Origin of the sequence: Corallococcus sp. AB030 (genome assembly GCF_003668965.1) — a bacterium.
Classification (GTDB): Bacteria; Myxococcota; Myxococcia; order Myxococcales; family Myxococcaceae; genus Corallococcus; species Corallococcus exiguus.
Window position 1 is genome coordinate 1 of sequence record NZ_RAWQ01000034.1, and the last position, 55503, is coordinate 55503.

51 protein-coding genes and 2 pseudogenes (1 of these 53 only partly in view) are annotated in these 55503 nt (G+C 69.6%); 37 read left to right on the forward strand and 16 right to left on the reverse strand.

What is annotated here, in order from left to right:
* Positions 1 to 416: pseudogene (locus tag D7Y15_RS11390) on the reverse strand (hypothetical protein); the annotation flags it as partial.
* 191 nt (positions 417 to 607) lie between these two features.
* Here D7Y15_RS11390 and D7Y15_RS11395 point away from each other — a divergent pair.
* Entirely contained in the window at positions 608 to 1510 is a 903-nt protein-coding gene (locus D7Y15_RS11395) for an MTAP family purine nucleoside phosphorylase (protein WP_121752566.1), read from the forward strand.
* Between the two features lie 118 nt (positions 1511 to 1628).
* Positions 1629 to 2678 carry a YihY/virulence factor BrkB family protein gene (locus tag D7Y15_RS11400; protein WP_121752567.1) on the forward strand — a complete coding sequence of 350 codons (1050 nt, stop codon included), beginning with the start codon at positions 1629 to 1631 and terminating at the stop codon, positions 2676 to 2678.
* Between the two features lie 27 nt (positions 2679 to 2705).
* Here the strand turns inward: D7Y15_RS11400 and D7Y15_RS11405 are convergent, their stop codons facing one another.
* On the reverse strand, positions 2706 to 3530 hold the full coding sequence (locus D7Y15_RS11405) for a M48 family metallopeptidase (protein WP_121752568.1): 825 nt from the start codon (positions 3528 to 3530) through the stop codon (positions 2706 to 2708).
* 146 nt (positions 3531 to 3676) lie between these two features.
* Here D7Y15_RS11405 and mutM point away from each other — a divergent pair, with 146 nt between their 5' ends.
* The 9 genes from mutM (at position 3677) to D7Y15_RS11450 (ending at position 12382) form a co-directional block, all read left to right on the forward strand.
* Positions 3677 to 4579: a bifunctional DNA-formamidopyrimidine glycosylase/DNA-(apurinic or apyrimidinic site) lyase gene (gene mutM, locus D7Y15_RS11410; protein ID WP_121752569.1), complete on the forward strand. Its 903-nt coding sequence runs from the start codon at positions 3677 to 3679 to the stop codon at positions 4577 to 4579.
* A gap of 79 nt (positions 4580 to 4658) precedes the next feature.
* Positions 4659 to 6527 carry a TIGR04551 family protein gene (locus tag D7Y15_RS11415; RefSeq protein WP_233597059.1) on the forward strand — a complete coding sequence of 623 codons (1869 nt, stop codon included), beginning with the start codon at positions 4659 to 4661 and terminating at the stop codon, positions 6525 to 6527.
* 3 nt (positions 6528 to 6530) lie between these two features.
* Positions 6531 to 6746: a hypothetical protein gene (locus D7Y15_RS11420; RefSeq protein ID WP_120577268.1), complete on the forward strand. Its 216-nt coding sequence runs from the start codon at positions 6531 to 6533 to the stop codon at positions 6744 to 6746.
* Positions 6743 to 7984 (forward strand): diaminopimelate decarboxylase, encoded by a 1242-nt coding sequence (lysA, locus tag D7Y15_RS11425; RefSeq protein WP_121752570.1) that lies wholly within the window; start codon positions 6743 to 6745, stop codon positions 7982 to 7984. The genes D7Y15_RS11420 and lysA overlap by 4 nt, the downstream gene beginning before the upstream one ends.
* Before the next feature lie 16 nt (positions 7985 to 8000).
* Positions 8001 to 8888, forward strand: coding sequence for a 4-hydroxy-tetrahydrodipicolinate synthase (gene dapA, locus D7Y15_RS11430; RefSeq protein WP_121752571.1), 888 nt, complete (start codon positions 8001 to 8003; stop codon positions 8886 to 8888).
* A gap of 14 nt (positions 8889 to 8902) precedes the next feature.
* Positions 8903 to 9721, forward strand: coding sequence for a 4-hydroxy-tetrahydrodipicolinate reductase (gene dapB / locus D7Y15_RS11435; RefSeq protein WP_121752572.1), 819 nt, complete (start codon positions 8903 to 8905; stop codon positions 9719 to 9721).
* The gene (locus tag D7Y15_RS11440; RefSeq protein ID WP_120599242.1) at positions 9718 to 10485 is read left to right on the forward strand and encodes a fumarylacetoacetate hydrolase family protein; all 768 of its coding nucleotides are present in this window, start codon (positions 9718 to 9720) and stop codon (positions 10483 to 10485) included. The genes dapB and D7Y15_RS11440 overlap by 4 nt, the downstream gene beginning before the upstream one ends.
* Positions 10482 to 11021, forward strand: coding sequence for a 2-amino-4-hydroxy-6-hydroxymethyldihydropteridine diphosphokinase (folK, locus tag D7Y15_RS11445; protein ID WP_121752573.1), 540 nt, complete (start codon positions 10482 to 10484; stop codon positions 11019 to 11021). Before D7Y15_RS11440 ends, folK begins: the two co-directional genes overlap by 4 nt.
* Positions 11018 to 12382, forward strand: a complete 1365-nt coding sequence (locus tag D7Y15_RS11450; RefSeq protein ID WP_121752574.1) for a hypothetical protein — start codon at positions 11018 to 11020, stop codon at positions 12380 to 12382. The genes folK and D7Y15_RS11450 overlap by 4 nt, the downstream gene beginning before the upstream one ends.
* Here the strand turns inward: D7Y15_RS11450 and D7Y15_RS11455 are convergent, their stop codons facing one another.
* Positions 12383 to 13456 carry an SIS domain-containing protein gene (locus tag D7Y15_RS11455; RefSeq protein WP_120577275.1) on the reverse strand — a complete coding sequence of 358 codons (1074 nt, stop codon included), beginning with the start codon at positions 13454 to 13456 and terminating at the stop codon, positions 12383 to 12385.
* A gap of 136 nt (positions 13457 to 13592) precedes the next feature.
* Between D7Y15_RS11455 and fsa the strand changes: the two genes are divergently transcribed.
* The 4 genes from fsa to D7Y15_RS11475 all read left to right on the forward strand — a co-directional run bounded on the left by fsa (position 13593) and on the right by D7Y15_RS11475 (position 17471).
* Positions 13593 to 14258 carry a fructose-6-phosphate aldolase gene (fsa, locus tag D7Y15_RS11460; protein WP_014399257.1) on the forward strand — a complete coding sequence of 222 codons (666 nt, stop codon included), beginning with the start codon at positions 13593 to 13595 and terminating at the stop codon, positions 14256 to 14258.
* A 139-nt stretch (positions 14259 to 14397) separates the two neighbouring features.
* Positions 14398 to 15534 (forward strand): acyl-CoA dehydrogenase family protein, encoded by a 1137-nt coding sequence (locus tag D7Y15_RS11465; protein WP_121752575.1) that lies wholly within the window; start codon positions 14398 to 14400, stop codon positions 15532 to 15534.
* A gap of 132 nt (positions 15535 to 15666) precedes the next feature.
* Positions 15667 to 16464 carry an electron transfer flavoprotein subunit beta/FixA family protein gene (locus D7Y15_RS11470; RefSeq protein ID WP_121752576.1) on the forward strand — a complete coding sequence of 266 codons (798 nt, stop codon included), beginning with the start codon at positions 15667 to 15669 and terminating at the stop codon, positions 16462 to 16464.
* 41 nt (positions 16465 to 16505) lie between these two features.
* Positions 16506 to 17471 carry an electron transfer flavoprotein subunit alpha/FixB family protein gene (locus tag D7Y15_RS11475; protein WP_120577278.1) on the forward strand — a complete coding sequence of 322 codons (966 nt, stop codon included), beginning with the start codon at positions 16506 to 16508 and terminating at the stop codon, positions 17469 to 17471.
* Between the two features lie 93 nt (positions 17472 to 17564).
* Here D7Y15_RS11475 and D7Y15_RS11480 read toward each other — a convergent pair whose 3' ends face one another.
* Positions 17565 to 18116 carry a cytochrome c oxidase assembly factor Coa1 family protein gene (locus tag D7Y15_RS11480; RefSeq protein WP_120577279.1) on the reverse strand — a complete coding sequence of 184 codons (552 nt, stop codon included), beginning with the start codon at positions 18114 to 18116 and terminating at the stop codon, positions 17565 to 17567.
* Positions 18117 to 18229: 113 nt separating this feature from the next.
* On the opposite strand from D7Y15_RS11480, the gene D7Y15_RS11485 reads away from it, so the two are divergent.
* The 4 genes from D7Y15_RS11485 to D7Y15_RS11500 all read left to right on the forward strand — a co-directional run bounded on the left by D7Y15_RS11485 (position 18230) and on the right by D7Y15_RS11500 (position 21904).
* A complete protein-coding gene (locus D7Y15_RS11485) occupies positions 18230 to 19207 on the forward strand; it encodes a GNAT family N-acetyltransferase (RefSeq protein WP_172814847.1) in 978 nt (325 codons plus the stop codon).
* An 87-nt stretch (positions 19208 to 19294) separates the two neighbouring features.
* Entirely contained in the window at positions 19295 to 20215 is a 921-nt protein-coding gene (locus D7Y15_RS11490; RefSeq protein WP_368667332.1) for a DMT family transporter, read from the forward strand.
* 63 nt (positions 20216 to 20278) lie between these two features.
* A complete protein-coding gene (locus tag D7Y15_RS11495; protein WP_121752578.1) occupies positions 20279 to 21253 on the forward strand; it encodes an MBL fold metallo-hydrolase in 975 nt (324 codons plus the stop codon).
* 36 nt (positions 21254 to 21289) lie between these two features.
* The gene (locus D7Y15_RS11500) at positions 21290 to 21904 is read left to right on the forward strand and encodes an MOSC domain-containing protein (protein WP_120581594.1); all 615 of its coding nucleotides are present in this window, start codon (positions 21290 to 21292) and stop codon (positions 21902 to 21904) included.
* A 13-nt stretch (positions 21905 to 21917) separates the two neighbouring features.
* Here the strand turns inward: D7Y15_RS11500 and D7Y15_RS11505 are convergent, their stop codons facing one another.
* The 3 genes from D7Y15_RS11505 to D7Y15_RS11515 form a co-directional block, all read right to left on the reverse strand.
* On the reverse strand, positions 21918 to 23495 hold the full coding sequence (locus tag D7Y15_RS11505; protein ID WP_121752579.1) for a DUF3943 domain-containing protein: 1578 nt from the start codon (positions 23493 to 23495) through the stop codon (positions 21918 to 21920).
* Between the two features lie 70 nt (positions 23496 to 23565).
* Positions 23566 to 24993, reverse strand: coding sequence for a DUF3943 domain-containing protein (locus D7Y15_RS11510; RefSeq protein ID WP_233604901.1), 1428 nt, complete (start codon positions 24991 to 24993; stop codon positions 23566 to 23568).
* Positions 24994 to 25273: 280 nt separating this feature from the next.
* The gene (locus D7Y15_RS11515) at positions 25274 to 26749 is read right to left on the reverse strand and encodes a pentapeptide repeat-containing protein (RefSeq protein WP_167548061.1); all 1476 of its coding nucleotides are present in this window, start codon (positions 26747 to 26749) and stop codon (positions 25274 to 25276) included.
* A gap of 44 nt (positions 26750 to 26793) precedes the next feature.
* On the opposite strand from D7Y15_RS11515, the gene D7Y15_RS11520 reads away from it, so the two are divergent.
* Both D7Y15_RS11520 and D7Y15_RS11525 read left to right on the forward strand, forming a co-directional pair.
* On the forward strand, positions 26794 to 27756 hold the full coding sequence (locus D7Y15_RS11520; protein WP_120599148.1) for an RluA family pseudouridine synthase: 963 nt from the start codon (positions 26794 to 26796) through the stop codon (positions 27754 to 27756).
* 30 nt (positions 27757 to 27786) lie between these two features.
* Positions 27787 to 30360, forward strand: a complete 2574-nt coding sequence (locus tag D7Y15_RS11525) for a penicillin-binding protein 1A (RefSeq protein ID WP_120581069.1) — start codon at positions 27787 to 27789, stop codon at positions 30358 to 30360.
* A gap of 40 nt (positions 30361 to 30400) precedes the next feature.
* Here D7Y15_RS11525 and pyrF read toward each other — a convergent pair whose 3' ends face one another.
* From pyrF to D7Y15_RS11545, 4 genes are all read right to left on the reverse strand, one after another.
* Positions 30401 to 31252, reverse strand: coding sequence for an orotidine-5'-phosphate decarboxylase (gene pyrF / locus D7Y15_RS11530; RefSeq protein ID WP_120581070.1), 852 nt, complete (start codon positions 31250 to 31252; stop codon positions 30401 to 30403).
* Between the two features lie 14 nt (positions 31253 to 31266).
* Positions 31267 to 32028, reverse strand: a complete 762-nt coding sequence (locus D7Y15_RS11535) for an SDR family NAD(P)-dependent oxidoreductase (RefSeq protein ID WP_120581071.1) — start codon at positions 32026 to 32028, stop codon at positions 31267 to 31269.
* Between the two features lie 204 nt (positions 32029 to 32232).
* Complete coding sequence (locus D7Y15_RS11540; RefSeq protein ID WP_121752580.1) at positions 32233 to 34047, reverse strand: hypothetical protein; 1815 nt, start codon at positions 34045 to 34047, stop codon at positions 32233 to 32235.
* 140 nt (positions 34048 to 34187) lie between these two features.
* The gene (locus tag D7Y15_RS11545) at positions 34188 to 35426 is read right to left on the reverse strand and encodes an arylsulfatase (protein WP_121752581.1); all 1239 of its coding nucleotides are present in this window, start codon (positions 35424 to 35426) and stop codon (positions 34188 to 34190) included.
* 172 nt (positions 35427 to 35598) lie between these two features.
* Between D7Y15_RS11545 and D7Y15_RS11550 the strand changes: the two genes are divergently transcribed.
* The 8 genes from D7Y15_RS11550 (at position 35599) to D7Y15_RS11585 (ending at position 44835) form a co-directional block, all read left to right on the forward strand.
* Positions 35599 to 36555, forward strand: coding sequence for a hypothetical protein (locus tag D7Y15_RS11550; protein ID WP_121752582.1), 957 nt, complete (start codon positions 35599 to 35601; stop codon positions 36553 to 36555).
* Between the two features lie 72 nt (positions 36556 to 36627).
* Positions 36628 to 36978: a DUF2019 domain-containing protein gene (locus tag D7Y15_RS11555; protein ID WP_121752591.1), complete on the forward strand. Its 351-nt coding sequence runs from the start codon at positions 36628 to 36630 to the stop codon at positions 36976 to 36978.
* 67 nt (positions 36979 to 37045) lie between these two features.
* Positions 37046 to 38017, forward strand: coding sequence for a CorA family divalent cation transporter (locus D7Y15_RS11560; protein ID WP_121752583.1), 972 nt, complete (start codon positions 37046 to 37048; stop codon positions 38015 to 38017).
* A 321-nt stretch (positions 38018 to 38338) separates the two neighbouring features.
* Positions 38339 to 39331: an HAD family phosphatase gene (locus tag D7Y15_RS11565; protein WP_120579604.1), complete on the forward strand. Its 993-nt coding sequence runs from the start codon at positions 38339 to 38341 to the stop codon at positions 39329 to 39331.
* A complete protein-coding gene (locus tag D7Y15_RS11570) occupies positions 39331 to 40233 on the forward strand; it encodes a bile acid:sodium symporter family protein (protein WP_120579603.1) in 903 nt (300 codons plus the stop codon). The genes D7Y15_RS11565 and D7Y15_RS11570 overlap by 1 nt, the downstream gene beginning before the upstream one ends.
* Before the next feature lie 117 nt (positions 40234 to 40350).
* Positions 40351 to 42108, forward strand: coding sequence for a SulP family inorganic anion transporter (locus tag D7Y15_RS11575; protein WP_121752584.1), 1758 nt, complete (start codon positions 40351 to 40353; stop codon positions 42106 to 42108).
* A 4-nt stretch (positions 42109 to 42112) separates the two neighbouring features.
* Positions 42113 to 43564 carry a hypothetical protein gene (locus D7Y15_RS11580; protein ID WP_148712744.1) on the forward strand — a complete coding sequence of 484 codons (1452 nt, stop codon included), beginning with the start codon at positions 42113 to 42115 and terminating at the stop codon, positions 43562 to 43564.
* Positions 43561 to 44835 carry a threonine/serine exporter ThrE family protein gene (locus D7Y15_RS11585; RefSeq protein ID WP_121752586.1) on the forward strand — a complete coding sequence of 425 codons (1275 nt, stop codon included), beginning with the start codon at positions 43561 to 43563 and terminating at the stop codon, positions 44833 to 44835. Before D7Y15_RS11580 ends, D7Y15_RS11585 begins: the two co-directional genes overlap by 4 nt.
* Before the next feature lie 3 nt (positions 44836 to 44838).
* Here the strand turns inward: D7Y15_RS11585 and D7Y15_RS11590 are convergent, their stop codons facing one another.
* Positions 44839 to 45840, reverse strand: a complete 1002-nt coding sequence (locus D7Y15_RS11590) for a formylglycine-generating enzyme family protein (RefSeq protein ID WP_120579599.1) — start codon at positions 45838 to 45840, stop codon at positions 44839 to 44841.
* A 106-nt stretch (positions 45841 to 45946) separates the two neighbouring features.
* Here D7Y15_RS11590 and D7Y15_RS45665 point away from each other — a divergent pair, with 106 nt between their 5' ends.
* Together D7Y15_RS45665 and D7Y15_RS11600 are read left to right on the forward strand one after the other, a co-directional pair.
* Positions 45947 to 46447 (forward strand): hypothetical protein, encoded by a 501-nt coding sequence (locus D7Y15_RS45665; RefSeq protein WP_233597319.1) that lies wholly within the window; start codon positions 45947 to 45949, stop codon positions 46445 to 46447.
* Between the two features lie 22 nt (positions 46448 to 46469).
* Positions 46470 to 46850: a hypothetical protein gene (locus D7Y15_RS11600; RefSeq protein ID WP_120579597.1), complete on the forward strand. Its 381-nt coding sequence runs from the start codon at positions 46470 to 46472 to the stop codon at positions 46848 to 46850.
* 56 nt (positions 46851 to 46906) lie between these two features.
* Here D7Y15_RS11600 and D7Y15_RS11605 read toward each other — a convergent pair whose 3' ends face one another.
* The 3 genes and pseudogenes from D7Y15_RS11605 to D7Y15_RS11615 all read right to left on the reverse strand — a co-directional run bounded on the left by D7Y15_RS11605 (position 46907) and on the right by D7Y15_RS11615 (position 49798).
* A complete protein-coding gene (locus D7Y15_RS11605) occupies positions 46907 to 48565 on the reverse strand; it encodes an arylsulfatase (protein ID WP_120579596.1) in 1659 nt (552 codons plus the stop codon).
* An 84-nt stretch (positions 48566 to 48649) separates the two neighbouring features.
* A pseudogene (locus D7Y15_RS11610) lies at positions 48650 to 49039 on the reverse strand (DUF5953 family protein); the annotation flags it as partial.
* A 75-nt stretch (positions 49040 to 49114) separates the two neighbouring features.
* Positions 49115 to 49798, reverse strand: a complete 684-nt coding sequence (locus tag D7Y15_RS11615) for a SulP family inorganic anion transporter (RefSeq protein WP_121752592.1) — start codon at positions 49796 to 49798, stop codon at positions 49115 to 49117.
* Between the two features lie 143 nt (positions 49799 to 49941).
* On the opposite strand from D7Y15_RS11615, the gene D7Y15_RS11620 reads away from it, so the two are divergent.
* The 5 genes from D7Y15_RS11620 to D7Y15_RS11640 all read left to right on the forward strand — a co-directional run bounded on the left by D7Y15_RS11620 (position 49942) and on the right by D7Y15_RS11640 (position 53262).
* Positions 49942 to 50595, forward strand: a complete 654-nt coding sequence (locus D7Y15_RS11620; RefSeq protein ID WP_120579593.1) for a glutathione S-transferase family protein — start codon at positions 49942 to 49944, stop codon at positions 50593 to 50595.
* 77 nt (positions 50596 to 50672) lie between these two features.
* Positions 50673 to 51476 carry a hypothetical protein gene (locus tag D7Y15_RS11625; RefSeq protein WP_121752588.1) on the forward strand — a complete coding sequence of 268 codons (804 nt, stop codon included), beginning with the start codon at positions 50673 to 50675 and terminating at the stop codon, positions 51474 to 51476.
* A gap of 41 nt (positions 51477 to 51517) precedes the next feature.
* Positions 51518 to 52141, forward strand: a complete 624-nt coding sequence (locus D7Y15_RS11630; protein WP_120579591.1) for a hypothetical protein — start codon at positions 51518 to 51520, stop codon at positions 52139 to 52141.
* 44 nt (positions 52142 to 52185) lie between these two features.
* Positions 52186 to 52950 carry an FAD-dependent monooxygenase gene (locus D7Y15_RS11635; protein ID WP_121752593.1) on the forward strand — a complete coding sequence of 255 codons (765 nt, stop codon included), beginning with the start codon at positions 52186 to 52188 and terminating at the stop codon, positions 52948 to 52950.
* Between the two features lie 27 nt (positions 52951 to 52977).
* Positions 52978 to 53262, forward strand: coding sequence for a hypothetical protein (locus D7Y15_RS11640; protein WP_120581353.1), 285 nt, complete (start codon positions 52978 to 52980; stop codon positions 53260 to 53262).
* A 7-nt stretch (positions 53263 to 53269) separates the two neighbouring features.
* Here D7Y15_RS11640 and D7Y15_RS11645 read toward each other — a convergent pair whose 3' ends face one another.
* Entirely contained in the window at positions 53270 to 54316 is a 1047-nt protein-coding gene (locus D7Y15_RS11645) for a histone deacetylase (RefSeq protein WP_121752589.1), read from the reverse strand.
* Between the two features lie 91 nt (positions 54317 to 54407).
* On the opposite strand from D7Y15_RS11645, the gene D7Y15_RS11650 reads away from it, so the two are divergent.
* Positions 54408 to 55503: the 5' portion of a methyl-accepting chemotaxis protein gene (locus D7Y15_RS11650; protein ID WP_120581355.1), read on the forward strand. 968 nt of this gene lie beyond the right edge of the window; 1096 of the gene's 2064 nt are visible here — the first part of the coding sequence; its start codon is at positions 54408 to 54410; its stop codon lies beyond the right edge, outside the window.

The following is a 55503-nucleotide window of genomic DNA, read 5'->3' on the forward strand; positions in this document are numbered from 1 at the left end:
GGCGTGCGCTCCGGCTCGCGGGCCCTCGCCGGAACGGCCGCCTGCTGACGCCCGTTGTTCTTCGCGGGCTTCTCGTCCGACGCGCGGTAGCCCGTGCGCTCCGGGGGCGGCTCCGGCGGATCATCGTAGGAGTCGCGCACCGGCCTCGCGCGCGGCTGCTTGTTCTCCTCGTCGCCGAACGGGTCCTCCTCGCGGCGGCGGTCCTTCTCCTCGATTTCGCGCAGCTTGGCCGCTTCCGTCTTGCTCGTCCGGCGCTCGGGCGCGGCCTCCGGTGCGTCCGGCGCCCGGTTGTTCACCGCGTTGAACTGGCGGGTGCACTGGGTGCGCTTGTCCAGGCAGCTGTCGAAACAGCGCGTCAGCTTCTTGATGGCGGCGCCGTTGCCGCCGTACTCGATGGTGCAGTCCTCCTTGCACATGGTGGCGTCCTCCTCGCATCCGGGCGGGACGGGACCGGCCAGGGCAGGGGTTCCAAACAGGACGCTGAGGACGACGAGGCGCGGAAGAAGACGCATGGCAAATGTGAAAGCTACCAGTCTTCCGAGCTTCCTGGGCGAGCCCCCCGCGATATCGTCAGGCCTACGCCCGGCGACCGGGCGAGAGGAGACGCATGGCGGCGGTCAAGGTGGGCATCATCGGGGGCCAGGCCCTCTACCAGGCCCTGGGACTCCAGGGGCGCGGCGAACACCTCTCCGTGGAGACGCCCTTCGGGCCCCACAGCGCCCCACTCATCACCACGGAGCTGGACGGAGTCCCCATCCTCTTCGTCTTCCGCCACGGCCAGGGTCACGTCCACAACGCCACCCGCGCCCCCTACCGCGCCAACCTCTTCGCCCTGAAGACGCTCGGCGTCACCCACGTCCTCGCCACCGGCACCGTGGGCAGCCTGCGTGACTCCATCCAGCCGCTGCACCTGGCCCTGCCGGATCAGGTCATCGACCGGACCTACCGCCGCCCCTGCACGTTCTACGACGACGTCGCCGTGCACGTGGAGCTGGCCCAGCCCTTCTGCGCCACCCTGCGCCAGACGCTCATCGACGCGGCCCCCAAGAGCGATACGACGAGCGACACGGAGGTGCACTCCTCCGCCACCTACGTCTGCATCGAGGGCCCCTCCTTGAGCACCCAGGCGGAGAGCCAGCTGTACCGCACGTGGGGCGGGGACCTGGTGGGGCTCACCGCCATGCCGGAGGCGCGGCTCGCCCGCGAGGCGGAGCTGCACTACGCCCTCATCGCGCTGCCCACCGACCACGACTCCTGGCGCTCGCAGCCCGTGGGCCAGGAGCCCGAAGCGCTCCTTCCGCAGTTCACCCAGCGGCTGGACGCCGTCACCGCCCACGGCGCCGCGCTCCTGCGCCGCGCGCTGCCCCGCATCGCGAGCACGCCCACCACCTGTCGCTGCGCCAGCGCGCTCGCGCTGGCCATCTTCACCGACCGCACCCGCATCCCCGCGGACGTGAAGAGCCGCCTGCGCCCGCTGCTGGGCCGCTACCTGCCCTCTGGGCTCGTCTAGCGTTCAACACCCGGCACGTCGCCAGCGCCTCTGACCGTGAGCGCTCGGCCGCCTGCCTGCTGCCGAATGCCCGGACCGACCCCACATTGGCTCCCCACAGACCCGGAGGGGGAAGCACATGGGGCTGCCACGGCTCAAGTACCTGACGTGGAGGGAGTTCGCGCGTCGCTTCTGGAAGGAGATTGAAGAGGACACCGTCACCGACGTGGCGGCGCAGCTGTCCTACTACTTCATCTTCTCCCTGTTCCCCTTCCTGTTCTTCCTCGTCACGCTGGTGGCGTACATGCCGTTCGCGCCCGGCGCCGTGGACGCGATGATGGAGCGCATCCGCCCGCTGGTGCCCGGCGACGCGCTGGGCGTGGTGAGCCAGCACCTGACCTCCATCGTCGGGGAGACGCGTCCCAAGCTGCTCACCGTGGGTCTCGTGGTGGCGCTGTGGACCGCGTCGCGCGGCGTGGATGCCCTGCGCAAGGCGCTCAACATGGCCTACGACGTGTCGGAGTCCCGGCCCTATTGGAAGACGCAGGGCCTGGCGCTGATGGTGACGCTGATGGGCGGCCTGCTGATTCCCCTGTCCTTCGCCATCCTGCTCCTGGGAGGGCGCGTGGGGGCGTGGGCGGCGGACAAGCTGGCGCTCATCGACGAGTTCCACCTCGTCTGGTCCTGGCTGCGCTGGCCCTTCACCGCGGCGCTGGTGATGCTGATGCTGTCGCTCTGTTACTACCTGCTGCCGGATGTGAAGCAGCGCTTCAAGTACATCACCCCGGGCTCCGTGCTTGGCACGCTGGCGTGGCTGGGCAGCACCTGGGGCTTCACCCAGTACGTGGAGCACTTCGGCAAGTACGACGTCACCTACGGCTCCATCGGTGGCGTGGTGGTGCTGCTGCTGTGGCTCTACATCTCCGGGCTCATCTTCATCCTCGGAGGGGAGCTCAACGCCATCCTCGAACACGCCTCCGCGCAGGGGAAGGCCAAGGGCGCGAGGGACTTCGGCCAGCCCGCGCCCCTGGAGCCGCCCCTCAAGACGCCCGGCGCGGCCAAGAGCGCCGCCAGCGCCCGGAAGACGCGGCTCGCGCTGTTCAAGCGCAAGCGCCGCGTGGCGGAGGGCAAGGATCCGGAGCCCCCGGGGCTCGAGCAGGACGGGAGTGACAACCCGTCCGTGCACTGAGAGCGCCGGGGACCGGAAAAGGGGTGACTACTGCTTGGGCAGCTTCGCCTGGATGGCCGTCAGCCCGCCCGCGGTGTTGCGGTCACCCTTGAGGCCCTGCTGCGCGATGATCTTCCGCAGGTGCGCGATGCGGTCCTCGTTGGTGGGGTGCGTGGACAGCCACTTGAGCACGCCCGGCGTGGAGCCCTGCTCCTTCTGGAGCTTCTGGAAGAAGGTGATGAGGCCGTTGGGGTCGAAGCCCGCGGCGGAGGAGTACTTCGCGCCGTACTCGTCCGCTTCCGTCTCCTCGCTGCGGCCGTGCGCCAGCTGCAGTCCTCCGCCCGCCAGCTGCGCGGCGATCTGCGCGGCCGTGCCCGGGTTCTGGCCCAGCGCCACCTGGGTGATGGCCTGCAGGCCGTAGGCGTTCACCATGGCGCGTGCGGAGTGACGGCCCACCACGTGGCCCGCCTCGTGCGCCATCACGCCCGCCAGCTCCGACTCCGTGTCCGCCGCGAGCAGCAGGCCCGTGTACACGTAGAGGAAGCCACCCGGCGTGGCGAAGGCGTTGACCGTCTTCGGGTCATTGATGACGTTGACCTTCCACTTCACCCCGGAGCGGTCCTTGTTGGCCTGCGCGAGGATGGGCCCGGAGATGCCGCGGACGTACTCCAGCACCTGCGGGTCCTCCACGTATTTGATGTTCTCCTTCGTCTCCAGCTCCTTCTTCACCTGGAGGCCGAGCTGGTTCTCCTGCTCGTCGGAGATGAGGACACTGGCAATCGCCTTCTCCGCGCCCACGCGCTGCTTGGCGCAGCCCGTGGAGAGGCCCGAGGCCAGGGTGAGGGTCAGGAGTGCGGTGACCATCCGTTGCATGGGCGAGTCGTCCTTCTCTTGGGGGTTGGAGGCCTTCGCGGCCCGTCGTAGCCGTGCCGCCACGTTCCGGGCAAGCACCTTCCCGGCGCGCCATCCACCGGGGGACATGCACCGGAGACAGTCCGGTGGTATGCCCCGGCGCCTGGATGCCTGAACTACCGGAAGTGGAGATCGCCCGGCGCAACCTGGAGCGCTGGTTCAAGGGCCACCGCATCGTGCGCGCGGAAGCGGACCCCACCCGCGTCTTCCGGGGGGCGGAGCTGCCCCACTTCACCCGGCTCACCGGACGCGTCACCACCCTGGAACGCAAGGGGAAGTACCTGCTGCTCAGCCTGGAGGGCGGCCACGGCCTGATGGCCCACCTGGGCATGACGGGCAAGTTCGTGCGCCGGAAGGAAGGCGAGCCCGTCCCCCACAGCCGCGCCCGCTTCCACCTGGATGACGGCCACGTGGTCCACTTCAGTGATCCACGCCTCTTCGGCCGCATGGAGCCCGTGCCCGCGAAGGAGTTGTGGGAGCTGCCCTCGGTGAAGGCCCTGGGGATAGACCCCCTGACGGAAGGGCTCACTGGCCCCCAGCTCCAGGAGGCGGTGGGGGACTCCAAGCAGGACTTGAAGGTGGCGCTGATGGACCAGGGCCGCGTGGCGGGCCTGGGCAACATCCACGCCGCGGAGGCGCTCTTCCGCGCGGGGCTGCACCCGGCGCGCAAGCCCGGCACCCTCACGCCTGACGACTGGAAGCACCTGGCCAAGGCCATCCACGCCGCGTTCGACTTCGCCTTCAAGGAGCAGGAGGGCGAGGACATCACCTATCTAGAGGAGGCGGGCTCCGTGAACCGCTTCCGCGTCTACGGACGGGCGAACGGGCCGTGCTCGAAGTGCGGAACGACGGTGGAGTCCTTCACCCAGGGTGGGCGCACCACGCATTTCTGTCCGAAATGTCAGCCGCTCTCCATGGTTGCTGTCCGCGCGTCCCGGAAGGGGACGGCGGCGGGGAAGGGGCCGGCTTCCGCCGTCATCGGCCCGAAACCCCGATCCCGTAGACGTTGACACCCCAGGGGGGCATGGCTTGAATCGCCCGCCCTTTACACCCGGCCGCGTCATGTCGCGGCCCCGGAGACCGTTGACCATGTCTCACGTCCTGCTGGCGGCGCTGCTCGTCGCCTCGTCCACGGCCACCGCGCAGACGCCGGTGCCCGATGGTGGCACCACGCCCTCGGCACCCCAGGAGTCGGCTCCCGCCGCGGCTCCCGCGGCTCCGGCCGCCGTTTCCCCCGCCCCCACCACGGAGGGCTCCGTCAGCCGCGAGGAGTTGGAGCAGCGCCTGGAGGCCACGCGTCAGGAGCTGCGCGAGGACATCCGCGCGCAGACGGCCACCCAGGCCGTGGCCAACAACGACTGGCAGGAGGAGTGGACGGAGGAGAAGCGCAAGCTGGAGCTGTTCACGCTGGACGGCTACCTGCGCGTCCGCCCCGTGCTCTTCTACAAGTTCGACCTGGGCAAGCCCGCGCTGCCCTCCGGCACGCCCCTGGGCCGCCAGCTGTGGACGCGCTCGCCGCGCTCCGCCTCCGAGCAGACCCAGGCGGGCGCCAACATGCGCTTCCGCCTGGACCCGTCCTTCAACGTCTCCGAGGACGTGCGCATCAAGGCGCAGGTGGACGCGCTGGACAACGTCCTCCTGGGCTCCAACCCGGACAGCGCCTACAGCGGGGATGGGCGCAACAACTTCACGCTCTTCTCTGAGAACGAGTCCCCGTCCAACTCCGCCGTCAACGCGTTCAAGGACTCCGTCATCGTGCGGCGCGCGTACGGTGAGGTGACGACGCCGGTGGGCATCCTGCGCTTCGGCCGCATGGGCAGCCACTGGGGCCTGGGCATGTTGCGCAACGACGGCAACTGCCTGGACTGCGACTACGGCGACACGGTGGACCGCATCCAGTTCGTCACGGAGCCGTTCGCCGGCTGGTACGTGACGCCCATGCTGGACTTCAACTCGGAGGGCCTGTCCACGGAGAAGGCCAACACCCTGGGCGAGCCGGTGGACCTCACCCAGTCCGACGACGCGCACAGCCTGGTGCTGGCCATCGCGCGGCGCGACACCGAGCAGCAGCAGAAGGCCAAGCTGGACAACAACCAGGGCGTCCTCAACTACGGCCTGTACTTCACCTACCGCACGCAGCGGTACTCCACCCTGTCGGAGACGGGCGTCCCGTTCGACGTGGCGAACCCCTCCAACCCGATCACCGTCACCACGCCGGCGTTCGTCCCGCGCGGCGGCACGCTCTACATCCCGGACCTGTGGTTCAAGTACGAGGAGAAGAAGTTCCGCATCGAGGCCGAGTTCGCCGCGCAGCTGGGCTCCATCGACGGGCGCGCCCTCACGGCCAACGACCCCACCACCCAGTCGCTGCGCATCGCGCAGTTCGGCGGCGTGCTCCAGACGGAGTTCCACGTCATCGAGAACAAGCTGCACCTGGGCATCGAGATGGGCTTCGCCTCCGGTGACAGGGCGCCGGGCTTCGGCAACTACCCGGGCCGTCAGGGCTCGGGCTCGGATGGCAACACCGCGCCGGGCGACGTGGAGGGCCGTCAGTACAGCTGCGACAACGGCGGCTGCAGCGACAACGCCATCCGCAACTTCCGCTTCAACCGCGACTACCGCGTGGACGTCATCCTGTGGCGGTCCATCCTCAATGGCGTCACCGACGCGTTCTACGTGAAGCCGGGCCTCAAGTACTCCATCGCGGAGGGCTTCGACGTCTACGGCAGCGTCATCTACTCGCAGGCGTTCTACGCGGAGTCGACGCCGTCCTACATCAGCAAGAGCCTGGGCCTGGAGGCGGACATCGGCGCGCGCTACATCACCGAGGACGGCTTCGTGGCGGGCATCGACTACGGCATCCTCTTCCCGCTGGACGGCCTGAAGGACCTGAACCTGCCGGGCCAGGAGCTCAGCACCGCGCACGCCATCCGCGGCATGCTGGCCATCCGGTTCTAGCCCATGCGCTCCTCCCTCCCGCGGCTGTTCGCCGCCGCCAGCCTGACGTTCGCGCTGGTGGCGTGCGGCATCAAGGGCAGCCCCCGCGCGCCCCGGCCGGCGCCGCTGCCCGCGCCCACTGCGGAGACGATTCCCGCGCAGCAATCGCCACGCGGACCCGTGGAGCCCTCCGGCCCCACGGTGCCTCCGTCCACCGTAGACGCCGGGCTGCCCGAGTGAGCTTCTTCCACCACCAGAAGGGCGTGCTGCACGCCGAGAAGGTGCCGCTGCCCGCCATCGCGGACGCGGTGGGCACCCCCACGTACGTCTACTCCACCGCCGCGCTCACGGAGCGCTTCCAGGCGGTGACGGAGGCGTTCCAGGGGCAGAAGCACCTCATCTGCTACTCGGTGAAGGCCAACTCCAACCTGGCCATCCTGGGCCTCTTCGCCCGGCTGGGCAGCGGCTTCGACATCGTGTCCGGCGGCGAGCTGGCGCGCGTGAAGCAGGCCAGCGGCGAACCGGGCAGGACGGTGTTCGCGGGCGTGGGCAAGACGCCGGACGAGATGGCCCAGGCGCTGTCCCAGGGCCTCTTGCTCTTCAACGTGGAGAGCGCGGAGGAGCTGGAGGCGCTGGATGCCGTGGGGCGAAAGCTGGGCAAGCGCGCGCCGTTCGCCCTGCGCGTGAACCCGGACGTGGACGCGCGCACGCACCGCTACATCTCCACCGGCCTGAAGACGTCCAAGTTCGGTGTGCCCTTCGAGGAGGCGGTCGCCCTCTACGCGAAGGCGAAGAAGATGAAGGGGCTGAAGGCGCTGGGGCTGGACTGCCACATCGGCTCGCAGCTCACGCGCACCGCCCCCATGAAGGCCGCCCTCACCAAGGTGGCGGACCTCTACGTCACGCTCAAGGCCCGGGGCCACGCGCTGGAGTACCTGGACGTGGGTGGCGGGCTGGGCATCACCTATTCGGATGAGACGCCGCCCAGCCCCCAGGAGTACGCGCGCACGGTGCTGAACGCGACGGAGGCCACCGGGGCCACGCTGCTGCTGGAGCCGGGGCGGGCGCTCGTGGGCAACGCGGGCGTGCTGCTCACGCGCGTGCTGTACCGGAAGCCCACCGAAGCGCGGACCTTCGTCGTCGTCGACGCGGGCATGAACGACCTGCTGCGCCCGGCCCTCTACGAAGCGCACCATGACCTCCAGCCGGTGGTGAAGCGCCGCGGCCGGGACGTGGAGGTGGACGTCGTGGGGCCGGTGTGTGAGTCCACGGACGTGCTCGCGCGGGCGCGCCCCCTGGTGTTGCCCCGCCAGGCCGACCTGTACGCCTTCATGAGCGCCGGGGCTTACGGGATGAGCATGGCTTCCACCTACAACTCGCGGCCCCGGCCGGCGGAGGTGCTGGTGGACGGAGCGGCCTGGCGTGTCGTACGGGAGCGCGAGCGCGTCGAGGACCTCTGGCGCGGTGAGCGGGCCTGAACGTATAAGCGCCGGAATGAAGACCTTCGAAGGCTCCATGACGGCGCTGGCGACTCCGTTCCTCGACGGCGCGCTGGACGAGGGGGCCTTCCGGGCCCTGGTGCGCTTCCAGCTGGACGGCGGCACGAACGTGCTGCTGCCCATGGGCACCACCGGCGAAGCGGTCACCATGGATGCGGACGAGCGCGCGCGCGCCATCGCCGTCGTCGTGGACGAGGTGAAGGGCCGCGTGCCGGTGGTGGCGGGCGCGGGCAGCAACAGCACGCGCGAGACGATGGATTCCGTGCGCCGCGCGCGCGAGGTGGGCGCCAACGGCGCGCTCATCGTCACGCCCTACTACAACAAGCCCACGCAGGCGGGCCTGGTGGAGCACTACCGCGCCATCGCGAAGGCGCACCCGGGCTTCCCGCTCATCGCCTACAACGTGCCGGGCCGCACGGGCGTGGACCTGCTGCCGGAGACGGTGCTCCAGCTGTGTGACATCCCGGAGGTCGTGGCGCTGAAGGAGGCCACGGGCAACCTCATCCGCGCGGTGGACCTGGTGGAGAAGTGCGGCGACCGGATGACGTTCCTGTCCGGCGACGACTTCACGGTGCTGCCCTTCATCGCGTGCGGCGGCAAGGGCGTCATCTCCGTGTCCTCCAACGTCGCGCCCCGCATGATGGCGGACCTGGTGGCGGCGGCGCGGAGCAACGACATCGCGAAGGCGCGCGGCCTCCAGGTGCGGATGAACGCACTGCACCGGCTGCTCTTCGTGGAGTCCAACCCCATCCCGGTGAAGTGGGCGCTGCACCTGATGGGCATGTTCGGCCCGGAAGTCCGGCTGCCGCTCGTGCCCATGGGCGAGGCGAACGCCGCGAAGTTGAAGGCCGAGCTGTCCGGGCTGGGCCTGCTGAAGGCCTGAAGGGAAAGCGCGCCATGACCCGCACCGTCATCACCGGCATCTCCGGCCGCATGGGCAGCACGCTGGTGCGCCTGGCGAAGGCCGCCAGCGACCTTCCGGTGGTGGGCGCCACGGTGCGCCCGGGCAGCCCCCTCTCCGGTCAGGACGCGGGGCTCGTGGCCCGGCTGGGCGCGCCGCTGGACGTGATTGCGCACGACGACCTGGGCCGCGCGCTGGACGGCGCGAAGGCGGACGTCGTCGTGGACTTCACCGGCCCGGAGGCCACGCTGCGGCACGCGCGCATCTGCGCCGAGCGCGGCGTGGCGCTGGTGGTGGGCACCACGGGCTTCACGCCGGAAGGGCGCGCGCAGCTGGAGGCGCACGCGAAGCGGATCCCCATTGTCGCGGCACCCAACATGTCCGTGGGCGTGAACCTGGTCATCCGCATGGCGGCGGAGCTGGCGCGCGTGCTGGGCCCGTCGTTCGACGTGGAGGTGCTGGAGGCGCACCACCGCATGAAGAAGGACGCGCCCAGCGGCACCGCGCTCAAGCTGGCGGAGGTGCTGATGGACGCGCTGGGCCGCACGAAGGACGACCTCACCTTCGCGCGCGAGGGGCAGACGGGCGCCCGCCCGCCGGGTGAGATTGGCGTGCAGGCGCTGCGCGGCGGGGACGTCGTGGGCGAGCACACGGTCTACTTTTTCGGCGAGGGCGAGCGCATCGAGCTCACCCACCGCGCGACGAACCGTGATCAGTTCGCGACAGGGGCGCTGAGGGCCGCGCGCTGGGTGGCGGGCCGCGCTCCGGGACTCTATGACATGGCCGACGTGCTCGGCCTCCAGGGGAAGACATGACCGCCCGTTACTGCCGCTTCCAGGTCGAGGGCCGTGCCAGCTACGGCCGCGTCGACGGCAACGAGGTGGTGGTGCTCACCGCCGCGCCGTGGGCCGGCGGCAAGGAGACCGGCCTGCGCCGTTCGCTCAAGGGCCTCACGCTGCTCACGCCGTCGGACGCGTCGAAGGTCGTCTGCATCGGCCAGAACTACCGCAAGCACGCGGAGGAGATGGGCAAGCCCATCCCCACGGAGCCGCTCATCTTCACCAAGCCCTCCACCGCGCTCAACGGCCCGGGTGCGCCCATCCGCCTCCCCAAGGCGAGCCAGGAAGTGCACTACGAAGCGGAGCTGGCGCTCGTCATCAGTGAGCGCCTGAAGAACGCCGACGAGGCCACCGCCGCGCGCGCCATCTGGGGCCTCACCTGCTTCAACGACGTCACCGCGCGCGACATCCAGCGCAAGGAAATCCAGCACACCCGCGCCAAGGGCTACGACACCTTCGCCTGCGCGGGCCCCTGGGCCGTGACGGGCCTGTCCCCCGCGGACCTGCGGGTGGTGTGCCGGGTGAACGGACAGGTGCGCCAGGATGGCCGCACGTCCGACATGGTGTTCAGCCCCGCCCGCCTGGTCTCCTTCATCTCCCACATCATGACGCTGCTGCCCGGCGACCTGGTGAGCACAGGCACTCCATCTGGCGTGGGCGCGCTCAAGGCGGGGGACACGGTGGAGGTGGAGCTGGAGGGAATCGGAACCCTGGTGAACCCGGTTGAGATGGAGCCTTGAGTGCGACCGTCTATGTAGGACTGGGTTCCAACGAGGGCGACCGCGAGTCCCACCTCGTGGCCGCCCTTGCCGCGATGTCGTGCATCGACGCGGTGTCGGTGCTGGGCTGTTCCTCCCTCTATGACTCGGCCCCGGTGGGGCCCGCGCAGCCGCGCTTCCTCAACGCCGTGGTGGCGCTGGAGTGCGACCTGACGCCGCAGCGCCTGCTGTGCATCCTCCAGCGGATTGAGCAGGACCTGGGCCGCCGCCGGACGCAGCGCTGGGGCCCGCGCACCATCGACCTGGACATCCTCCTGTGGGACGAGGAGGACCACTCCGTCGTCGCGGACGCGAACCTCCAGGTGCCCCACCTTGAACTGCACAAGCGCCGCTTCGCGCTGGAGCCCCTGGCGGAGCTGGCCCCCGACGCCCGCCACCCGGTGCTGGGCGTGACGGTGCAGGAACTGCTCGCGAAGCTCGCCCCCCAGGACGTCCGCAAGCGCGAGGCCCTCTTCTGGCCCGACATGGGCGCCCGTTTCCCCGTCCACGAACTATGAGCCTGTCCCTCGTCCTGGCCACGACCGCGCTGCTCGCGGCCGAGCCCACCTCCCTGCCTCCCGGCCACCCCACGATTCCGCCCGGCACCCAGGCGTCGCCTACCGGCATGGGCGCCGCCCCCAACGGCGCATTGCCCGCCGGCCACCCCACGATGCCCGCGGGCTCCCCCGTGGCTCCGGGCACGCCGCTGCCGTCGGGCCACCCCACGGTGGACACGAACAAGCTGCCGCCCTCCGCCGAGGAGCTGATGAAGCAACTCGACTCGTCCGAAGGCCTGCGCGAGCGGGAGAAGACCTTCGAGATCGCCTCGTCGCTGGGCAAGCTCTACTACATGAACGGCCGCAACGCGGAGGCGCTGTCCTACCTGGGCCAGGCGCAGGCCAAGGCGGACGGCGCGCGCGCGCTGTTCCTCGCGTCCCGCAAGAAGCTGGGCAACGCGGCCATCCCCACCCCGGAGGCCGCCCACTGCGGCTTCACGCCGGGCCAGGCGCTGGACTCCATGGCGGCCGTGGCGCAGGCCCGCGCGAAGTCCGGGGACGCCGCCGGCGCCGCCGCGTGCGCCCTGGCCGCGCTGGTGCCCGCGCTGGACGTGGACGTGCTGCGCGGCAACGCGCTGTACCTGAGCGGTGACAGCGCCAACGCGCTGAAGGCGTACGCGCGGGTGCTGGAGGTGGCGCCCCGCCACGAAGAAGCGCTCTATGCCCACTCGTCGCTGCTCTTCGAGACGAAGGGCGAGGACCTCCAGGCGCTCAAGTCCGCGCGCGAGGGCTTCGACGCGCTGGTGACGTCGCACCCGGAATCCCAGCGCGCGGCCATGGCCCGCGAGCTGAGCGTGCGCATCGAGGAGACGGTGAAGGCGGGCGGCAGGAAGAAGTGGCTCGCGTCGCGCGCCGCGGACCGCAAGGTGCGCCTGTCCCAGTCCACCGCGCAGGCCGCCGCGATGCCGTCGGACGCGCCGCGCCCGCTGTCGCCGGAGATGGTGGACGCGGTGAAGAACACCGAGCGCACGCCGGAGCTGGAGGCGGGCCTCACCAAGCTGGTGGATGAAGGCGAGGAGCACCTGGCGCGCGGCCGCTACCAGGAGGCCCTGGCCAACTACACCCGCGTGGTGCCCTTCCAGCCGGAGAACGGCCGCGCCAAGGCGGGCATGGCCTGGGCGCTGGTGGGCCTGGGCCGTCCCATGGGCGCGCGCGTGTGGAGCGTGGCGCTGGAGTCCGACGCGGGCGCGGTGGAGAAGCTGGGCGACACGCTGCTCGCCAAGGGCGACGCGAAGGGCGCCAAGGCCCTCTGGGAGAAGCTGGCCCAGGACGTACCCAACTACCCCAACAAGGCCGCGCTGCAGGCGAAGCTGTCGCAGTAGCTACACGAACTTCGCCGCCAGCAGGTCCTGGACGTCGAGCAGGCCCACCGCGCGGCCCTCGACGTCCACCACGGGCAGCTGGTCCACCCTCAGCTCGCGCATCTGCGTGGCGGCGGTGAGCACCAGCGTGTCCGGGGTGATGCAGCGCGGGCGCTTGCCCATCACCTGCCGCACCGGCACCTCGAAGTCCGTGTGGCCCCGCTCCACCAGCCGGCGCAGGTCGCCGTCCGTGAAGATGCCCTCCAGCTTCCCGTCGCGGTCCACCACGCACGCGGCGCCCGGCCTGCCCGGCGTGTTGGTCATCACCACCACCGCCTGGGACAGCCGCGCGGTGTCCAGCACCAGCGGGTTCGCGGGGCCCGTGCGCATCAGCTCGAAGACGCGCAGCACGGAGCGCCCCAGCTTCCCGCCCGGGTGCAGCAGCGCGTAGTCGTCCCGCCCGAAGGGACGTGAACGCAGGAGCGTCATCGCCAGCGCGTCGCCCACTGCGTGCAGCGCGGCGGTGGACGCGGTGGGGACCAGGCCCATGGGGCAGGCCTCTTCAATCCGGCCGATGTCCAGCACCACCTCCGCGCCCTTCGCGAGCGGGCTGTCCGCGTCCCCGGTGAGCGCCACCACCGGCGTGCCCATGCGCTTGAAGAGGGGCAAGAGGCGCAGCAATTCCTCCGTGCTGCCGCTGTTGGACAGCGCGAGGATGACGTCGCCCGCGCCCACGCGGCCCAGGTCGCCGTGCACGGCCTCCGCGGGGTGGAGGAACACGGAGCGGATGCCGGTGGACGCCAACGTGGAGGACAGCTTCTGGCCGATGTGGCCCGCCTTCCCCATGCCCGTCACCACCACCTGCCCCGGGCAGTCGCGCACCAGCTTCAGCGCGCGCAGGAACGCGTCCCCCAGCCGGTCCGTGACGCCCAGAATCGCGCGGGCCTCCGCCTCCAGCACGCCGCGCGCGTACGTGAGCGCGGCCTCGTCATCCGCATCCCGGGCCCGAGGATTGACGGGGGCGGGGGACGGCGCGCGGCCGGGGAGGGCACGCAGTTTCGGCTTCTTGGCGGTGGAGCGGGGAGCGCGGGCCATGGATGGGCGCTACCTCTACTCCGCCACGCCGTGGGCGGCCATCCTTGACGCATGGGGGGGCCTGGGCTACGGCCTGCCCGCCCGGCCGCCCGTGGCCGGGGAAACCTTCTTCACCACCGGAAACCGAGGGGACGGCATGAAGTTCTTCATCGACAGCGCGGACGTCGGCGAAATCCGCAAGGCCCACGAAATGGGCTGCGTGGACGGCGTCACCACCAACCCGTCACTGCTGGCCAAGGTCGGCCGCAACCTGGAAGAGACCATCCGGGAGATCTGCTCCATCGTCGACGGTCCCATCAGCGCCGAGTGCGTGTCGCTGACGGCCCCGGAGCTCATCAAGGAAGGCCAGGGCCTGGCGAAGATCCACGACAACGTCGTGGTGAAGATTCCCATGGGCGTGGAGGGCATGAAGGCCGTCAAGGCGCTCACCGCCGACGGCATCCGCACCAACGTCACCCTCTGCTTCTCCGCCAACCAGGCCCTGCTGTGCGCCAAGGCCGGCGCCACGTACGTGTCGCCCTTCGTGGGCCGGCTGGACGACATCTCCCAGGACGGCATGGAGCTCATCGCCCACATCCTGGAGATCTACCAGAACTACGACTTCACCACGCAGGTGCTGGTGGCCAGCGTGCGCAACCCCGTCCACGTCCTCCAGGCCGCGCGCCTGGGCGCGGACGTGGCCACGCTGCCCTACAACGTCATCACCCAGCTGGCGAACCACCCCCTCACCGACGCGGGCATCCAGAAGTTCCTCGCGGATTGGGAAAAGGTCCCCAAGCAGGGCAAGCCCGCCGGGAAGTAGCCACCCGGCCGTCCCCCTGCCGTTCCGGTGTCCCTGGAACGACGGGGGGGCCCTCGCGGGGGCTGGCGCCTGGACGGCGGGAGCGGTATGGCAGGAGGAGCGGATTGATATTTGAATCAACCCTCCCGGAGCACGCCCCATGGATTTCCAGCTCAGCGAGTCCCAGCGCGCCTTGCAGGACGCCGCGCGCAAGTACGCCCGTGACGTGGTGCGCCCCAAGGCCCCCCACTACGACGAGACCTCCGACTTCCCCAAGGACCTCATCTCCGCGGCCTTCGAGCTGGGTCTGCTCAACATGGCCATCCCGTCCGAGTACAACGGCGTGGGCCTGACGCACCTGGAGCAGGTCATCGTGTGCGAGGAGCTGGCGTGGGGCTGCGCGGGCGTGGCCACGTCCCTCATCGCCAACGACCTGGCCAACCTGCCCATCATCCTCCACGGCACGGACGACCAGAAGAAGCGCCTGCTGGCCCCCTTTGGGGAGAAGCTCAAGCTCAGCTGCTTCTGTCTCACGGAGCCCGCCGCGGGTTCGGACGTGGCGGCCATGGGCACCACCGCGCGCCGCGAGGGTGACGAGTACGTCCTCAACGGCAGCAAGTGCTTCATCACCAACGCCGGCTACGCGGATCAGTTCACCGTGTTCGCCACGCTGGACAAGGGCAAGAAGCACAAGGGCATCACCTGCTTCGTCGTGGAGGGCCGTCCGCAGGGCCTGACCACCGGCAAGCACGAGAACAAGATGGGTCAGCGCGCCAGCAACACCACCACCGTCACGTTCGACGAGGTGCGTGTCCCGGTGGCCAACCGCATCGGCGAGGAGGGCGAGGGCTTCAAGATCGCCATGGCCACGCTGGACAACAGCCGCCCGCTCACCGCGAGCATCTCCATTGGCATCGCCCGCGCGGCGCTGGAGCACTCGCTGGAGTACTCCGCGCAGCGCCACACGATGGGCAAGGCCATCCGCGAGCACCAGGCCGTCCAGTTCATGCTGGCGGAGATGGCCATGAACACCCACGCCGCGCGCCTGCTCACCTACGAGAGCGCGCAGGTGCTGGATGAAGGACAGCGCAACACCCTCCAGTCCAGCTATGCGAAGTGCTTCGCCGCGGACATGGCCATGAAGGTCGCCACGGACGCCGTGCAGGTGTTCGGCGGCTACGGCTACATGAAGGAATACCCCGTGGAGAAGCTGATGCGCGACGCCAAGCTCATCCAGGTCTACGAGGGCACGAGCCAGGTGCAGCGCCTGGTCATCGCGAAGGAACTGTTCAGGTAGAAAAGCAAAACTGTGCCCGGCGGGGCTTTCCCGTTGCCGCCGCCGTGTGCGGATGTCTATTACTCCGGCCCTGATGCGCGACGCGTCAAGCCGCCCCGATTTCCAAACACTCCCCACTGAGGAGAGCCCGCCGTGAAGATTCTCGTCACCGCCAAGCGCGTGGAAGATCCCGAGTCGAAGATCAAGGTGAAGCCGGACGGCTCGGACATCGTGAAGGAGGGGTTGAAGTACAAGATCAACCCCTTCGATGAAATCGGCGTGGAAGAGGGCCTGCGCCTGGCCGCGGCCCATGGCGGCGAGGTGGTGGTCGTCTCCATCGGGCCCAAGGAAGTGCAGGAGCAGCTGCGCCACGCGCTGGCCATGGGCGCGCACAAGGCCGTGTGGGTGAACCACACGGGCCCGCTGGATCAGCTGGGCATCGCCGGTCTGCTCCAGAAGGTCGTGGAGCTGCAGAAGCCGGACGTCGTCCTCCTGGGCAAGCAGTCCATCGACGACGACCAGAACCAGGTGGGCCAGTACCTGGCCGAGTTCCTGGGCTGGGGCCAGGCCACGTTCGCCTCCAAGGTGGAGTCGCTGGAGAGCGCGGAGGAGAAGGCCAAGGCGCCGGCGGTGAAGCTGACCGCGGACAAGAAGAGCGTCCAGGTGGTGCGTGAAGTGGACAACGGGCTCGCGACCGTGGAGGTCCAGCTGCCCGCCGTCGTCACCACGGACCTGCGCCTGAACCAGCCGCGCTACGCCAGCCTCCCGGGCATCATGAAGGCGAAGAGCAAGCCCATCGAGGAGCTGACGCCGGAGAAGCTGGGCGTGGACGTGGCCCCGAAGATCCAGGTGCTCAAGCTGGCGTCGCCTCCGGCGCGCAAGGCGGGCATCAAGGTTCCGGACGTGGCCACCCTGGTGGAGAAGCTGCACAACGAGGCGAAGGTCGTCTGACCGCGCTCCCAACCCTTCCAACGATTCCGGAGACAGACACCATGTCCATCGTCCTCATCGTCGCCGAGCAGCAGCCGGACGGGAACCTGCGCAAGGCCTCCCTGAACGCCATCGCCGCGGGCAAGCAGCTGGCCGACAAGGCCGGCGCCGAGCTGCACCTCGTCCTGTTGTCCAAGGACCCGTCCAAGCTGGCGGAGGAGCTCAAGGGCTCCGGCGCCAAGGCCATCCACACCGCCGCCGCTCCTGAGTTCGAGCACTACCTCGCGGAGGTCTACGCCCCCGTCATCGCCGGGCTGGCACAGGAGCTGAAGGCCACCTTCGTGGGCGCGGCCTCCACGGCGCAGGGCAAGGACCTGCTGCCGCGCGTCGCCGCCCGGCTGAAGGCCGCCATGGCCACCGACATCACCGCCATCAACGGCGGTGGCGCGGACATCACGTTCACCCGTCCCATGTGGGCCGGCAACGTGTTCGCCGAGGTGAAGCTCAACACGCCGGTGCAGGTCATCAGCATCCGCGCCACGGAGTTCTCGGCGGTCGCTGGCGCGGGCGCGTCCGCCGAGGTGAAGTCCTTCCAGCCGAAGCTGGAGGCCTCCAAGACGAAGTTCGTGTCCTTCAACGAGGTGAAGAGCGCCCGTCCGGAGCTGACCGAGGCCAGCGTGGTGGTGTCCGGTGGCCGCGGCACCAAGGGCGACTTCAAGGAAGTCGAAGCGCTGGCGGACCTGCTGGGCGCCGCGGTGGGCGCGTCCCGCGCGGTGTGCGACGCGGGTTGGGTTCCCAACGACCTGCAGGTCGGTCAGACGGGCAAGGTCGTCGCGCCGAAGCTGTACATCGCCGCGGGCATCAGCGGCGCCATCCAGCACCTGGCCGGCATGAAGTCCTCGAAGACCATCGTCGCCATCAACAAGGACCCGGAGGCGCCCATCTTCCAGGTGGCCGACTACGGCCTCGTGGACGACCTCTTCAAGGTCCTGCCCGCGCTGCGCGAAGGCATCCAGAAGCTGAAGTAGTCCGCTTCCGCCGTCCTGACGGCGGGGCGTGACACCGTGGGGCGCGTCACCGGGACATCCCGGGGCGCGCCCTTCGTCATTTCCGACGGAGCCCTACAGCTCGATGTCGGTGTCGGGCTTCTTCTGCGCGGGCGGCTCCGACGGCTCGGCGTCTTCCGGCTCCAGCTCGTGGGGCACCTCCGGCTCCGGCGGCTCGGCGGAGGGCTCGCCCGTGTCGAGCAGGTCGATGCGCTGCCCGTCCTCCACCTGCACGTAGAGGGTGCGGAAGATCCACGCCTCGCCGTTCTTGTCGGCCACGGCGTGGAGGTTGCCGTCCGCCTTGGGGCCGTCCAGCGGGACGGTGAACTCCGCGTGGGTGCGGCCGTTGCGGGTGCTCACCTGGGTGTTGCTGGGGAAGCCCGGCTTGAAGGTGCCGCCCAGGGCCTGCTGCACGTGCGGATCCTCCTGGGCCTCCGCGATGGCGTCCGTGTACGCGCCCATGTCCTTGAACGACGAGTAGCCCCAGCCCACGGCGATGGCCGCGACGCAGAAGCACGAGCCCAGCATCCCCAGACAGCCCACGGGCACCGCCCACTTCCAGTTGCGGCTCCACCACCCCTGGCGGGGCACGGGTGCGTAGTCACCCTCGGGCATCGTCGGCGGCATGGGCCCTCCTGGCCTGGACCTGGGGCCGTGTCATAGCCGGTTCCGGACGAAGCGGGGGTGGGGCCTGCACCGGGGACGGGTTTCGGGGGCGCCTTCATGACAGAGTGGGTGTCATGCCCTCTGGTGGCGTCTCGACGGCCGAGCTCGCGGACCTGCTTGCGGCGCTGCCCTTCGGCCACCGGCTGTGGGTGCGCGGCATGGGGCGGTGTCTCTACCCGCTGCTCCGCAGCGGGGACGCGGTGCGGCTGTTGCGCTGCGGACCGGAGCGGCTGGCGCGCGGGGACGTGGCGCTGGTGCGGCACGGGCCCCGGCTGGCCGCGCAGGTGGTGCTCTCCACCCAACCCTGGGTGACGGAGTCGCTGTTGGGCGGCACCGATGTGGCGGGCGGGGAGCTGGTGGGGCGCATCGTCGCGCTCAAGCGCGGGCGGTGGGTGATGCGGCTGCCCCGGCCCACCCGGCCGGCGCTGTTCCTCTTGCAGCGCACCCTGTCTGGCGTGTGGACGCAGCCCGCGTCCCGGGCGGTGTTCCGCCACCTGCGCGACCTGTTCTCCGGGTGGACGAAGCCGCTGCGCCGCCAGTTCGTGGGCCCGCTCGAGATCCGGCTGGTGCGCCCGGACGACCTGGACCCGCTGCTCGCCTTCGCCACGGAGCGGCTGGTGGTGTCCGGCACCTTCCTGCGCCGGCAGCTGCGCGACCGCTGGGGCCTGCCGCAAGACAGGCGCGTGGGCGCGGCGGCGGGCGCCTTCGACGCGCAGGGGCACCTGCTCGGCTTCGCGTGGGCGGACGACTACCACCAGGAGGGACTGTCACTGGATGGCTTCTGGGTGCGCTCGCTGGTGGTGTCTCCCAAGGTGCGGCGCATGGGCGTGGCCACCGCGCTGGTGCGGTGCCTGGTGGAGGAGATCCACCGGCAGGGCGCGGACCGGCTCCACGCGGACATCGACGAGGACAACACCGCCTCCCTGCGGACCTTCTCTGGCCTGGGGTTCCGCCCCGCGCCGGACGCGCTGACCGTCGCCACGAACCAGCAGTGGGACGCGGCTGGGGGGAGCAAGCGACTGGTCGTGCTGGTGCGCCCGCTTCCCGTCTGACGCCCCACGGGGGTTGCGCTTCTCCGGTGGCTGGGCCAAACGGCTGGGAGTCCTGCTTCATGCCGTGGGCGGGGAAGGGTGGATCCGGTGTCTGAAGGGCGTGAGGGTGCGCAGTGGAAGGCGGACGGAGCGCTGGTGCTCCTCACCGTCTTCTGGGGCCTGACGTTCGTGGTCGTGAAGGACGCGCTCGCGTTCGCGGACCCCTTCACCTTCCTCACCCTGCGCTTCGTGGTGGGCGCGGCCGTGATGGCGCTCATCGCGCGCGGGCGGATGTTCGCGCCCGGCATCGTTTCCAAGGGACTGCTCCTGGGCGTGGTGCTGTTCGTGTGCTTCGTGCTCCAGACGGTGGGGCTGACGGACACCACGCCGTCGCGCGCGGCGTTCCTCACCGGCCTCAACGTCCTCTTCGTTCCGCTGATGTCCATGGTGCTGCTCAAGCGCATGCCCCGGTGGGGCACCGCCGTGGGCGTGGTGCTGGCGGCGGTGGGGCTGTACTGGCTGACGCGGCCCACCGAGGAGGCCCTGCCGGGAGACCTGGGGGGCTTCCGCCTGGGGGACTGGCTGTCCGTCGGGTGCGCGGTGGCGTACGCGGGCCACATCCTGCTCACCGAGCGCTTCGCGACGAAGGACAACGCGGTGGGCCTGGTGGCCGTGCAGTTGGTCGGCGTGGCGGTGATGTCCGCGCTGTGCCTGCCCTTCGTGGAGCGCAAGCTGGAGTGGACCCCGCCGCTCGTGGGGGCGGTGCTCGCGTGTGGCGTGCTCGCGAGCGCGGTGGCCATCCTGGTGCAGACCTGGGGCCAGGCGCGCACCAGCGCGGTGCGCGCGGCGCTCATCTTCGCGCTGGAGCCGGTGTTCGCCTCGGCCTACTCCGTGGCGGTGGGCCGCGAGGTGCTGGGCCCGAAGGAGTGGCTGGGCGGCGCGCTCATCGTCGTGGGCGTCTTCGCGTCGGAGCTGGGCACGGCGGTGTGGGACGGATGGCGGGCACGGGGCCGCACGCCCGCCGCCTGAGCATCCGACGCGGCCCCGGCAGGAGCACGAGCGGCCGGGCCGCGTTATGACAGCGCCCATCCCATGAGCGTGGAGCTGAGACGCAACGGCCTGCACCTGACGGGCACGCCCCTGTCGCTGGACGCGAAGCGCAAGTCGCCGCTGTCCTTCGTCAGCCACGGGCACTCGGACCACATCGCCCGTCACGAGAGCACCATCGCCACGGCGGCCACGCTGCGCTTCATGGCCCACCGGCTGGGGCCCGTGGCGGCCCCGCTGTCCGTGCCGTTCCGCCGTCCGTTCGAATTGGGCCCGCTGCTGTTGGAGCTGCTGCCCGCGGGCCACATCCTGGGCAGCGCGCAGCTGCGCGTCACCCGCGCGGATGGCAAGCGCATCGTCTACACGGGGGACCTCAACACCGCGCCGTCGCTCACCGCGGAGGCCACGGAGGTCGCGACCTGCGACACGCTGGTCATCGAGTCCACCTTCGGTCATCCGCGCTACCGCTTCCCGCCGCGCCCGGAGGTGCTGGGGCAGGTGGAGACGTGGCTGCGCGCGCAGCTGAGCCGGGGCGTGACGCCGGTGCTGTTGGGCTATCCGCTGGGCAAGAGCCAGGAGGCGATGAAGCAGCTGGCCCTGCGCGGCTTCCACCTGGTGGCGCATCCGTCCATCTTCGAAGTCGCGGAGCTGTACGCGGAGCTGGGCGTCCCCATCGAGAACCTGCGCCGCTACGACGGCCGCGTGGAGCCGGGCGAGGTGCTCTTCTTCCCGCCGCACCTGGCGCGGGGCGGGGCCCTGGCGCCGCACTGGCCCCGGGCGACGGCGGTGCTCACCGGCTGGGCCATGGACCCCGGCGGCGCGCGGCGCTACGGCGCGGACGTGGCCTTCCCGCTGTCGGACCACGCGGACTTCCCGTCCCTCATTCGCTACGTGAAGGACACCGGCGCGCGGGACGTCATCACCTGCCACGGCTTCGCGGAGGAGCTGGCGCAGGCGCTGCGCGACGCGGGCACGGACGCCCGCCCGCTGGGCAAGCCGCAGCAGATGACCCTGTTTTGATTTTGTCGCGGCCGCGTGTTGGAACGGGCGCCCGATATGCCCACTCCTGCTCCCTCGCTGACCGGACACCTGGCCAACGTGCTGCTGTGCACGGACGCTGAACCCAAGCGCTTCGTCACCCGGGAGGTCCCGGAGCTGAGGGTCACCTTCGAAGGCATCGAGGGAGACCGGCACGCGGGCCTCACGCGCAAGGCGGACGTGCGGGTGCCGTGGTTCCCCAAGGGCACGCTCATCCGCAACACGCGGCAGCTCTCCATCGTGTCGCGCGAGGAGATGGTGGAGGTGGCGCGCACGCTGGGCGTGCCCCACGTGCTGGCGTCGTGGCTGGGCGCGAACCTGGAGCTCGTGGGCGTGCCCCGGCTGACGCACCTGCCTCCGGGGACGCGGTTGTTCTTCCCGGAAGAGGCCACGCTGGTGATGGAAGGGGAGAACCTGCCCTGCGTGGGGCCGGGCCGCGTGATTGAAGCGCACCACCCGGACATGAAGGGCCTCGCGGGCCGCTTCGTGAAGGCCGCGTGGCAGAAGCGCGGGCTGGTGGGCTGGGTGGAACGCCCGGGCCTCATCCGCGCGGGCGACGAGGTGCGCGTGATGCTTCCGCCGCCGGTGACGTACTCGCTGCCCTCCGCGCCGTCGTCGGAGGCGGTGGGCTGAGCGTCCCCTGCCTTCAGTGCAGGGACAGGAAGATGCGCAGCTGCCAGGTGTCCTTCGTCACGGTCGGGAAGGAGTCGAAGCGACTGTGGCGCCGGAAGAAGTTCAGCTGCGAGCCCATCCCCAGGTTCTTGTACACGGGGAGGTCCACCTGCAGCTGGGCCTGGTGCACCCGGTGCGCGCCGCCCGAGCCGTCCACCACCAGCACGTGCAAGGCGCCCGCCTCCAGCGTGACGACCTCCCAGTCCTCGCGCAGGTACGCCATCTGGAGCTGGAAGCCCAGGCCGGGGCCGTAGTCGTAGTCGCGGCCCTCGTTGCCCTCGCTGTCGGTGTGCTCGGAGGTGACGCCGGTGAGGAGGCTGCCGTCCACGAGCAGCGCGGTCCTCAGCCGGGAGCGGTTGAGGAACCGGTGCTCGTGCAGCAGGCCCGCGTCCAGGGACTGGCCGCCCACTTCATATGCGAGCGTGTCCGTGTAGCCGAGCTGCTGGAGCAGGCCCAGGCGCAGCTCGTCGCGCTCGGCGCTCCAGAGCGTGGACTTCACGAGCAGGCCCTGCAGCCGCGCGTTGGTGACGAGGCTGGTCTCCCGGGTGGTGAACTGGACGCGCGCGTCGAAGGCGTCGAAGGGGCGGTGGAAGTCGCCCCGGTACATGTCGCCGTAGCGCAGGGCGCCCTGGATGAAGAACTGATCCTCGCCCCAGGCCAGGGACTTGCCGTCGCCCAGCTTGAGGTAGCCCAGCGAGGCCCAGCCCGCGATGTCATCCGGCCACCACTCCGTCGGCGAAGGGCCATGGTACGAAACGTCGCCGCGCACCACGCGGTTGATGCCGCGCATGGGGCTGATGACGCCGGCGGTCAGCTCGCGGACGAAGCGCCCGCGGCCCCGGGCCTCCGTGTCCAGCACCAGCGAGGACAGCCGGTAGAGGGCTTCGCCCATGGCCACGCCGCCCACGGTCGTGTTGATGAGATCATTGGCGGAGGGCGGCTCGTTCTCCGCGAACAGCTCCCACTGCAGGCTGCCCAGGAAGGTGAGCGGCACCGCGGCCGCGAACGGCAGGCCGTTGTCGCGCGCGGCCGTGTAGTAGAGGCTGCCGTGATACGGGTGGGCGAACTGGTTGGTGGAGAAGCCGTCCTGGTCCCAGACGAAGCCCGTGCGGAAGTTCTCCTTCCATACGGACGGGGAGATGTACGCCCAGTCCTTGTTCGCGATGTACCGGTCGTACGTCCAGACGACCAGGTTGATGGCGGTCACTTCCCCCAATGCAATCCACGGGTGGGGCCCGGGGTTGTCCCGGATGCTGTCCTCCTTCAGCGGCGCATCCTCCGGCAGCGAGGGGCTCTGCTCGGCCGCGGGAGGACAGGGGGCCCACTGGGTCTCCTGGCCGGGCGAAAGCCGCGCCGCGCAGAGGGCCATGACGTTGGACGGGACGGAGCGCACCATGTCCTGTGGCGAACCGTCCGCGGACGCGACGCAGGCGCGCAGGGCGCACGCCAGCGCCACGCCTCGCGGCAGCCACGGCCCCCGGAGTCCGCCGCGCCATGCCCCCCGCCCGCCGTACCCCATCCGGTCCGCCCGCACCTCCGCGCACGGCCCCATGCCGCGCTTCCGGAAGGTAAGCAGCCAGATGTTGGAAAGCGCCCCCGGGTCTCATCCTCGAGGGCGACGGCTAGTAGTGCACGGAGACGAAGACGCGCAACTGGTACGCGTCTTTCAGCACGTCCGGGTAGGTGTCGAAGCGGCTGTGGCGGTGGAACCAGTTCAGCTCCGAGCCCAGCCCCATGTGCTCGAACACCGGGATGTCCGCCTGGAGCTGGCCGGTGAACACCTGGTGTGAGCCGTCGGATCCGTCCAGCACCACGATGTGGGAGGTGCTCGCCTCCAGCGTGACGACCTCCCAGGCGCCGCGCATGTACGTGAGCTGGAGGTTCAAGCCCAGGCCGGGGCCGTAGTCGTAATTGCGGCTCGCCTTGCCGCTGTGCTCGGAGGAGATGCCGGTGAGGATGCTGCCGTCCACGAGCAGCGCGGTCCTCAGCTTCGAGCGCGCGTTGAAATGGCGCTCGTGCAGCAGGCCCAGCTGCAGGGACTGTCCGCCCAGTTCGTACGCGTTCGTGTCCACGTGGCTGATCTGCTGGAGGAAGCCCAGGCGCAGCTCGTCCTTCTCCGTCTTCCAGAATGACGATTTGGCGATCATCCCCTGGAGCCTCGAGTGGCTGATGAGGCTGCTCTCCGCCGTGGTGAACTGGACCCGCGCGTCGAAGGCGTCGAAGGGGCGGTGGAAGTCGCCCCGGTACATGTTGCCGTAGCGCATGTCGAGCTGGAGGAAGAACTGGTTCTCGCCCCAGATCAGCGGCCGGCCGTCGCCCAGCTTGAGGTAGCCCACGGCCCCCCAGATGGACAGCTCGCGCGGCCGCCACTCCGAGGGCGTGGGTTCCTGGCGCGTCACGTCGCCGCGCACCACCCGGTTGAAGCCGCGCACGGGGCTCATGCCGGCGGCGACGAGCTCGCGCACGAAGCGCTCGCCGCCCCGGGACTCCGTGTCGAGCACCAGCGAGGACAGCCGGTAGAGCCCCTCGCCAATGGCCATGCCGCCCACGGACGTGTTGATGAGATCATTGGCGGACGGCGACTCGTTCTCCGCGAACAGCTCCCACTGCGCGCTGCCAAACAGCGTGAAGGGCAGGGCGGCCAGGTAGGGCACGCCGTTGTCGCGCGCTGCCGTGTAGTAGAGGCTGCCGTGGTACGGGTGCGCGAACTGGTTGGTGAGGAAGCCGTCCGCGTCCCAGACGAAGCCCGTGCGGAAGTTCTCCTTCCACGTGGACGGGCTCACCCGCGCCCAGTCCTTGTTCGCGAGGACCCGGTCCCACGTCCAGACGAACAGGTTGATGGCGGTGATCTCCCCCACCGCGAGCCACGGGTGGAACTTCTTCCGGGACGCGTCCTCGCGGACGGTCTCCTCTTTCAGCGGGGCATCCGCTGGCGGCGAGGGCGGCTCGGCCCGCGCGGGAGCGTCAGGGGGAAGGGGAGGGGCGTCCTCGCACCGCTCCTCCTGGGCGAAGGCAGGCCCGCCCAGCAGCAGGCCGCAGGCGAACAGCACGCCACCCAGAGGCCACGGACTTCCCTCTCCGCAGTGCCCCCGTCCGCGCCTGGCTCGCCCCATATCCCGCCCGCCGCACCCTCGCTCGCGGTGCCACGCCGCGTGCCCTGAAGGTAGGGAGCCAGGCGCGGGATGAAACCCCGCCTCCCCCGGGGATGAGAGAGGCACGGCTTCCTGCACACAGGCGGCGCACGACATGAAAAGGCCCGGCGGGATGCGCGCGGGGCGCTCCGACCGGGCCTTCTCCTGCTTCAGCTCCCGCGCCGCGGGAGGTGGGGCACTACGCCTCCGGCGACTGGACGATGAGCTTCTCCTTGCCGCACACGTCGCACCGCACGTGCACGAACAGGTCGTCGTCGCTCTCCTCGGGCACCTCGCCCTCGGGCACGCCCAGCTCCGCCTTGCCCAGCGCCGGCACCTTGGCCGGGATGTCCTGCGCCTTGAGCGACTGCACGTAGGTCATCTCGCGCTCGTGGCACTCGCGCACTTCCGGGCCGGACAGCCACTGCGGCTCCATGCCCTCCGGCAGCCGGCTGAGCAGCTCCAGGTTGGTCACGGACTCCGCCAGGTACGCCAGGCGGCGCAGCCGCGCCTCTTCCGGCAGGGCCGCGAACACCTGGAAGCCCTCCAGCAGCGTCTGCCGGTCCTCGCCCGTGGCCGCGTTCGCCAGCTCCAGCGACGCGTCCGCCGACTCCAGCGCCTCGTCCCAGTTGTTCTCCGGGTTGAAGCCCGCCTCCAGCAGCGACGAGTACAGCTGCGCGGCCGCCAGCCGGCGACGCACCTCGTGCAGGTGCTCCACCACCTCGTGCGTCAGGCGCAGCTCCAGCAGCGCCCCCGTGGTGCGGGGATCCACGGAGCCCGTGAGGTCGTCCACCTCCACCTCGGTGCGCAGCTCCGCCTTGAGCTGCTTCGCCGCGGCGAAGCGGAACAGGGGCAGCACGCCCACCTCGCGCAGGTACACCGCCGCGACGTTGGCCTCCTTGCCGCCCATGCGCAGCGCCTTCTGCGCGCGCTCCACCGCGCCGGGGTCCGCCGCGGGCTTCTTGTTCTCCAGCCGCGTCTTCACCGCCTCGCGGTACAGGGTCTCCAGGGAGCTGCCCGGCGGCAGCCGCTGCGGCAGCAGCGGACGCAGGCCCGGCACGTCCAGCACCCAGAGCGGGGGCGCGCCCACGCGCTTGAGGGCGCGGAAGAAGAGCGAGCCCGGCGGATCCTGCGGCCGGAACGGGGGCAGCTCGTCCGGGTGCGGGGAAGCCGCGCCGTCCATCGCGCCGCCCAGGTGCGACTGGCCGAGCATCTTCTCGCGCTGCTCACGGGTGAACGCCGTGATGCCCTGGACCGGCGGGGGCGGGGGCGGCGGGGCTTCCTCGCCGTCCAGGCCCGTCACGCGGTCCATGTCCACGTCGTCCATCTCCAGGTCTTCCAGACCCTTGGCGCCCGTGAAGTCACAGCGCAGGAGCTTGAGCTTCTCGAAGACACAGCCTTCCAGGTTGGCGCCCCGGAAGTCGCAGTCCTGGAGGCGGCCCCCGTGGAAGTAGGCGTTGGTGAGGTCCGTGTCCCGGAAGTTCATCTTCGACAGGTCACAGCGCTCCCACTCGGAGCCCACCAGCTCCAGTCCGGAGAGGTCGGCGTTGGCGGAGAACAGCTGCGTGAACGTGGCGCCCGTCTGGCCGGTGGGCGCCTGGCCGGACTTGCGCAGCTTGTTCCATTCGGCGGAACCGTTCTGCAGCAGCTTCTCGATAGTTGGGGCTTTCGGCATGGACCGCGAATTATTCGTGTGGTCTGGTCCAGGCGCCAGCACAAATGATCGAGTACCGAATCGAAGCCGACACAGTCGGGATGCGGCTGGACAAGCACCTGCGCAAGCGGATGCCCAACGTCCCCGTCAGCCACCTCTTCAAGATGATCCGCACCAAGAAGGTGCGAGTGAACGGCAAGCGCGCGCAGCCAGAGCAGTTGCTTGTCGAAGGAGACGTGCTCACCATCCGCGGCACCGAAGAGCAACTCACCCTCGCGGAGCGTCCGAAATCGGACCGTCCGCCTCCCCCGCCACCACCGGTAGACCCCTCCCGGCTGGTCATCCTGTTGGAAGACGACTGGCTCATGGCCGTGGACAAGCCCAGCGGAATGGCCGTCCATACCGGTAGCGGCATCACCGGGGGCACCCTGGTGGACTACGTCCGCGCCTACCTGGGCCCCAAGGCCACCCGCAACGACTTCACCGCCTCACCCGCCCACCGCCTGGACCGGGAGACCTCCGGCGTCATCCTGGTGGCCAAGCGGCGCCCGGCGATGGTGCATTTCACGGAAATCTTCACCCACGGCCACCCGAAGAAGCGCTACCTGACCCTGGTGAAGGGGAAGATGCCCAAGGATTCGGGTGTCATCGACCTGCCGCTCGCCGAGCACCAGCAGACGGCCGAATCCAAGGCCCGTCGGGGAGTGAACATGCAGGAGGCCGTCACCCGGTGGAAGGTCGTGCGCCAGTCGAGCGAGGCAGCCCTCCTCTCCTGCACCATCGAGACCGGGCGCACTCATCAGATAAGAAGACACCTGGTCGCCGTGGGCCACCCGGTGGCGGGTGACAAGAAGTACGGAGACTTCGCCTTCAACCGCGACGTGCGGGCGCGCTGGGGGCTCAAACGTCTGTTCCTGCACGCCGAGCGCATCGAATTTCCGCACCCCGAGGATGACAGGAGGGTCGTCGTGGAGACCCCCATGCCATCCGAATTGACGGACGTGCTGAAGCGGGCGGCGCTCCTCTAAGCCTTGAGCCCAGGACTCGACACGACACGCATGGCCGACCCGAAGATTGACCGCAGCCGCTCCAAGCTGGTGCTCGACGGCGTTCCGCCCAAGCGCAACATCCTCTTGCGCTTGATGAAGCTCGTCGCCGTGCTGGGCCTCATGGGCGCCACCGCGGGCGTGCTCGCCGTCGTGGGCGCCTACTACGTCTTCTCCGACGGGCTGCCCGCCATCCCGAAGGTGGACGAGTACTGGCCGCCCATCGTCACGGAGGTCTACACCGACGACGCCGTGCTCGCGGGCGAGTTCTACAACGAGCGGCGCAAGGTGGTGCCCTACGAGCGCATCCCCAAGCGGCTGGTGCAGGCGTTCATCGCCAGCGAGGACTCCAGCTTCTTCGACCACTTCGGCGTGGACGTGCTGGGCACCACGCGCGCCGTGTCCAAGACGGTGATGACGAAGCTGGGCCTGCGCGCCGGCGGCGTGCAGGGCGGCTCCACGCTCACGCAGCAGACCGCGAAGGCGGTCCTCATCTCCGCGGAGGGCTACAAGGAGGCCACCGCGAAGACGCCCAAGCGCAAGATTCGCGAGGCCATCCTCGCCTTCCGGCTGGAGCAGGCGCTGACGAAGGAAGAGATTCTCTACCTCTACCTAAACAACGTCTTCCTCGGGCACCACAGCTACGGCGTGCAGAGCGCGGCGGAGAACTACTACCGCAAGGACGTGCGCGACCTGACGCTGGGGGAGATGACGCTCATCGCGGGCCTGCCCCAGGCGCCCAGCCGCTACTCGCCCTTCCTGCGTCCGGAGGCCGCGAAGAAGCGCCGCTCGTACGTGCTGGGCCGCATGCTGGTCGAAGGCATGATCTCCAAGGCCGAGCATGATCAGGCCAACGCGGAGCCCGTGAAGGTGTACCCGGTGGAGGACGTCTTCCACGAGTTCGCCCCGTACTTCGTGGAGCAGGTGCGCAAGGACGTGGTGGACCGCTACGGCAACCCCGTGCTGCTCAAGGAGGGCCTCAAGGTCTTCACCACCATGGACAGCGAGCGGCAGCGCGCGGCGCAGGACTCCGTGCTGGACGGCCTGATGTCCGTGGACAAGCGCCAGGGCTGGCGCGGTCCGGTGATGCAGCTGGCCACCGAGCCTGAGCGCAGCGCCTTCATCGCCAAGGCGAAGAAGGCGATGGGCAAGGAAGAGCTCGTCGAGAACCGCCTCTACATGGGCGTCGTCACCCGCATCGACGACGACGGCAAGGGCGCGGACGTGCAGGTGGGGCCGCACCAGGGCCGGCTGCCGCTGTTGGGCATGCGCTGGGCGCGCAAGGTGAACCCGGAGAGCTACTACCCGGCGAGCATGATCACCTCCGTCAAGAAGGCCGTGGCGGTGGGTGACGTGGTGGTGCTTCGCAACGTGGTGAAGAAGGAGCTCACGGACGACAAGGAGCAGTGGGACAAGAAGCTGGCGGAGGACATCCCCGAGGAGGGCGTGAAGCTCTTCCGGCTGGAGCAGACGCCGGAGGCGCAGAGCGCGCTGGTCTCCATCGACCCGCATCGCCAGTACCTCACCGCGATGGTGGGCGGCTACGACTTCGACGACAACGAGTTCAACCGCGCGTTCCAGGCGTGCCGTCAGCCGGGTTCGTCCTTCAAGCCGTTCGTGTACTCGGCGGCGCTGGAGCAGCTGAACTGGACGGAGGCCACCGTCATCGTGGACTCGCCCATCGTGGAGCACGACCCGGACAACAAGGTGTCGTGGAAGCCGGCCAACTACAGCGAGGAGTTCGTGGGTGACGTGCTGCTGCGCACGGCGCTGGTGAACTCCATGAACATCCCCGCGGTGAAGACGTTCGGCGCGGTGGGCGTGCACAACATGTCGGATTGGTCCAAGAAGCTGGGCCTGACGACGCCCATGAACATGGACTTCTCCGCGGCGCTGGGTTCGTCCTGCGTGTACCCGTTCGACCTGGCCAGCGCGTACGCGACCTTCAACCGCTACGGCCGCAAGAAGCCCACGTACTTCATCCGCAAGGTGGAGGACCGCTTCGGCCGCACGCTGGAGGACCACACCGCGTTCGACGACGCGTGGGCGCCGCTGCAGGACCGCGTGGCCGCGGGCTACGCGCGCCTCTTCGAGCCGGGCGAGCAGGTGATGAGCGCGGAGACGGGCTTCATCCTCACGCACCTGTTGCGCGGCGTGGTGCTCCAGGGCACCGGCGGTCCCGCGCAGAAGCTGGGCAAGCCGGCGGCGGGCAAGACGGGCACGACGAACGACTCCTTCGACGCGTGGTTCGCGGCCTACACCAAGGACCTGGTGACGGTGGCGTGGGTTGGCTACGACCTGAATCCGCACCCGCTGGGCCGCTACGAGACGGGTGGCCGTGCGGCGCTGCCCATCTGGCTCAACTACATGAAGCGCGCGCTGGAGGGCCGGCCCCAGTCGGAGTTCTACCCCTGGCAGTCCATGCAGCTGGCGCGGCTCTACATCGACAAGAAGACGGGCAAGGTGTCCAGCCCCGGAGCCAAGGGCGCGGAGCTGATGTTCTTCAAGAAGGGCACCGAGCCGAAGGAGGCCGTGCCCGACAAGAACCAGGTCGGCGTGGACCAGTTCATGATGGGCGCGCAGTAGCCCGCGCGCCTCGTCGACTCAGCCTTGAGAGCAGTGCCCTTCAGGCGCCTTCGCGGAACGTACGCGAGGGCGCCTGATGTGCTTCCAGGGCCTTCTTCAGCGCGGCCACGTCCGGGCCGGCTTCCAGCACGGAGCGCGCGGCGGTGGGCAGGACCTGCCGCTCGCGGCCGGAGAAGAGCTTGGGCAAGTCCCCGAAGCCCGCGCCCTGCGAGCCGATGCCCGGCGTGAGCAGCAGCGCGCCGCCCAGCCGCTCCACCACGTCGCGGTCGGCCGGAGGCAGCGTGGCGCCCATCACCGCGCCCGCGGGCAGCACTCCGGGGCCGGCCTTCTCGTTCAGCTCGCGCAGGCCGTCCGCCACGGCCTGGGCCACGGTGCGCCCGTCGCCGCCCACGGCGTTCTGCACGGGCACGCCCTCCGGGTTGGACGAACGCACCACCACGAAGGCGCAGGCCCCGTGTGCCCGCGCGCGCTCCACCGTCTTCGCCAGCGCGCCCAGACCCAGGTACGCGGTGAAGGTGGCGGCGTCCACGTCGTAGGCGCTGCCCTTGCCGAACAGTGATTCCGCGTAGGCGTCCATGGTGGACCCGATGTCGCCGCGCTTCACGTCCAGCAGCGTGAGCGTGCCGGCGGCGCGGAAGCGCTTGAGCACGCGCTGGAGCACGACGAGCCCTTCGGGGCCGTGGCGCTCGAAGAAGGCGCTCTGGGGCTTCACCACCGCGAGCGTCTCTCCGGACGCGTCGGCCAGCCGGTCGCAGAAGTCGGACAGGCCCTGCACCGTGTCCGGCAGGTTCCAGCGGGCGAGCACGTCGCGGGACGGGTCCAGGCCCAGACAGAAGGGGGAGCGCTCGTCGGCGAGCTTCGCGAAGCGCTGTGCGAAGGAAGGGGTCGTCATGGGAGGGCCTCCGCTCACTTCAACCGGCGCGCGGTGGCGTCGAACAGCGGATTGGGCATGACCTTCAAGAAGCGCATGGGCGTGGCCAGCTGCCAGGGGAAGCTCACCTCCGCGGCGCCCGTGAAGATGGCGCGGCCCATGCGCTCCACCGCGTCCTCGGTCTCCATGAGGAAGGGCATGGGGAAGGTGTTCTTCGCGGTGAGCTCGCTCTTCACGAAGCCCGGGTAGACGCACGTCACCTGGACGCCGGTGCCCTTGAGGTCCACGCGCAGGCTCTCCAGGAAGGTGGCGAGGAAGGCCTTGGACGCGGAGTAGGCGGCGTGGCCCGCGAGCCCCCGCATCCCCGCGAGGCTGGACACGCCGACGATGTGGCCCCGGCGGCGCTCCACCATCTGCGGCAGCACCGCGCACAGCGTGGCGGCGGCGCCGGTGACGTTGGTGTCGATGATGGAGCGCGTGCGCTCCCAGTCCATGCGCTTGCCGTGCGTGGGCCCGCCGATGCCGGCGTTGGCCACCACCAGGTCCAGCCCGCCGCACTCCGCGTCGATGGCGCGGATGCGCTCCTGGGAGGCCTCCGAGGCGCTGACGTCCATGACGATGGGCTCCACCGCGCAGCCCGCGGCCTGGGCCTCCGCGGAGAGGGCCTGCAAGTGCGTCAGCCGCCGGCCCGTCGCGAAGACGCGCACGCCGTGCTTCGCCAGCCACAGGGCCAGTCCACGTCCCAGGCCGCTCGAGGCGCCAGTCACCAGCGCCGTCCGGTAGGTCATCTCCGCCATGCCGTCCTCCGAAGGGTGTCGCAGCGGCCCGCCTTGTCGCACGGTTGCGCGTCCGAGGGCACGCAAAACACCTTCCCCCCACCGGAGGACGAGGTGCTGACGCCAACGCGTTGACACCCTGGGTGGTGGACGACGACCTGGACCTGCTCCGGGCCTACGTGAGACCCGCCGACTCCCAGGCCCATCCTCCCCGGTGACGGGGCTTCAGCGGAACGGCGGCACCGGCTGGCCCTTGAACCACTCCGTCGCGTTCAAGAGGTGCAGGTCGTGCTTTCCGGGCCGCAGTTCGATGCCGCCCGTCACCGCGCCCAGCGACGCCAGCAGGGCGCCCGTGATGTCGCCCTGCACGAGGTCCAGGTGGCCCTCCAGCGAGAAGCCCTCGCCCTTCGCCTTCAGCTCTCGCAGTTGGAGTCCGCGCTCGTCGATCTGCACCTGCCCCGTCACCTCCACCTTCGGGATGTTGAGCAGGGACGTGAGGAAGCCGGGCAGCTTCTTGGATGACGTGATGAGCGCGACGATGGGCTGCGTGTCGGTGAGCTGGCTCGCGAAGCGCGCCTTCAGCACCGTGGGGGACAGGGAGAGGCTGGCGCGCGGCAGGGTGAAGTTCCCGCTCCAGGCGCGGATGGGCACGTTGCCGTTGGAGGACACGTCCCTGAGCCGCAGCGTCGTCCCGCTCAAGCCCAGCTCCGTCATGTCCCAGGACAGGTGCCGCGCGTCCACCTCCACCTCCGCGCGCAGCAGGACCTTGTTGGGCCCCATGCGTCCGGAGACGAGGTTCGTGTCCATGCGCAGCTCCAGGGCGTTGCGCGCCCTTGCGCCCTTGGAGGGCTCCTCGCTGCGCACCGTCACGTGGCCGGCGTCGATTTCCAGCGTCTGGCCCAGCCAGGGATTGAGCACGCGCAGGTCCAGGGGCTTGCTCTTCGCCACGCGCAGCTCGGGCTCCAGGTCCAGGCCGGGCCGACCTTCACGCCGCCGGGCCTTCACGGTGAGGGCGATTTCTGGCACGTCCAGGTCGTAGCCCTTGGGGCCCGACACCTGCACGGGCGCGAAGGCCAGTCGCAGCGAGCCTGACGGCTGTCCCTTCGGCGCCTCGTCCATGGACGCCTGGAGGCTCCACGGAGCCCGGGCCCGGACGGGGCCTGCTCGCAGCTCCAGCGCTTCACCGGAGGCCTTCAGCTGGCTGCCCGGCTCCAGCGTGTTGCGCTCCATGCGCACGTCCAGGTCCACCCGTCCCGCGCCGCCGCGCAGCGACACGGGGGCGCTCGCGCCCAGTTGGTCGTTGATCCAGTCCAGCGGCAGCACGTCGATGCGCGTCTTCACCTGGCCGCCGAGGGCCTTGGAGAGGTCGTAGCCCTTGTCGGCCTGGAAGGGCGCGTCGAGCCGGGCGCGCGAGTCGAGCGACTCCAGCCGCGCCACGCGGTTGCCGTCCACTTCGATGAAGCCCTCGGCCACGCGCACCGACGGCAGGTCCACCTGGAGCCGTTCGCGGGACTGGAGGTTCAGCGTGCCGGTGACGTCCAGCGCGCCCACGAAGCGCACGCGGCTGAAGTCCAGCTCACGCACCTGGTGCAGCGTGACATCCTTCAGGTGGATGACCCAGGGCTTGCTGTTCGAGTCGGACGGCTGTTCGGGCACGCCGGACGGCTCCAGGTGGAAGCTGGCGCCGTGTCCGTCGATGCCGTCCACGTCCACGCGCTTGCGCAGCAGGCCCGTGAGGGACATGCCCGCCTCCAGCGCGTCCACCTCCACCTTCCACCAGACGTTGGAGTCCTGCTGGGTGAGCGTGAAGCCCTTCAGGTGGAGCCGGCCCACGGGCCACAGCCACCACGCGCGCTGCCACGTCAGCTGCGTGCGGTCCGTCGCGCGGCCCATGATGGCCTGGGTGACGCCCGTGTTGAGCGCGACGTTGATGGCGACCTCCAGCACCGCCACCGCCACCACGGCCCACAGTGCGACGCGGCGCCAGCGCCTGCCATTAGGGGCTGCGTCCTGCACGTCCGGGGAAGGGGAGACGGTCATGTCGCGAGGTTCCGGGAAGGGGCCCTGGATGACTCATACTCCCGGGACGCACAAGGCGTGTTTCCTCGCGAAGATGGATTGGAAACACCGTCCAGCGCGGCGCGAAGGCGTAGCGCCCGCCTCCGCGCCGCGGGCCGTCCTCAGTGGACGGGGGCGGCGCCGTTCTCCATCGTCGCCATCACCTGGTCGATGGAGAAGCTGGACGGGTGCTGGCGCGACGGGAACTCCCGGAAGGTGGCCAGGAACCGGCCCACCATCGCCTGTGCGGGCACCAGGACGAAGGCGCGGTCGATCATCCAGGAGAAGTAGCCGACGGAGTCCTCGGAGCGCTCCAGCAGCTTCCGCACGACGTCCGGTTCGCCCGCGGCGGAGACCCGCGTGGGCAGCCAGTCCTCGGAGGAGAACAGCTCGTTGATCTGCGTGCCGGGCTTCACGACGCCGGGCCAGCGCACGACGCACGGGGCCCGGAACGCGCCCTCCCAGTTGGTGTCCTTCTCTCCGCGGAAGGGCGTCATGCCGCCGTCAGGCCACATGCTCGTCATCGCGCCGTTGTCGGTGGTGTAGACGACGATGGTGTCGTCCGCGATGCCCAGCTGGTCCAGCTTGTCGAGCAGCCGCCCCACGTGTCCGTCGTGCTCCACCATGCCGTCCGGAAAGAGCCCGATGCCCGTCTTGCCCTGGGACTCCTTCTTCAGGTGCGTGTGGATGTGCATGCGGGTGGTGTTGAACCAGATGAAGAAGGGCTTCTGGTCCTTCTGGGCGCGGTCGATGAAGTCCAGGGTCGCGCCGAGGAACTCCTCGTCCACGGTCTCCATGCGCTTCTTCGTCAGCGGACCGGTGTCCTGAACGGTCTGGCCGCCCTTGCCGTCCGCCTTGCTCTTGAGCACGCCGCGCGGACCGAAGCGCTGCCGGAACGCGGGGTCCTTGGGGTAGTCCACGTTCTCCGGCTCCTCCTCCGCGTTGAGGTGGTAGAGGTTGCCGAAGAACTCATCGAAGCCGTGCACGGTGGGCAGGAACTCGTCGCGGTCGCCCAGGTGGTTCTTGCCGAACTGGCCGGTCATGTATCCCAGGGGCTTCACCAGGTCCGCGATGGTGGGGTCTTCCGGCTGGAGACCCACTTTCGCGCCCGGCATGCCGACCTTGGTGAGGCCGGTGCGGAAGGGGCACTGCCCGGTGATGAAGGCCGCGCGGCCGGCGGTGCAGCTCTGCTGGGCGTAGTAGTCCGTGAAGAGCGCGCCCTCCTTCGCCAGCCGGTCGATGTTCGGCGTGCGATAGCCCATGACGCCCAGGTTGTAGGCGCTGAGGTTCCAGTAGCCGATGTCGTCTCCGAAGATGACCAGGATGTTGGGCTGCTTCTTCTTCGCGGGCTTCGTCGCCATGCAGGCACGCTCCGGTGTTTGTGTTCGCGCGTAGGGATGGGGGCGCGGCGGGCGGCGGACAACCGGAAGGGGAGCGGGGTGGCGTGCGGAGGGCGTGGCTGGATGTCATTGCTCCGGTGCACAGGAGTTCTCATCCTCCAGGGGAACCCCCTCTGAAAGGACAGGTGTACCGATGGGAATCGCGGGCCGCACGGGACCCATCGATGCGCTGCGCAACCTGACGTTGTCACTGCAGCGCATGGTGGCGACCGAGATCGCGACCGGCGTGGTGCGTGGCACGGCGGACGGGCTGCGCGAGGAGGTACCCGACGGCCACGGTCAGTTGAACACCTTGCTCCAGGACCTGCTCACGGTGCTGAGTCGCATGGCGCACGAAGCCGCTGAGCGCGAACCGGGAGCGTCGGCGGGAGCGACCGAGGTGCTGGCGGGTGCGGCCACGGAGGGGGCGCTGAAGGCGTTGGAGCGGGAGTGGAACGAAGGAGGCTTGCCGCTCCATGGCTTCGTGGAGCGCCTCAACCAGCTCTTCGACGAAGTGGTGCGGTTCGCGCACTCCCGCACGGATGAAATCCACACACCCGGCGAGCGCGCCCAGGTGATGGCCCGAGGCGTGGTGAAGGCGGCCACGGAGCAGCTGCACGACTCCCTGCCGGCCATCCTGGAGGACGCGCGCGGCGTGGTGCCATTGGGGGAGGAGGTGGCCTCGAAGGTGGGCCGGGGGCTGGTGTTGGGCGTCGAGTCCACGCTGCGCGAGGACTCCGCCTGGCTGTTGGGGTTGGTGGAGCAGGCAGGGCAGGGGCTGGTGCGGGGCCTGGCGGCGGGCCTCCACGAGGAGCTGGCGACGAATCCGAAGGCCTCTGGAGAAGCGCTGGGCGCAACCCTGGCGACGCTCGCCGAGCGCACGGCGGCGGCGACTGTCCGGGGAGCGGGGGGCGCGCTCACGCAGGAGGAGCTCCGCTGGCGAGAGGCGCCATGCAATCAGGACCTGGTGCGGCGCACGAGCCGGGAGGTCACGGCCGGAGCACTGGAGGCCCTGGGGGAGCAGCTACGACGGCCCCTGAGGGTGCTTGCTGGTGCGGGCGGTGCGCTCATCGCGCTGACAGTGCTGTCGTCTCGTTGGCGCCACGCGTGAGACACGACGCTTCGCTGCGGAGTGTGACTTCGGGCTGCAAGCCATCGAGAATGTCCGGATGGGTTGCTGGTGATGGATACCAAGGCGCTCGTGGAACAGTTCGCACACCATGTGGCGGCACAAGGCGACTGCATCCGGGACGGTGACTCCAGGAAGGGCAACAAGCACGCCCGGAAGTACGGGGCTGCATTGGAGGCGCTGCTTTCGCAGGGAGATGCCGGACGGGAGGCGCTTTCTGTCCTGCTGAAGCATCCCCGTGTGGACGTGCGGGGCATGACAGCATCATTCCTGCTGCGTTACCGAACGGAGGAGTCGAAAGCGGTTCTGGAAGCCATCGCTGCGGAGGGTGGTCTGGCGGCCATTGGCGCCACCTTGAATCTCCAGCGCTGGGCCGAAGGCACCTGGTCGCTCGACCCGGGGTGAGCGGGCGCCAGGCTGTTGCGCTGCCCGGGACCTTGGTCCCTGTCCACTCCCTCGCCACCTTCCTTCCATGGACGGGTTCGAGAACGCCTTCGCGCTGCTCCTGGATGGCAGCGGGGGTGCGCGCTCGCTCACCCTGGAGGAGACGCGGAGCTGGCGGGCTTCGGATGGCATGCTCTGGGTCCACCTGCCTCCGGACCTGCCGGACCTGCCCCGCGTGCTGGAGGCCGTCTTCTACCTGCCTCCCCGGGTGCGCGAACCGCTCCTGGCCGACACGGGCCGCGTGCGCATCGACGTGCTCAACGAGAACGAGCTCGTCCTGCTCCTGCTGCATCCGGACTCCGCTCCCACGAACGTGTCGTCACCGCGTCAGCTGCGCGCGTGGATGACGGCGGACCGCTGCGTCACCGTGGCGCCCACGAATCAGCCCGCCATCGTGGCCGTCCGCGAACAGCTCGCCCATGGCCGGGGGCCTCGGGGCACGGACCTCTTCCTCTCCTTCGCCACCGCCGCGCTCTCCACCGCCGCGCTGCGCACCACCGAACTGGACGACACGTTGTCGGGCCTGGAGACCCGCTTCGAGGAGCGCCGCGACGACGCCATCGAGGTGCCGACGGACCTGCGCCGGTTGCGCCGCACCCTCGTGGAACAGCGCCGCTTCGTCTCCCTGGCCCGCGACGCCATCCTGCGCGTCAGCCTGCTCACCGTGGAGTGGGTCCGCGCCCAGGAACTGGAGCTGCGCCAGATGGCCGAGCGGGCCAGCGGCGCCCTCAAGGAGATGGACGCCCTGGTGGAGCGCGCCCGCATCCTCCACGAGGACGTCAGGGCCCGGTCGGACGCCCGCAGCCAGCGCATCCTCTACATGCTCACCATCATCTCCGGCGTCTTCCTGCCCCTGTCCTTCATCACCGGCCTGCTGGGCGTCAACGTAGGCGGCATTCCCGGCGCGCAGTGGCGCGGCTCGTTCCTGCTGCTGGTGCTCGTGCTCGTCGTCCTCGCCGCCGCGGAGTGGCGCGCCCTGCGCCGCCGCGAACTCGTGTGACAGCAGGCACGGTCCCGCGTCAGCGGACATCCCCGTGCGACCCTCGTTCCGTGGCGACCTCCTCCACTTCCTCACCAGCTTCATCCCCGGGCGCGGCACAGGCAGGGGGAGGACTTGATGGCGGGAGTCCGAACGCGCTGCTTGCTGCTTGGACTCATGGGGGGCCTGTGCCGCGCCGTTTCCCCCTTCGTCAGACGTCGCCTCCTCACGGACGGCCGGGCCCAGCGGGCCCTCCTCCCGCGCCCTCCACGCCGCGTTGTGGAGTGACTCCTTCGTTCCCAACCTCATGTCTGGGATTGCACCGGACAGGAGGCGACCTTGATGCGACGCATGTGGAAGGGCCCGGCCTGCCTGCCGTGGGCGCTGGCGCTGCTGGTCGCCATCCCCCTCCAGGCACTGGCGGCGGATCCGCTGCCGTCCTGGAATGACGGCCCGGTGAAGCAGTCCATCCTCGCCTTCGTCACCCGCGCCACCACCGAGGGCGGCCCCGGTTACATCCCCCCGGAGGAGCGCATCGCCACCTTCGACAACGACGGCACGCTCTGGCAGGAGAAGCCCGTCGTGCAGGGCGCCTTCCTGTTGGAGCAGGTCAAGGCGGCCGTGAAGGAGGACGCGTCGCTCGCGAAGCGGCAGCCCTTCAAGGCCGTGCTGGAAGGGGACGTGGCCCTGCTGTCCTCCATGGAGGAGCCCCAGTTGATGGAGTTGTTCGCCGCCACCTACGGGGGCAAGACACCGGATGAGCTCGCCCGCGAGGCCCGCGCCTTCTTCCAGACCGCACGCCACCCGAAGCTGGGTGTGCCCTACACGCAGCTTGCCTACGCACCCATGCTGGAGTTGCTCCAGTACCTGCGCGCCAACGGCTTCCAGACGTGGATCTCCTCGGGCGGTGGCACGGACTTCATGCGCGTCGTCTCCGAGGGCACCTACGGCATCCCGCCCCAGCAGGTCATCGGCAGCAGCCTGAAAGAGAAGTTCGACGAGGGGAACGGCCACCCGGTGCTGCGGCGCGAGGCCCGCCTGGACCACCTCAACGACAAGGCCGGCAAGCCGGTGGGAATCGAGCAGCACATCGGGAGGCGGCCGGTGTTCGCGGCGGGCAACGTGCGGTCGGGAGGCGACATCCAGATGCTCCAGTACACGAAGGAGCAGCCGCGCCCCGGCTTCTCGTTGCTCATCAACCACGACGACGCGGAGCGCGAGTTCGCCTACCAGGAGAAGAACGGCGCGTCACTGAAGGCCGCGCGCGAGGACGGCTGGACCGTGGTCAGCATGCGCCAGGACTGGAAGCGCATCTTCCCGGAGGAGGGACGGTGATGGACGCCTTGCACACCTTCATCGGGCTGATGATTTCGACCTTCATCGTCGCGCTCGGATTGTCGCAGGGCCTGTCGTGGCACCTGGCGGACCTGGGCCGGGGTGTGCGCGATCCGGCGTTCGCGCGGGGGCTGGGGGTGTGCCTCGTCGGCGTGCCCTTGCTGTCCCTCATCGTGGTGAAGGTGCTGCCAGTGCCACCTGTCGCGGCCGGCGTCATCTCGCTGATGGCGTTCTGCCCGGGGCTGCCCATGGCGCTCAACGTCGTGTCCAAGCAGAAGGGCAACCTGGCGCTGACCCTGGCGCTGTCCGTCACCCTGTCGCTCGTCGCCATCGTGCTGATGCCGCTGTCCCTGAAGCTGTTGGAGCGGCTGTTCCCGGTGGCCATCCAGTCGCCACCGTACGGCGTGCTCCTGGGCAGGGTCATCCTCCCGTTCCTCGTGCCCTTCGCGATCGGCATCGGCTTCCAGAAGGTGGCGCCCGGCTGGGCGCACCGGCTGCGCAAGCCGGTGAAGCTCTACTTCAATGTCGCCCTGTCCGTGGCCGCGCTGGCGTTGGTCGTGGCCAGCTTCCCGCTGTTGAAGCGCCTCAGCTTCTGGGCGATCGTCGCGATGGTGGTGGTGACGCTGGGGGCCACGGCCCTGGGACATGTGGCCGGCCGGCCCCGGCCCGGGGACCGCACGGCGCTGGCCATCTCCGCCGTCTTCGGCAACCCCGCCTTCGCCTTCTGCCTGGGCGGCAGCACCTATCCCATGAAGAGCCTGCTGGGCGTCATGGGGCTGTACCTCTTCATCCGCACCGTGGCCCTGATTCCGTACCTGCTCTGGAACCAGCGCCACCAGGCGTCCGAGCGCGGCGGCGGGCCGTCAATGCCGTCGGGCAGGCGGGCCTCCGCGGGCACGTGAGCCCTTCCCTGTCGTGAAGCCGATGCGCGCAACGCACCCCGGTGGGTGATGCCGCGGGGCCCGAGGGCCTCCACCCTTCCTTGCGTCCAGGAGGTCAGGAGGCACGGGGGAAGGGCCATGAAGCGCACCGCGGTCACGGCCGTCCATGTCCTGAGCCGGTTCCTCCCGGGCGTCGAGCAGGCGCGGACCTATGAGCGGCGGTGGCTGCGCGCGGACCTCCTGTCCGCGCTCACCGTGGGCGCGATGCTCATCCCCCAGGGACTGGCCTACGCGCAGATTGTCGGCGTGCGCCCCGCGGCGGGCCTGTACGCGGGCGTCTTCGCGATGTTGGCCTACGCGCTGTTCGGTCCGTCGCGCCACCTGCTGCTGGGGCCGGAGGCAGGCGCGGCCATCCTCACCGCGACGGCGCTGGGCCCCATGGTGGCGGGCGGCGGGCCGGAGCGGCTGGCCTCCCTGGCGGCACTCCTCGCGTTGATGGTGGGCGGGGTGAGCCTCTTGGGCGGACTGTGCCGCGCGGGGGCGCTGGCGGACTTCCTGTCGCGGCCCATCCTCATCGGCTACGTCAACGGCGCGGCGTTCATCATCATCGGCAGCCAGTTGGCCCGGATGCTCGGGCTGGAGCGCAGGTCGAACGAGTTCGCGGGGCAGCTGCACGAGGTGGCGGCGAACGTGGGCCACACGCACGTGCCCACGCTGGTGTTGGGGCTGTGCATCGTCGCGGCGCTGGTGGCCATGCGCCGCTTCCTGCCGCGCTGGCCCGCGCCGCTGGTGATGGTGGTGCTCACCTCGCTGGTGACCTGGGCGTTCCAACTGGAGCACGGCGGCGTGAAGGTGGTGGGGCCCATCGCCGCGGAGGCGCCCGCCTTCGGCCTGCCCTCGTGGCGCTTCGAGGACGTGCGCACGCTCCTTCCGGCGGCCTTCAGCATCGCGCTGGTGAACTACGCCAGCTCCGTGCTCACGGGCCGCATCTACGCGGACCGCTTCGGCTACCGGCTGGACACCCATCAGGAGTTCTTCGGCCAGGCGGCGGCCAACCTGCTCTCCGGCCTCACGCAGGGCTTCCCCGTGACGGGCAGCGACTCGCGCACGGCGGTCAACGCGTCCATGAAGGGACGCACGCAGCTGGTCGGCGTGGTCGCGGCCGTGGTGGTGCTGGGGTTCTCGCTGTTCTTCACGCCGCTGCTGGCGAAGCTGCCCCTGGTGACGCTGGGGGCCATCGTCATCGTCGCGGCGGTGTACCTGCTGGAGGTGAAGCCCATCCTCCGGCTCTGGCGCGTGCGGCCGGTGGAGGCGGTGCTCGCGGTGGTGACGATGCTGGGCGTGCTCTTCCTGGGCATCCTCCAGGGCATCCTCATCGCGGTGGCGCTGGCGCTGGTGGACCTCATCCGCCGCGCGGCGCACCCGCACGACGCAGTGCTGGGCGAGCGCGAGGGCATGCCCGGCTGGCACGACGTGGAGGGCCACGCGGACGCGGAGACGATTCCTGGCCTCGTCGTCTACCGCTTCGACGCGCCCCTCTTCTTCGCCAACGCCCGCTTCCTGCGTGAACAGGTGCGCCGGCTGGTGGCCGACTCGCGCCTCCCGGTGCAGTGGTTCGTGCTGGACGCGTCCTCCGTGTTCGACCTGGACATCACCGCCGCCGAGAGCCTGGAGACGGTTCGCTACGAGCTCACGGACGAAGGCATCGTCTTCGCGGTGGCCCAGGCGCGCGCGCCGATGCGCCGGGTGCTGAAGCGCTCGGGGCTGGCCGCGCGGATTGGCGAGGACCGGCTCTATCCCACCGTGGGCGCGGCCGTTCGCGCCTACCTCGAATCGCGAGACGACGCGCGGACCGCCGTGGGCGGCGAGCCCGTCTCCTCGCCACAGGTGCACTGACGCCATGACGCCAATCCAATCCAGGGCCCGGGATGTCACGGTCGCGGGCGCGGTGCTGGGACTGCTGCTGTCCGTGACGGCGCTGGCGCAGGACGCGCACTACACCACGCGGCAGTTCGGCAACCGGGCGTGGCTGCTGGGCGGCTCCTTCGTGGGCAACCCGAACGACATCAGCGCCGTCTATTACAACCCCGGCGCGCTCGCGCTCCTGGGCGCGCCGGAGTTGGAGCTGACCGGCAGCGTGTGGGAATACGTGCGCGTGAGCGTGAAGGACGGGCAGGGCACGGGGCAAGACCTGACCGACTCCAACGTGGACGTGCTGCCGTCGTTGATCGCCGGCTCGCTGCGCTTCGGGTTCCTGGGGAAGTCCCGGATGGCCTACTCGCTGCTCACGCGCCAGGGCTTCTCCTACAGCCTGCAGTCGCGAGGCACGCGGCTGGGCACGGACCTGGCCGGCGTGCAGGGCCTGGACCTGCTGTCCACGGACGTGCGCCTGGACCAGACCGTGAGCGAGTTCTGGACGGGCCTCTCCTGGGCCTACCCCGTCACGGAGCACCTGGGCCTGGGGCTGACGCCGTTCGTCGCGACCCGGCGTCAGGAGCTGCGCTTCCAGACGCTGGCGCAGGGCTCCGGTGCCGCCGGCCAGCAGCTGCTGGCGACCCTGGGCCGCGACCTGGAGTTCGACCACGTCCGGGTGTTGTTGAAGGTGGGCGCCAGCTACCAGCGCGGCCCCTGGGCCGTGGGGCTCGCCGTGACGACGCCGAGCCTGGCGCTGTGGGGCCGGGGCTCGGTGGGGTACGAGCGCGCCGTCCAATCCCAGGGAGTGGACTCGAACGCTCCCGCGCCCGTGTTCAACTTCCAGGAGGACCTGCCGGCGCACTTCCGCAACTCCTGGTCCGCGGCGTTCGGGGTCAGCCGGAGCTTCGGCGAGTCGACCGCGGTGTACGCGTCCCTGGAGGGCTACGCGCGCGTCTCGTCCCTCTCCCTGGTGGACGCCGAGCCCATCGTGCCGCGCGGCACCACCGAGACCATCAACGGCGGCTACGACTTCGCGCTCAAGCCCTTGCTGAACGGGGCGCTGGGCGTGGAGCAGGCGCTGGGGGAGCGGGTGCGGGTGTATCTGAGCGGTCACACGGACTTCAGCGCGTTGGATTCGACGCCGGGGACGAACGCGCTGCTCGGCGGCTGGGACCTGTACCACGTCGCCTCGGGCATCCACTTCTTGCTGGGCCGCTCACGCTTCACGCTGGGCGGCAACCTGGCGTGGGGAAGCAAGCAGACCGACCGCCTCGCGGAGACGTTCCAGCAACTGGGCCTGTCCGCCCCCATGCGCACCCTGGACGTCCGCTACTTCCAGGCCACGCTGCTGATCGGCGCCAGCTTCTCGTTCAAGGACACGCAGGCCACCAGCGGCAAGGGCAGCGTGGACGAAGCCCCCAAGGCGGATTCCCCATGACGCGGGAGCACGGCGGCGCGGTGGACGAGGATGCTGCCTCCGCCTTCCTGCTGGACCTGGCGAAGGCGCTGCACCTGGCCTACCAGCCGTCGCTGCTGGTGGAAGCGCGCGTGCGCCAGGTGGCGAAGGCGTGGGGAATGGACGTGCAGGTCTTCACGCTCCAGAGCCTGGCGATGACGGAGGTGGTGTCATCGCGGCGCCCGCACGTGGTCTTCGAGAGGCTGCCCTTCACCCCGCACTGGAATCTGGGCCGGGCCGCGGCGCTCCTACGGCTGTCGGATGCCATCTCCGAAGGGCACGTGCGACTGCCCGAGGCCCGCGCGGAGCTGGACCGCATCCTGACCCCGCACGCGCTGTATCCCGAGTGGCTCGTGTTCGTGGCCTACGGCGTCTACGGCGCGGCGGTGGCGGCGCGAGTGGGCGGGGCGTGGTGGGAGATGCTCGCGGCCTTCTTCGTGGGCCTCAGCGCGGGTGTCATCCACTTCGGCACGCTGAACTCGCATCGGGTGGACTTGCAGAAGAGCTTCCTCGCCGCGTTCCTGGGGACGCTGGTGGCGCTCGGGCTCACGCTCCTCCTGCCGCCCTTCAACGCCGTGCGGGCGCTGTTCGGCGGGGTGACGCTGCTGGTGCCCGCGATGGTGGTGACGCTGGGCTCGCTGGAGCTGGCCCTGGAGGCGGTGGAGGCGGGCCTGTCCCGGCTCATGTACGGCCTCTTGCGCTTCCTGATGCTGGGAGTGGGCATCGCGGCGGCGGGGACGCTCTGGCGCTTCGGCGGGCCGCTGCCGCCGCCCTTCGAGCAGCACGCGCTGCCGCTGCTCCTGACGTTCATCGTGGTGGCGGTGGGCGGGGTGGCGCTGTCGGTGTGCATGTCCGGGCGGCCGCGCGACGTGGCGTGGATTGTCGGCGGCGTGCTGCTCGCCTACGGGACGCAGGAGCTGACGAAGATGCTGTTCGGGGACCGGGGCAGCCCGCTGGTGTCCGCGTTCGTGCTGGGCGTGGCGGGGTTGCTCTACGGGCGCGGGAAGGAGCGGATGCCCATGACGGTCATCATGCCGGGGATGTTGCAGCTGGCGCCGGGCTTCATCGGCACGGAAGCCATCGTCGCGCTGCTCGGAGCGGGCACCGCGGGCGCGCAGGACCCCCGGTTGTTCAACGTGCTGCTGGTGGCGCTCCAGTTGGTGCTGGGGCTGATGTTCGCCACGGTCGTGGTGCCGCCGCGCGACCTCGTGGACCGCGGCTCGCCGGTTCCTCCCAGCGCTGGCAGCGCGTAGCGGCTACGGGCGCACGATGCAGCGGAACCCGATGTGGCTGGCGCCGCTGTCCACGGCCTGGGGCGAGCGCGCGGCGGGGCGGTAGCGGCGGCAGTAGTTGGGCGCGCACAGGTGGCTGCCTCCCTTGAGGACGCGGCGCGGGATGGTGATGGCGGGCGTGAAGGGGTCCTGGCTGCCCTTCGCGGTGGAGGGGCCGCGCGGGTTGACGGGGATGCAGCACGCCTTGCCTTTGTTGCCCTGGTGGCGCTCCTGGTACCAGTCGGCGGTCCATTCCCAGACGTTGCCGGCCATCTCATGCAGGCCGTAGCCATTGGGCGGGAAGGCGCCGACGGAGCAGGTGCCGTCGTGGCCGTCCTCGCGGAGGTTCTGCCACGGGAAGTAGCCCTGCCAGGTGTTGGCCAGGTGTTCGCCGTTCGGGGTGAACTCATTGCCCCAGCAGAACTCGTTGCGGTCCAGTCCGCCGCGAGCAGCGCGCTCCCACTCCGCCTCGGTGGGGAGCGTCTTGCCGGCCCAGGTGGCAAAGGCCTCCGCGTCTTCATAGGCGATGTGGACGACGGGGTGGGCGCGGCGGTGTTTCACGGAGGAGCGGCGGCCTTCGGGGTGTTTCCAGCAGGCCTCGGGGACATAGCTCCACCAGTTGGCCACGTTGCCCAGGTCCACGGGGCCCTGGGCCTTTCGAAAGACGAGCGAGCCGGGGACGAGCGTCTCCGGTGTAGCGCCGGGGTAGTCCGCGGGATTGAGCGGGCGCTGGGCGACGGTGACGTAGCCGGTGGCTTCGACAAAGCGGGCGAACTGTTCGTTCGTCACGGTGAAGCGGTCCATCCAGAAGCCTGAGACGGTCACCTGATGGGCGGGGGCCTCTTCGGGATAGTGGTGGTCGGAGCCCATCCAGTACGTGCCACCGGGAATCCAAACCATGTCCGGGAAAGGAGCACGGCCGGGGCGCGCGGCGGTGTCAGTGGGCTCCACGTCGGCAGTGGCGTCGAGGCTGTCATTCCGGTGCATGGCTTGAAGTCCTCCAACGGAGAACATCCGGCCCGGTGGGCGGAATGACACTCGCACCAGAGGCCGGGTAGGGTGTCAGCACGTTGACGCGCGTGTTGGAGCATGGATGGCCAGCAATATCCGAGACCGGAAGCCAGCCCTGTCCAGCGCTCTTGGCGCATGGGTTCTGCTTGCCGCCGCTGTCGCTGGCGGATGCTCCCATGCCCAGAAGCCAGAGCGGCGTGTCTATCTCATCGCGGAAGACGCAGGTGGAGTCGGCGGCGCCGGCGGACGCGACTGTGATGCCGAGCATGTCGCGTGCTTCGACCGATGCTGGAACACCGCTCCTCCGCTGACGAGCATCAAGTGGGGCTCTGGCAAGCACCACGAGTACTGCACGGAGGAGTGCCGCGCACGTTACATGGACTGCATCGAGGACGTGGCGCGGGCGTCACGGAAGAGCGATGTCTCGGAACTTCGGTTTTCGAATCTCGACGGTGCGCTGAATTGGTTGAGGACGCACCGAACGGAGTTGGTGATTGGGACGGTCGTCATCATCGGGGGCGTGGCGTTCGTCGTCGCCACTGGCGGAACAGGAGCGTTGATTCTCGCGCCACTTGCGCTCTAGTGATCGCGGACAGGACGAGGCCATGACTGCATCCGAAAAGTTCGAGATGGAATCGACGCTGAAAATCCTGGATGCCGTGAGCAAGAGCCATCCGCCCGGTTCCAAGGAAGAGGCTGCTGTCCAACTGGCGGCTGTCGCGTTGCTCTACCTCCGCCGCATCAAGAAACTGGATGGGTTCCTCGAATATCACCAGGAGTTCTCTGACTCCTCGGTGCATGTCCCCATCGCGAGAGACTTCGCGACCCAGACGGATGCCGACTCGTGGTTGGCCAGTGGAGAAGCCGTCGATGGTGCAATTGTCAGGATTGACGGCTGGGGCTTCCAGGTCATCCAGTTGCCCAAGGGCCTGAAGTTCCTCCGGACGCCCCTCCCGGATGAACTGGGACCTCCAGGACCGAAGTAGCGGGGCCGCACCGCCACCGTCGTCGATGTTCCGTCCGACGGTGGCGGTGGGTTGGGCTAATGGTGCGACTGCTGGAAGCGGTGGATGAAGTGCTCCACGTCATCGGCCAGGGACATGACCTGGTCGCTGATGCTGGGCTCCTCCTTCTTCTTGCGCGCCTCCTCCATCTGCTGTTTCACGCGCGCCTTCATCGGCCCGATGCTCAGGCTGCCCGGGGCCTGGCTGGGCAGGAACTCGATGAGGCTCTCCGCGAACTGCTTCACCAGCATCTGTGCCGGGACGAACGTGAACATGCGCTCGCCGTACCAGGATGTGTACAGGCCGGAGTGGGGCCCGTACTCGAACGGGTCCGAGCGCAGGTTGATGAGGTAGGGCCACGATGGGTTGAAGCGCTTGCCGCTGAACCACATGTCCGGGCCTTCGCCGTCCTGGTAGCTGAAGATGATCTTCCAGTCCTTGAACCGGACCGCCGCCAGGTCGCCGCTGTCGAGCACGTAGATGAACTCGTTCCGGCGGCCCTCCTCCGTGCCGGCCAGGAGCCCGTTCTGGTCATACCCGTCCAGGTGGACCCGGAAGGTCTTGGGCCCCACCTTGTGGCCGTGCTTGCACTTCTCCACCAGGTCCGTGGGGCCGCCCGCCGCCGCCACCATCGTGGGCATCCAGTCCTCGTGCGCGAAGATGTCGTTGATGACGCGCCCCGGCTCCACCACGCCCGGCCAGCGCACCAGGCACGGCACCCGCACGCCCCCCTCCCACGTGGAGCCCTTCTCCCCGCGGAACGGGCTGTTGCCACCGTCCGGCCAGCCCATCTTCTCCACGCCGTTGTCGGTGGAGAACACGACCAGCGTGTTGTCCGCGATGCCCAGCTCATCCAGCTTGGCCAGGAGCACCCCGACGATGTCGTCCAGCTCCCGCATCGCGTCCGCGTAGAGGCCGTAGCCCGTGGCGTTCCGGTACTTCTCCTGGAGGAACGTCCAGACGTGCGTGCGCGTGGTGTTGTGCCAGAGGAAGAACGGCTTGCCGTCCTTCACGGCACGATCCATGAAGTCCAGCGACCCCTTCAGGAACTCACCGTCCACGGTCTCCATGCGCTTGGTGGTGAGCGGACCGGTGTCCTCGATGCGCTGGCTGCCCACGATGCCCCAGCGCGGCTCCTCGGTGACGTCCTTGCGGTTCGTGGCCCAGCTGTGCAGCACGCCGCGAGGCCCGAAGTGGGCCTTGAAGGACGGGTCCTTGGGGTAGTCCGGGCACTCCGGCTCGTTCTCCGCGTTGAGGTGGTAGAGGTTGCCGAAGAACTCGTCGAAGCCGTGGTTGGTGGGCAGGTAGGGATTGGAGTCGCCCAGGTGGTTCTTGCCGAACTGGCCGCAGGTGTACCCCAGCGGCTTGAGCATCTCCGCGATGGTGGGGTCGGAGTCCTGCAGGCCGTACTTCGCGCCCGGCATGCCAATGGTGGTGAGCCCCGTGCGCAGCGGGTTCATGCCGGTGATGAACGCCGCGCGGCCCGCGGTGCAGCTCTGCTGGCCGTAGCAGTCCGTCATCATCGCGCCTTGTTTCGCGATGCGGTCGATGTTGGGCGTGCGGTAGCCCATCATCCCCTGGTTGTAGGCGCTGATGTTCCAGAAGCCGATGTCATCACCCCAGATGACCAGGATGTTGGGCTTCTGCTTCGTCTGCTTCCCATGTCCGTTGCCCGAGGGCTTCGCCTTGCTTGCCATTCAAGACCTCCTGGGCACGAGGTGTTCACAGAAATGGGCTCGGGCATCGTTCCAGGAGTCGGGGGCAGGCGGGCACCCAGGCGCTCAGCGTGAGTCGCGTCCGCCGATGACAGGGAACCGCTCGTAGGCCCGCCGGAGTGCTTCGATGTGCTCGGGGTTGTCGTAGTCGAGCGGAGCCTCCGTGAGCTGGACCACCCAGCCGCCAGAAGGCGTGCGCCGTGAGCGCGACAGCAGCTCCGCGTCGCGAGCAGCGTCCGGGAAACCGATGGCCTGCGCGGCGGCTTCGGACCAGTAGTTCAGCCACCCGAGGTAATACGGGATTTCAGGTGCACGGAGTTGCTCTGTGAGTTTGAGCGCTGGAAGTCCATGAGGAGGGCTGCCTGGCTTGCGTACCGGGTCCCGGACCTGCCGTGAGGCTTGGATGGCTGCGTCGAATGGCGTCGCATGTCCCCAGTAGCCATGAGCCGCTTCCGCAGTGCTTCGTGATGATGCCGACATGGCGATGCATTGGATCCGAGCGTAGCTGCTTGGCCCGGCCCTCCCTGTCGCTCAGTGCACGGGCCCCCGCGAGTCGTCATCGGCCGGTGGATGCGGCAGGTTCCGAAGCAACTCCCGCATGCGCGTGTCCGCCTCATCCAGCCGGATGAGCAGATCCTCCTGTCTGTGCCGCTCCTCGCCGTGCAGTGTCGCGCCCGCTTCGTCCACGCGCGAGCGCACCAGGTACAGGCCGTCCTGGATGAGGCGCCACTCCTGCCAGGCCTGGGACTCGTGGCGCGCCATCCACGCCTCCACGCCTGCATGCACGTGCGGATACACGTTCTGCCTTCCCACCTTCGCCAGCACTCCCGTGCGCTCCAGCAGCCTCTGCGCCGGTGCGTGCACGCGCGCCAGCGCGGCCGTGAGCGCCACGAAGCGCGGCGTGCCCTGCTGCGCCATGGCGCCCACCGTGGCGGCGGAGAGCACCGACACGCTGGCGGACACCGCGATGATGAGCTGCCTCGAGCTGCCGAACAGCGCATACAACGCCAGCGCCGCCGGGGTGGAATACAGCGCCGCTTGCGGAGGCATCCCCGCCAGCTGCGCGTAGGCCATGCCCTCCGGGATGTGGAGCGCCGTCACCGTGAGCGCGCCCACCAGGTCCTTCTTCAGTCGCGTCCCGTCATAGCCCCGCAGCGAAGCGACGAAGGGGCTGACGCGGGTGAGCCATGGGGTGCGGCTCCGAGCGGTGCCCATGCGCACGAGGTGGCCACCCGAACCGACAGGAGCATCGTCCTCTCGGGGGGGCCGGCCAGCGGCGCATCCGTCTGGTCACTCAGGCGACATGCGTCATGCATGATGGTGGTCATGCCTGTCGCAGTGGCGCGAGGCTGCCGCGCATGATCACTGTCAGTGCATTCAAGTGGGTGCCGCCGTTCGCGCAGGGCGTGGTCCGTGACCTCCGGGTGAGGTGGGCGCTGGAGGAGGCGGGCCTGCCGTACGAGGCGCGGCTCATCGACCCCCAGGTGCAGAAGTCCGCGGACTACCGCGAGCAGCAGCCCTTCGGTCAGGTGCCGGTGTTCCAGGAGGACGGCCTGACGCTCTTCGAATCGGGCGCCATCGTGGTCCACATCGCGTTGAAGAGCGAAGTGCTCTTCCCCAAGGACGAGGCGGGCCGGGCGCGCGCGCTCACGTGGGTGTTCGCGGCGTTGAACTCGGTGGAGATCCACCTCCAGCAGCTCGCGGAGATCGACCTGTTCGCGCCGGATGCCCAGTGGGCGAAGCTCCACCGGCCCGAAGTGGAGGCGCGGATCCACCACCGCCTGGGCGAACTGGCCACGTCGCTGGGGAGCCGCGAGTACCTGGAGGACCGCTTCACCGCGGGCGACCTGATGATGACCACGGTGCTGCGCATCCTGCGGCACACCGAGGTGCTCGACGCGCATCCCACGCTCAAGGCCTACAAGGAACGCTGTGAGGCGCGGCCTGCGTTCCAGCGCGCGCTGGCAGCGCAGATGGACGCCTTCAAGCAGCACGAGCGGCGCGAGGCCTGACGCGCGGGAAATGACGCGGCGTGTCCTGGCGGGGGATTTCACGCTATCCTGCGCTTCCCCTCCCAGGAGCGCTCCCCATGCCCCGTGGCATCTTCAAAGCAGGCTCTGGCCCCGCTCTGCCTCCGAAGCGCAAGCACGACGACCTCACCTCGCCCATCCGCAAGCCGGAGGTGGAAGGGCCCGCGGTGAAGAAGCAGCGGACCCAGGAGACCCTGCCGCAGCAGCAGGTGCAGAAGCCGCCCACGGACCCCTCCATGCATGCCGCCTACGACAAGATGGCGCATGAGGAGATGCTGAAGAATCCGAAGTACGCGGCGCTGGCGAACGACGCCTCGCAGGCGTCCGATGGCAAGACTCTCAATGTCGTCACCAAGGACCAGGTCCAGGGCGGCATGTTCTACTCGGGCCCGAAGCAGATTGGCCTGCGGCCGGACCTCACGGGCCCCAAGCGCGCTGGCGTCATGGCGTTCGAGATGACGAACGCCGCCCAGCAGAAGAAGTTCAGCAAGGTCACGGGCGACGCCTTCCAGAACGAGGTCAACGCGGCGCTGGGCAAGCCGCACGTGGGCGGCAGCCTGCCCGCCCGGCGGGAGAACTTCGCCAAGAGCATGGAGCGCATCGAGTACGACGGCATCAAGCGCCACCATGAGGTGATGAAGGACGGCATCCAGAACCAGGGCTGGCCCAAGGAGATGGACCGGTTCGGCAAGCGGCTGGAGGGCGCGGACCCCAGCTTCGACAGCTATTGGGCGCGCCAGAACGTCCCGGACGCGAAGACGGGCAAGAGCCACTCGGACGTCTACCGCACGCAGTTCGACAACATCCACGCCAAGGCCAATGAGCTGGTGGCGAAGAGCAAGCAGCAGCAGGGCATCCCGTAGGCCCCTGGCTCCGCGCGCCGCTTCGCGCTAGGGAGGGAGTCATGTCCTCCGCTCTCCAGACCCGTCCCCGGAGTGAGCTTGCCTCCGGGCGCTTCGGCCAGACCCGCTTCATGCTCCGCCGGAAGTTCTTCAAGCTGTTCGGCGGCGCGTTCCACATCTACGACGAGGCGGGCAACGTCGCCTTCTACTCGAAGATGAAGGCCTTCAAGCTGAAGGAGGACCTGCGCGTCTACAGCGGCGAGGACATGCAGGAGGAGCTGATCACCATCCAGGCCCGCAGCATCCTGGACTTCGGCGCCACCTACGACGTCACCGACGCGGCGACGGGAGAGCGCGTGGGCGCGCTGCGCCGCAAGGCCCTGAGCTCCATCCTGCGCGACACCTGGCTCATCCTGGACGCGGACGGGCAGGAGGTGGGCAAGGTGGAGGAGGACAGCATGCTGCTGGCGCTCGTGCGGCGCTTCCTCACCAACCTCATCCCGCAGACCTTCACCGGGACCCTGGGCAGCGAGCAGGTGTTCAGCTTCCGGCAGCACTTCAACCCGTTCATCCAGAAGATCGACCTGGACTTCTCCGTGGACACGCAGCGCCGGTTGGATCGGCGTCTGGGAATCGCCGCGGCGGTGCTCCTGTGCGCGATTGAAGGCCGTCAGTCCGGCGGCTGAAGAAGCCTGGACGCGGTGAGCGGCCGGGCCCTATGTGTCCGGGCATGCAAGCCCCGTCCTCGCAGGTGCATCCGGTCCCGGTGCTCATCGTCGGAGGTGGGCTCGTGGGCCTCTCGACGGCGTTGTTCCTCGCCCATCAGGGCGTGCGCTCGTGGGTCATCGAGAAGCACGCGGGCACTTCGCTCCATCCCCGCGCACGGGGTTTCCATGCGCGCACCGTGGAGTTGTTGCGCTCCACGTGCGCGGGGGAGGAGGTGGAGGCCTGGCTGGGCAAGCTAGAGAAGTTCCTGCAGAACAACGTCCGCCTCATCGCGGAGCACAACGAGGAGAGGCTGGAAGTCATCCCCGCTTTCAGGAAGGGAGTAGGTACCTCTTATGGCGAAGCCGACAAGAACCTCAACACCGACAAGCGAGCCGAACTCGCAGCCGCAGCAGCCCAGCAAGCCGCCAAGGACTCTGACTGCGGAGCAGTTCGAGGAGTTGCTGGAGAAGGAGCCGGGGCAGTGGAAGCTGGTGGACCTGAAAGTGAAGGGCAAGTCGGTCCTGCCCAAGAAGTAGCCCCGGAGCCCGCCGGTCCCCAGACGGCGGCGGAGCGCTTCCCGGACCTGTCCCTGATGCCCGGCCTGGAGGTGGAGTTCGAGGATGCGCGCAGCCAGGAGTTCATGCACTGCTGGTGCTCCGGCATGCTGCGGGCCTTGAAGGAAGGACCGCTGCTCCCCCTGGCACCCGGCGCCGAGGTCTACCGCTTCACGTGGATCCCTTCGTCATCCGCATCGAGCACCGAGGCCTTGTCCATACCCTGCACGTGAAGAGAGCCGGCACTCAAGAAGGGGCAGTTGGCTGTCGACCGGCACATCCTGCTCACGCCCACCCAGTGGCAGGCCGTGCAACAGCGATTGGATGCGGCCCACTTCTGGTCCATCGATCGCTTCTTCGCGTCTCGGAACCTCTCGTACTTCGACGGGGCGGAGTGGCTCTTCGAGGGGGCACGGGAAGGGCGCTACCGGATGGTGAGCATCCTCAGCCCGGACCCGGAAGGGCCCGCGCGTGCCATCCATGACCTGGGAGCGTTCCTGGTGGAACTGTCTGGCATGTCCATGGCCGACGACACGCTTTACTGAGCGGTCTTCAGCGCACGCTGGCCCAGAACGGCTTGAGCGCCTCGCGGCTCGTCGCCAGCGCCGCCCGCGCGTCCGCGTTCACGGTGCCGGAAGCGAAGCTGTCATCGCGCCCCGCCAGCACTTCGATGCATGCGTGCACGGAGTTCGACAACCCCTCCAGCGAATAGCCACCCTCCAGCACCAGCGCCAGCTTCCCGCCGGAGACCTCCTCCGCCAGCTTGCGCACGGCGGTGCACATCGCCGCGAAGCCGCGCTCGGTGACGTCCATGCCGCCAATCGGATCCGCGCGGTGCGGGTCGAACCCCGCGGACACCAGCACCAGGTCCGGCCGGTACGCCTGCGCCACGGGGAGCAGCAGCTCTTCGAAGATCATCCCGTAGTCCGCGTCCGTGTTGCCGCCCGGCAGGCCGCAGTTGACCGTGAAGCCCTGGCCCTCTCCGCGCCCCACCTCCGGCGCGGCGCCGCTGCCCGGGTAGTAGGGGAACTGGTGCACCGATTGGTAGAGCACGTCCCTGCGCCCCCAGAACGCCGCCTGCGTGCCGTTGCCGTGGTGCACGTCCCAGTCCAGCACCAGCACTCGCTCGGCTCCCAGCCGCCGCCCGGCCTCCGCCGCGATGGCGACGTTGTTGTAGAGGCAGAAGCCCATCGCCCGGTCCGGCTCCGCGTGGTGGCCGGGCGGACGCACCAGCGCGAACGCGTTCTTCGCCGTCCCCGCCATCACCGCCTCCACGGCCTGCACCGCCGCGCCCGCCGCCAGCCTCGCCGCGTCGATGCTGTCCGGCGACACCGCCGTGTCCTCGTCGATGCGCTCGAAGCGGCCGCCCAGCTTCTCCAGCGCGTCCAGGTGCGCCGGGGTGTGCACCGCCAGAATCTCCGCGTCCGTGGCGGAGCGGGGATGGGTCATCACCGTGCCCGCGACGGGGTTTCTCGCCAGCAGCTGGAGGATGCGCCGCAAGCGGGCGGGCGACTCGGGGTGGCCCTCGCCGGCGTCGTGCTGGAGGAAGAGCGGGTCGGTGAGCAGCAGCGTCGCGGTCATCCCCTGGACCTTACGCATCCTGTCCCCGGGAACCCAGCGTCCGTCCCTGGCAGGCGGGGAAGTCCGTTCCTTGCCCTGGACGGGCCACCCTCCCTACAGTGCGCGGGCCTTGCCACGTCGCCTCAAGAAACCCGGTCTCCGGGGCATCCTCCTGGGTTCGTTCGGCCTCGCGCTGGCCGTCATCCTGGGGACGCTCTACTTCGTCGTTCCCCGCCAGGTGGGCAACCACCTGAGGGAGCGCATGGCTTCGCGCGCCCAGAACAAGGCCAGGGAGGTAACGGCACTCGTCGAAAAGCAGGCGGGCACCCAGCCGGTCCCCAACCTGGAAGGGCTCTATCTCCAGGACGACGACTTCAGCGTCGTGGCGGTGCTGGACGCCCAGGGCGTGCCCCGCGCCACCTCCCCGGCGACAGCGCCTGCGTGGTTCACCCAGGGCCTGGAGAAGCGCCTCCAACAGCGCCCGCTCCCGTCTCTGGAGCAGGTGGAGTTCGAGAACGACAGCTGGGCGGTGACCCGGCCGGTGACGCTCGCGGGCGGCGTGCCCGGTGAAGTCGTCGTGGTGGTGGATGGGGCGCGGCTGGAGGGAGTGCTCACGGCCCTGCGCCACACGGTGCTGCTGGCCTTCCTCGTGGGCCTGGTGCTCTTCCTCGTGGTGGCGTTCCTCATCTCGCGCGCGTTCATCCTCCACCCGCTGGACGCGATGATGTCCATGGCGAGCAAGCTGGCGGAGGCCGACCTCACCGGCCGCGCGGACGTGCGCAACAACAGGGACGAACTGGGCCAGCTGGCGGAGGCCCTCAACCGCATGGCCCAGTCCTGGCGCGACACGCTGGGCCGCGTGCGAGGCGTGTCCGACGTGGTGGCCGGCGTCATCGAGCAGATCCACCGCACCGGCACCACCGTGTCCTCCGGCGCGGGCACCGTGCAGTCGCGCGTGGAGGAGACGTCCTCTTCCATGGTGGAGATGATGGCCAGCTTGCGCGGCATCGCGGAGAACGTGGAGGTCCTCTACCAGAGCGCGGAGGAGAGCAGCTCCTCCATCATGGAGATGGCCGCCACCAACGACGAGGTGGCGGAGAACGTCCAGGCCATGGCCGCCAGCGTGGAGGAGACCACCAGCGCCATCGAGCAGATGACGTACTCCATCAAGGAGGTGGCCAAGAACATCGAGGACCTCTCCGCGTCCACGGAGGACACCTCCTCCG

Bases quoted from the DNA above. Each gene is read 5' to 3' on its own strand.
- D7Y15_RS11395 (WP_121752566.1), top strand. From the start codon at position 608: ATGGCGGCGGTCAAGGTGGGCATCATCGGGGGCCAGGCCCTCTACCAG.
- D7Y15_RS11400 (WP_121752567.1), top strand. From the start codon at position 1,629: ATGGGGCTGCCACGGCTCAAGTACCTGACGTGGAGGGAGTTCGCGCGT.
- D7Y15_RS11405 (WP_121752568.1), bottom strand. From the start codon at position 3,530: ATGCAACGGATGGTCACCGCACTCCTGACCCTCACCCTGGCCTCGGGC.
- mutM (WP_121752569.1), top strand. From the start codon at position 3,677: ATGCCTGAACTACCGGAAGTGGAGATCGCCCGGCGCAACCTGGAGCGC.
- D7Y15_RS11415 (WP_233597059.1), top strand. From the start codon at position 4,659: ATGTCTCACGTCCTGCTGGCGGCGCTGCTCGTCGCCTCGTCCACGGCC.
- D7Y15_RS11420 (WP_120577268.1), top strand. From the start codon at position 6,531: ATGCGCTCCTCCCTCCCGCGGCTGTTCGCCGCCGCCAGCCTGACGTTC.
- dapA (WP_121752571.1), top strand. From the start codon at position 8,001: ATGAAGACCTTCGAAGGCTCCATGACGGCGCTGGCGACTCCGTTCCTC.
- dapB (WP_121752572.1), top strand. From the start codon at position 8,903: ATGACCCGCACCGTCATCACCGGCATCTCCGGCCGCATGGGCAGCACG.
- D7Y15_RS11440 (WP_120599242.1), top strand. From the start codon at position 9,718: ATGACCGCCCGTTACTGCCGCTTCCAGGTCGAGGGCCGTGCCAGCTAC.
- D7Y15_RS11450 (WP_121752574.1), top strand. From the start codon at position 11,018: ATGAGCCTGTCCCTCGTCCTGGCCACGACCGCGCTGCTCGCGGCCGAG.
- D7Y15_RS11455 (WP_120577275.1), bottom strand. From the start codon at position 13,456: ATGGCCCGCGCTCCCCGCTCCACCGCCAAGAAGCCGAAACTGCGTGCC.
- fsa (WP_014399257.1), top strand. From the start codon at position 13,593: ATGAAGTTCTTCATCGACAGCGCGGACGTCGGCGAAATCCGCAAGGCC.
- D7Y15_RS11465 (WP_121752575.1), top strand. From the start codon at position 14,398: ATGGATTTCCAGCTCAGCGAGTCCCAGCGCGCCTTGCAGGACGCCGCG.
- D7Y15_RS11475 (WP_120577278.1), top strand. From the start codon at position 16,506: ATGTCCATCGTCCTCATCGTCGCCGAGCAGCAGCCGGACGGGAACCTG.
- D7Y15_RS11480 (WP_120577279.1), bottom strand. From the start codon at position 18,116: ATGCCGCCGACGATGCCCGAGGGTGACTACGCACCCGTGCCCCGCCAG.
- D7Y15_RS11485 (WP_172814847.1), top strand. From the start codon at position 18,230: ATGCCCTCTGGTGGCGTCTCGACGGCCGAGCTCGCGGACCTGCTTGCG.
- D7Y15_RS11495 (WP_121752578.1), top strand. From the start codon at position 20,279: ATGAGCGTGGAGCTGAGACGCAACGGCCTGCACCTGACGGGCACGCCC.
- D7Y15_RS11500 (WP_120581594.1), top strand. From the start codon at position 21,290: ATGCCCACTCCTGCTCCCTCGCTGACCGGACACCTGGCCAACGTGCTG.
- D7Y15_RS11505 (WP_121752579.1), bottom strand. From the start codon at position 23,495: ATGGGGCCGTGCGCGGAGGTGCGGGCGGACCGGATGGGGTACGGCGGG.
- D7Y15_RS11515 (WP_167548061.1), bottom strand. From the start codon at position 26,749: ATGCCGAAAGCCCCAACTATCGAGAAGCTGCTGCAGAACGGTTCCGCC.
- D7Y15_RS11520 (WP_120599148.1), top strand. From the start codon at position 26,794: ATGATCGAGTACCGAATCGAAGCCGACACAGTCGGGATGCGGCTGGAC.
- D7Y15_RS11525 (WP_120581069.1), top strand. From the start codon at position 27,787: ATGGCCGACCCGAAGATTGACCGCAGCCGCTCCAAGCTGGTGCTCGAC.
- pyrF (WP_120581070.1), bottom strand. From the start codon at position 31,252: ATGACGACCCCTTCCTTCGCACAGCGCTTCGCGAAGCTCGCCGACGAG.
- D7Y15_RS11535 (WP_120581071.1), bottom strand. From the start codon at position 32,028: ATGGCGGAGATGACCTACCGGACGGCGCTGGTGACTGGCGCCTCGAGC.
- D7Y15_RS11540 (WP_121752580.1), bottom strand. From the start codon at position 34,047: ATGACCGTCTCCCCTTCCCCGGACGTGCAGGACGCAGCCCCTAATGGC.
- D7Y15_RS11545 (WP_121752581.1), bottom strand. From the start codon at position 35,426: ATGGCGACGAAGCCCGCGAAGAAGAAGCAGCCCAACATCCTGGTCATC.
- D7Y15_RS11550 (WP_121752582.1), top strand. From the start codon at position 35,599: ATGGGAATCGCGGGCCGCACGGGACCCATCGATGCGCTGCGCAACCTG.
- D7Y15_RS11555 (WP_121752591.1), top strand. From the start codon at position 36,628: ATGGATACCAAGGCGCTCGTGGAACAGTTCGCACACCATGTGGCGGCA.
- D7Y15_RS11560 (WP_121752583.1), top strand. From the start codon at position 37,046: ATGGACGGGTTCGAGAACGCCTTCGCGCTGCTCCTGGATGGCAGCGGG.
- D7Y15_RS11565 (WP_120579604.1), top strand. From the start codon at position 38,339: ATGCGACGCATGTGGAAGGGCCCGGCCTGCCTGCCGTGGGCGCTGGCG.
- D7Y15_RS11570 (WP_120579603.1), top strand. From the start codon at position 39,331: ATGGACGCCTTGCACACCTTCATCGGGCTGATGATTTCGACCTTCATC.
- D7Y15_RS11575 (WP_121752584.1), top strand. From the start codon at position 40,351: ATGAAGCGCACCGCGGTCACGGCCGTCCATGTCCTGAGCCGGTTCCTC.
- D7Y15_RS11580 (WP_148712744.1), top strand. From the start codon at position 42,113: ATGACGCCAATCCAATCCAGGGCCCGGGATGTCACGGTCGCGGGCGCG.
- D7Y15_RS11585 (WP_121752586.1), top strand. From the start codon at position 43,561: ATGACGCGGGAGCACGGCGGCGCGGTGGACGAGGATGCTGCCTCCGCC.
- D7Y15_RS11590 (WP_120579599.1), bottom strand. From the start codon at position 45,840: ATGCACCGGAATGACAGCCTCGACGCCACTGCCGACGTGGAGCCCACT.
- D7Y15_RS45665 (WP_233597319.1), top strand. From the start codon at position 45,947: ATGGCCAGCAATATCCGAGACCGGAAGCCAGCCCTGTCCAGCGCTCTT.
- D7Y15_RS11600 (WP_120579597.1), top strand. From the start codon at position 46,470: ATGACTGCATCCGAAAAGTTCGAGATGGAATCGACGCTGAAAATCCTG.
- D7Y15_RS11605 (WP_120579596.1), bottom strand. From the start codon at position 48,565: ATGGCAAGCAAGGCGAAGCCCTCGGGCAACGGACATGGGAAGCAGACG.
- D7Y15_RS11615 (WP_121752592.1), bottom strand. From the start codon at position 49,798: ATGGGCACCGCTCGGAGCCGCACCCCATGGCTCACCCGCGTCAGCCCC.
- D7Y15_RS11620 (WP_120579593.1), top strand. From the start codon at position 49,942: ATGATCACTGTCAGTGCATTCAAGTGGGTGCCGCCGTTCGCGCAGGGC.
- D7Y15_RS11625 (WP_121752588.1), top strand. From the start codon at position 50,673: ATGCCCCGTGGCATCTTCAAAGCAGGCTCTGGCCCCGCTCTGCCTCCG.
- D7Y15_RS11630 (WP_120579591.1), top strand. From the start codon at position 51,518: ATGTCCTCCGCTCTCCAGACCCGTCCCCGGAGTGAGCTTGCCTCCGGG.
- D7Y15_RS11635 (WP_121752593.1), top strand. From the start codon at position 52,186: ATGCAAGCCCCGTCCTCGCAGGTGCATCCGGTCCCGGTGCTCATCGTC.
- D7Y15_RS11645 (WP_121752589.1), bottom strand. From the start codon at position 54,316: ATGCGTAAGGTCCAGGGGATGACCGCGACGCTGCTGCTCACCGACCCG.